Genomic DNA, 56638 nt, shown 5'->3' with positions numbered 1-56638 from the left:
CTCATCCTGGTCCTGGTGTGGTCGCTGCTCGGCATGACGGTCGCCCAGACGCCGTGGCTCGCCAATTCGGGGCTGTTGCAGGCGATCTTCTACGTGGTCGCGGGGCTCGGCTGGGTGTTGCCGGCGATGCCGATAGTGGCCTGGATGTCGCGGCCCGACCGTGCCCCGAACTGATCGCAGCGATCTTCCTTGCCCGGCAGGGTTCGGCAGCAACACCGCGAACGAGGTCCCGTCCCCGCCCTGCGGTTCCCACACGCCGCCAGAGCATTGTTATTACTCTTTGTTGACATTTCCCTGCGAAGGTCGGCGCCGCCGAGAACTGTAAAAAATACCCTCAGAAGAAGCGGATTCCGAGATGACCATGGCGGCGGCAATCGAGGGCCGGACGGCGGATGCGCGGACGTGGTCGAACGCAAGCCGGATCGCCGGCGTCGACATTTTCCATGACCTCGCTGCTGCCGAAGCGATCTGGCGCGGTTTCGAGACATCGCTGCAATCCTTCACCCCCTATCAGCGCTTCGACTTCCTTGCCGCCTGGCAGCGGCAGGTCGGCGAGCGCGAGGGTCTGCGTCCTTTCATCGTCGTCGCCCATGACGCTGAACGCCGGCCGCTGATGCTGCTGCCGCTTGCGATCGAATCCAGATGGGGTGCGCGCTGCGCGAGCTTCATGGGGGGTAAGCACTCGACTTTCAACATGGCGCTGTGCGACCGAGATTTCGCCGCCATCGCCACCGAAGCGGACCTTGCCACCCTGATCGCCTCGATTGCGGATCGGTCCCGCGTCGATGCGCTGGCGCTGCACCAGCAACCGCTGCGCTGGCGGGACCTGCCGAACCCGCTGGCCCTGTTGCCGCACCAATCCTCGGCCAACGGCTGCCCGCTGCTCGTGATCGAGCCGGGTGCAGCGCCCGCAGACCTGATTTCCAATTCGTTCCGCCGCCGGCTCAAGGGCAAGGAACGCAAGCTGCAGCCGCTGCCCGGTTTCCGTTATTACATGGCCACCGAGAGCGCCGACATCAGCCGCTTGCTCGACTGGTTCTTCCGCCTCAAGCCGCAGCGCATGGCCGAACAAAAGCTGCCGAACGTGTTCGCCGAACCCGGAGTCGAGCAGTTCATCCGCACCGCCTGCCTGACGCCGCTCGCGGACGGCACGCGCCACATCATCGACATCCATGCGCTGGAATGCGACGAGGAGATCATCGCGATCTTTGCCGGGGTCGCCGACGGCCATCGCTTCTCGATGATGTTCAACACCTACACGATGTCGGGCAACGCCAAGTACAGCCCCGGCCTGATCCTGATGCGCGACATCATCGATCGCCACGCCGCGGAGAATTACCGCGCCTTCGATCTCGGCATCGGGTCGGACGAGTACAAGCGGCTGTTCTGCAAGGACGATGAAGCGATCTTCGACAGCTTCATTCCGCTCAGCCTGCGCGGACGGCTGGCGGCCGGTGCGTTGTCGGGCCTCAATCGCGCCAAGCGTACGGTGAAGCACAACGCGGCCCTGTTCGAGATCGCGCAAAACCTGCGCAGCATGTTCCGCTGAACGCGTGCCTTTCAGCTCCTCTCGGAGCGCTATCGCCACCGGCGAGCCGTCTTCAGCGACGTCAGGCCGCCACCACCCGCGGGCCGGGCCGGACAACGTCCGTCGGCTGGCACGGCTTGCTCAACATGGTCACGCGGGCGAACCCGACGGCCGTGAGCTGATCGACCATCAGCTTGCGCGCGTCCTGCGCCATTCCGGCGTCAGGCACGACGACAGCCTGCGCTCGCGCGGTCAGCAGCTCGGCCGGCAGATCGACGGCCGATCCGGCATCGAGCAGCACGTGGTCGTAGACCCTGAGCAAGGCGTCGATCGCGAGCGACAGCCGCGGCGATTGCAGTTGCGTGCGGTCGAACCCAGGACGACCGGCGCTGACGAGTTGCACGCGCGACTGCCGATCCCTGGTGATGATCTGCGCAAACGTCGCCTCGCCCTGCATCAGTTCGGCGAGGCCAGGGGCGTTCGGATCCACTGATGCCGCCGCCAGCGTCGGCGAGGACGCGACCAGGTCGACCACCACCACCTTGGCCTGGCGAGCCATCAGGCGGGCCAGCGTCAACGCAGTCAGTGTGACGCTCTCGCTGCTGGCCGTGCCGAGGACCGTGACCTTGTGGGCGCCGACGCCGTCTGCGACCAGACGCGCGGCAAGTTCGTCGATCTCGCTGACCGGTTGAGCACGTGCGAGCGTCGGCTCGCTGACCGCGCTGTCCGGCGCGGTTACGGACTCCCGTGACGGTTCAGGCTCCGGCAATAGTTCGGGCTGCCGCGGCAATTCGGGCTCCGGCGCTAGCCGCTGCTCCGGCGGCCGTTGAAACTCCCCGCGCGCCAGTTCCGGCTCAACCCGCTCCTCGACCACGGGCTCCATGACCGGCTCGCGACGCCTGACCGATGCCACGACGGGCGCGAACGCACGGCTCACCGTGGCCGGCCCGGAGATGCGCAGGAGTTCGCCGGTGATGATGATGCCGGACGACAGCAGCAAGGTCGCCAGCGTCGCGATCAGGACGATCGGCAGCTTCTTCGGGTAGGCCGGCGTGTTGGAAACCGAGGCACGCGAGATGATGCGGCCATCGATCGGCGCACTGTCGATATTCTCGCGGGCGGTCGCCTCGCGGTATTTGGCAAGGTAGGTTTCAAGCAGGTCGCGCTGCGCCTTGGCCTCGCGCTCCAGCGCGCGGAGCTGCACGTCCTGGGTATTGCTCGACGACGCCTGCTTCTTCATCTGGTCCAGGCTCGCCTGCAACTCGTCAACGCGACCGCGGGCGAGACGGGCGTCATTCTCCAGCGAACGCGACACCTTGGCCGCCTCGTCACGCAACTGCCGATCATAGTCGGCGAGCTGCGCCTTCAACTCCTTGATGCGCGGATGATTGTCGAGCAGCGTTGACGACTGCTCGGCGAGCTGCGCGCGGATAGCAGCGCGCTGTTCGGTCAACCGGCGGATCGTCTCGGAATTGAGCACTTCCGATGCCTCGATCGGCTTGCCGCTCTGGAGCATCTCGCGGATCAGCCGCGCCTTGGTCTCGGCGTCGGCCTTCAGCGCGCGGGCATTGTTGAGCTGGGTGGTCAGCTCGCCCATCTGCTGGTTGGACAGCGAGGTGTTGTTGGTGCCGACGAACAGGCCCGACTTCGAACGAAAATCCTCGACACGCGCGTCGGCGTCGGCAACCTTCTTGCGCAGATTGTCGATCTCGCCCGAGAGCCAGATGCTCGCGGACTTGGCCTGGTCCTGCCGCGCCGCCTGCTGCAGCACGAGATAGCCATCGGCAATCGAGTTGGCGACGCGCGCGGCGAGCTCCGGATCCTGCGACTGGAATTCGATCACCATGACGCGCGACTTGTCGACCGCATAGGCCTGGAAGCGCTCGTAATAGGCATCGAGCACCCGCTCTTCCGGGGTCAGGGAGAACGGGTCGCGGCCGATGCCGAACAGCGCCAGCAGCGACCTCAGCGGCGAGAAGCCGCGCAGCACCGGATCGAACTCGGGACGCTCCGCGAGCTTGTTCTTCTTGATGATGTCGCGAGCGAGATCGCGCGACAGCAACAGCTGCACCTGGCTGGTCACCGCTTCCGCGTCGAGCGCGGTACGCTCCTGCTCGCGCTCGCCGTTCGGCCGCATGAAGACGTTCTCGCGGCCGTCGATCAGGATGCGCGCTTCCGACTTGTAGCGTGGGGTGACGATGTTGACGGCGGCCAGCGACAGCGCGAACACCAGCACTGTCGGCACGATGATCCAGCCACGCCTACGCGCCAGCGCCTCGCCAAGCGCATGCAGATCGAGATCGCTGGCCTCCGATGCGCCGGCAGATTTGATTGGCGCAGAACTGCCGGAAGCAGGCCTCGCAGCCACAGCCTCGCCGGCAACGGGCGCAGACTTCGGCAGCGCCCGTTGCACGACGGTCTTCTCCTTGCCTCTACGCCAGAACGCAAACTGCATCGCACCACTCCCGCGGACGCCGCGACTCCATCTCAACCGAGGCGATTACACTCCATTAAGGTTGCCGCTGGGTTAATCGGGCCAAACCGAACCGTTCGACCGGCCTTAAGGCCGTCATCCTTTGTTAACCATGAGCGCGGTTAATCGTGGCTCTTGTTTTCTGGGATTCCTCCGATGCGCGGTCCGCGCGCCCCCATTGTTCGTCTGATTGCTGCGCCCGTCTTGTCAGGCTGCAAGGGCCGGGCTGCGCCGGGCGCCGTGCCGCGGGGCGCGCCGATCGGTCACGGCGACGCCGTGCACGTCAACGAGCGCGGGTTCTGATCCATGGCGGAAGATCGGACAGAACAACAGCCGCTCCGAATCCTGCACGTCGTCCGCGCGCCGGTCGGCGGCATCTTCCGTCACATCCTCGACGTGGCGAACGGTCAGATCGAGCGCGGCCATCAGGTCGGCATCGTCACCGACAGCCTCACCGGCGGCACCCGCGCCGAGGCGGCGCTGGCCGAGATCGCCCCTCGCCTCAAGCTCGGCGTCCGACGCGTGGCGATCCGCCGCGAGCCGCACTTTGGCGATATCGCGGTCTGGGCGCGCATCGCGGGCCTGATCCGGAAGCTGAAGCCCGATGTGGTGCATGGCCACGGCGCCAAGGCCGGCGCCTATGTCCGGTCGCGCCGGCGTTCGAACAAGATCATTCGGGTCTACACGCCGCATGGCGGCTCGCTGCACTACCCGCTCGACACCTGGAAGGGCAAATTCTACAGCCAGCTCGAGCGTGCGTTGATGAACAGCACCGACCTGTTCCTGTTCGAGAGCGCGTTTGCCCGCAACACCTATCAGCGTACCGTTGGCGTGCCGGCCGGCCTCGTCCACTGCGTATTCAACGGCGTTACCGCGGAAGAATTCGAGCCCGTTCCAAGGGCCGACGACGCCACCGATCTCGTCTATGTCGGCGAGTTCAGGCACATCAAGGGGGCCGACCTGCTGATCGACGCGGTGGCCAAGCTGCGCGCCGAAGGCAAGCCGGTAACGCTCACGCTGGGCGGTGACGGCGAGGAGTTCGAAGTGCTCAAGGCGCAGGTCAAGCGGCTGTCGCTCGGCGACGCCGTCCGCTTCATCGGACACGTCAAGGCGCGTTACGGCTTTTCCAAGGGCCGCCTGCTGGTCGTCCCGTCGCGCGGTGATTCCATGCCTTACGTGGTGATCGAAGCCGCGGCGGCCGGCATTCCGATGATCGCCGCCAATGTCGGCGGCATCCCGGAGATCTTCGATGCCCACACCGATGCCCTGTTCACTCCGAGCAATGCCGCCGCGATGGCCGACGCCATCAAGGCCGCGCTCGACAATCCCGCAAGCACAGCGGCGCGAGCGCAGAAGCTGCGCGAACGGATCTCCAATCACTTCTCGCAAGGCGCCATGGTCGAGGGCGTGCTGGCCGGCTACCGCGATGCATTTGCCAAGCATTAACCATTGCATGCACCCGTAACCGTTTCTTCCGATTTGTCCCGTTAAGTCCCGCCCGGGGGAATTTCGCCCTGCGCCCGCATACCTATCTGCACGCGCAGGAATGGAAGTGGACACGTGGAACCGATCAACGCACGCTCGATGCTGGACGCCGCTACGTCGGCAACGACGGGTCACTCACAGGTCGAACGACGACGGCGGCTGTCGCCGGCCGCGCTTGCCGTCACCAACCAGAAGGTTCGCGGCGCCTATTCGCCGGTCGTGATCGCCGGCGCGGTGCGCCTCGCCGATTTCGTGCTGCTCAGCCTTGTCGGCATCGGCTTGTATCTTGCCTATGTGAAGCCGCTCTCCGGCTTCCATTGGGAGTATATCGCAGCGATCCTGGGCATGACGGTGACTGCCGTGATCTGCTTCCAGGCCGCCGACATCTACCAGGTCCAGATCTTCCGCGGCCAGCTCCGGCAGATGACACGGATGATCTCGTCGTGGACATTCGTCTTCCTGCTGTTCATCGGCGTGTCCTTCCTGGCCAAGCTCGGCGGCGAGGTGTCGCGCGTCTGGCTGTCGTCGTTCTTCTTCGTCGGCCTCGCGGTCCTGATCGTCGAGCGCCTGCTGCTCCGCTCGATCGTGCGCGCCTGGGCGCGTGACGGCCGGCTCGACCGCCGCACCGTCATCGTCGGCGCCGACAAGAACGGCGAGCAGCTCGTCGAGGCGCTGAAGGCCGAGGAGGACTCGGACATTCACGTGCTCGGCGTGTTCGACGATCGCAACGACGATCGCGCCATGGATACCTGCGCCGGCTCTCCGAAGCTCGGCAAGGTCGACGACATCGTCGAATTCGCCCGCCGCACCCGCGTCGACCTCGTGCTGTTCGCGCTGCCGATCTCGGCGGAGACGCGCATCCTGGAGATGCTGAAGAAGCTGTGGGTGCTGCCGGTCGACATCCGCCTGTCGGCGCACACCAACAAGCTGCGCTTCCGCCCCCGCTCCTACTCCTATCTCGGCAAGGTGCCGACGCTTGATGTGTTCGAGGCGCCGATCACCGACTGGGATCTGGTGATGAAATGGCTGTTCGACCACATCGTCGGCGGCCTCATCCTGCTCGCCGCTCTCCCGGTGATGGGACTGGTGGCGCTCGCGGTGAAGCTCGACAGTCCGGGCCCGGTGCTGTTCCGTCAGAAGCGCTTCGGCTTCAACAACGAGCGGATCGACGTGTTCAAGTTCCGCTCGCTCTATCATCACCAGGCCGATCCGACCGCCTCCAAGGTCGTGACCAAGAACGACCCGCGCGTCACCCGCGTCGGCCGCTTCATCCGCAAGTCCTCGCTCGACGAACTTCCGCAACTGTTCAACGTCGTCCTCAAGGGCAACCTCTCGCTGGTCGGTCCGCGCCCGCACGCCGTGCAGGGCAAGCTGCAGAACCGCCTGTTCGACGAGGCGGTCGACGGCTACTTCGCGCGGCACCGCGTCAAGCCCGGCATTACCGGCTGGGCACAGGTCAACGGCTGGCGCGGCGAGGTCGACACCGATGAGAAGATCCAGAAGCGTGTCGAGTTCGACCTCTACTACATCGAAAACTGGTCGGTGCTGTTCGACCTCTACATTCTCTTCAAGACGCCGTTCTCGCTGCTGACCAAGAACGAGAACGCGTATTGAGAATCAAGACTGACTACCGTCATTGCGAGCGAAGCGTCCATGCCATAGCTCGAGGATAAGTGGATTGCTTCCGCCTTCGCCAGGGCTTTGGCGGACAAGTCGTCGCTCCGCTCCTCGCAATGACGAAGTAGCGTGGGTGTTCTTGTATCGAGTTGCGTGAGTGCGTTATGGCCTATGCGGCAACAGCCGGGACGTCCCATCTGCCGGTCACGGCACCGCCAGGCGTGCTGGCGTTGCAGCGCGCGCTGGTTTGGCTCGCCGGTGCGTCGATCGCCATCGTGTTCGTCGAGCCGAGCCCGTACGAATTCGTCACGCTGATCGCCTCCGTCCTGTTCTTCGCAACGGGCTTGCGGATGCGGCTCGTCTTCATGCCACTGCTGTTCGCGCTGATCGCGCTCAATGTCGGCTATAGCATCGGCGCGATTCCGTTCCTCGACAAGCCCGAGGTGATGAACTGGATCCTCACATCCTGGTACATGGCGATCACCGTCATGTTGTTCGCGACGGCGATTTCGGAGGACACCGAAGCCCGCCTCGACATGTTGCGTCGCGGCCTGATCGTCGGGGCGATGATCGCTTCGATCTCGGGCATTGCAGGCTACTTCCACCTCGTGCCGGGCGGTTACGATCTTTTGACGCTGTATGACCGTGCCCGCGGCACCTTCAAGGATCCCAACGTGCTCGGCGCGTTCCTGATCCTGCCGGCGCTGTTCACGCTGCAAAGCGTCGTCTCCGATCGCTTCGGCAAGGCGTTCCGCAATGCGATCGCCTTCGGCATCATCTCGCTCGCGATCCTGCTGTCATTCTCCCGCGCGGCCTGGGGCGGCCTGATCATCACCGCGGCGTTCATGCTGGCGCTGATGGTCTTCACCAGCCGCTCGCGGGCGCAACGCTCGCGCATCATCATCATGGCGCTGATCGCCGTGGTCCTCGCCGTCGCGCTGGTAGCGGTGCTGCTCTCGCTCAGCTCGGTCGCCGACATGTTCAAGCAGCGCGCGAGCTTCGACCAGAGCTATGACGAAGGCAGGTTCGGCCGGTTCGGCCGTCACATCCTCGGCGCCCAGATGGCGCTGCAGGTGCCCTTCGGCATCGGGCCGCTGCAATTCCACACATATTTCCCCGAAGACACCCACAATTCCTTCCTCAACGCCTTCATGTCGGGCGGCTGGATCTCCGGCGTCTGCTATCCGGCACTGGTGTTCGTCACCGTGATCACCGGCTTCCGCTACATCTTCGTGCGCGTGCCCTGGCAGCGGGCCTACCTGGCGATCTTCTCGGCGTTTCTCGGCATTGTCGGCGAAAGCTTCATCATCGATACCGACCACTGGCGGCACTTCTGGATGATGCTTGGCGCAATGTGGGGCATGTATGTGGCGGCCGAGAGCTACCGCGCAACATCAGCGCCATCGGTCAGCGCCGGGACTTCGGCGGGGTCTTGAGGCTGGCGCGCTTCTCGGACGGCGTATCGATCACCTTCTTCAGTGCCTCGGTTGCTTCCAGCCCCCTTGTAGTACGCCTACGACCCGCGCGGCGTGGTCCGTCACTGTCATGCCCCGCGAAGGCGGGGCATCCAGTACGCCGAAGCTTATCGGCTTTTCGCGACGCCTCTGCCGGGCGATGATGTCAGACACACGGCGCGTACCTACTTCTCCACCTCGAACGTCAGCCCGGCGTGATCGACGAGACGCTTGATCAGCTTGGTCTGCATCGCGGCCCCCGGCGTCCAGAAGCCCGCCGGCACCTCGGGCGCGTCGCGCAAGAGGCAGATCGCGCATTCGGAGATCATCTTCGAGGTCGAGCCATAGCCGGGATCGCGGTCGCCCTTGATCGCGGCACGGACCTTGCGGCCGTCGGGCGCGATGGCGACATAGAGCAGATCATAGAGCCCGCTCTCGCGCTCTTCCTTTGACGGCCCCTCGCCCGGCTTCGGCGCATTCGGACCGGTCTTCTCGGCATTGGCCGCCATCACGCGCCTGGCGTTGGCCTCACCTTTTTCGCCCTGTCCGGTCAGGACCATCTCGTCGTAGACGAACTCTTTTCCGTACGGATAGCCCATCAGCATGTTGGAGCGATGGACGTTGCGGGTGTTGATCAGCGCCATCATGAACGGCGCCGCCCAGGACTGCAGGTCATCCTCATACATCGGCCTGTTGCCGCGCGGCTGCTTGGCGCCCTCGAATCCCGGGGTCAGCGCGAACGGGTTGTTCAGGATGGCGACCAGGCTGAGATCCTTGGAGATCGCATCGAAGGTTGCCTTGGCGCTCGCCGCGGTGCCTCCCGACAGCGTACCGCGCATGTCGCGGACGCGGCCCTTGACGCGCGAGACCGGCGCACCGAACACGCGCCTCGCTTCCTCCTGAGCAAAGAAGGTGCCGAGCTCGAACGGCACCGAGTCGAAACCGCAGGAGAAAAGGATGCGCGCGCCGCTGGCCTTGGCGGCCGCTTCGTGCTTGTCGATCATTTGCCGCATCCAGATCGGCTCGCCGCAGAGGTCGAGATAGTCGACGCCGGCTTCGACGCAGGCCGCGAGCAGCTCGTTGCCGTAGAGCTGGTACGGACCGACGGTGGAGATCACCGATTTGGTCTGCGCCACCATCGCCTTCAGCGAGGCGACGTCGCTGGCATCGGCCACGATCAGCGGCGTATCGGCGGCCGCGCCGATCGCGTCGCGGACCGATGCGAGCTTGTCCTTGCTGCGTCCGGCCATCGCCCATTTCAGCTCGGCGTCACCCTTGTAATGGGTGGCGAGATATTCGGCGACGAGCTGGCCGGTGAAGCCGGTGGCGCCGTAGACGACGATGTCGAATTTCGACGAGGACATGGATCAGGTTCCCTGGGGAGCGAATTGGCGCCCTTTTGTCACTGCCGGCGCAGCGAAGCAATCCCGTCTATTTCTTGCCGTAGGACACGCCCATGCCGGCGCGCACGTCGGCCTGGATGCCGTACGGCGCGATCGGATAGCGCAGGCCGTTCTTGGCGAGCTGCTTCATGCCCGCGATGGCCTTCACGAGATAGGCCGGCGGCAGCGCCATCAGCATTTCCTCGTCGGGCACGCCGCCATAGCGGCGTTCGGCGAAGCACGGCAGCGACAGGCTCGGCTCGCCGGTCTTCAGCGCCCGCCCCCACGAATCCGCGCACGCGGTTTCGCCGACTACCCCCCACTCGAACTTCTTGTAGCCGGTATATTGCAGACCATTGATCAGGATGATCATCTGCCCCGGCGTGGCATAGACGAGGCAGATGTCAGGCGGATTGAGCCGGCCGCTGGACAGCGGGCTCACCGCCATCGCCTGGTACTGGCCGTAAGGAACGACGTCGAGCGCCTCCTGCCGCTTGCGCGCATCTTCCGAGGTGCCGTGCCACACGCCGACATAGTTTTCGCCGGCGAGCCATGTCTCGTCCTGCGGGCCGAGCCCGATCACCGCGCGGCACTGCGCGCCGACCAGATCGTCGCCGGTGATGCCGACCGTCCAGCCGAGCCGCGACGCCATGCTGACGATCTGATCGGTGGTGTGGATCGCTGACGGACGGCGGATCTTCGGGATCGCCTCCATGTCCTCGACACGCGCGAACATCTTGACGCCGATGACAGTGGTCTTCAGCCGCAACAGGCTGTTCAGATCGGCGACGATTGCGGCGAGGTCGAACTGTTCCGGCGGTGTCTGCAGTTGCATGCCTTGAGCTCCCGTCATCGGCGGCTTCACGCCGCCTGTTGGTTTGATGTTAGCCGGATTGACCGACGGAGGCGACAGGTCCTCGCGCCTTAGCGCGCGACCGGGCCCGGCAGCAAATCGTCGATCCTGCCCGTCAAACGATAGGCCACGAGCCCGATCCACTCCCGCATGCCGAGATCGGTCCGCGACATGCCTTCGACCGCGAGTGTGGCGAAGCTGAACACATTGCCGACGCGCCAGTCGACCGGATAGGCCTCGACGTTGAATCCCGCCCTGCGGAACAGCCCGACCGAGCGCGGCATGTGATAGGCCGACGTGACGAGCAGCCATCGCTCGCTTGGCTTCGGATCGAGCAACGCCTTGGAGAATTCGGCATTCTCCACGGTGTTGCGCGAGCGACGCTCGATGATCAATCGCGATTTGGGAATGCCCAGGCTTTCGAAGATCTCGCCGGCATAATCGGCCTCGCGCGCGTCGTTCGAAATCAGGTTCGCGCTGCCGCCGGTGAACACGAGGCGTGCATTCGGATATTTGAGCGCGAGCGCTGCCGCGGCGATGATGCGGTCGGGAGCGCTGCGCACGACAGGCGTGCCATGTGCGACCGACAGATCAGGCTCGATCGAGCCGCCGAGGACGATGATGCCGTCGGGCGCGCCGCGCGAGGCATCCCATGGCGGAAATCGCTGCTCCAGCCCGTACAGCAGGATGTTGCCGAGCGGCGAGAAGGCGCAGATCGTAAGCAGCACCAGCGATGCCGCCATCAGCCTGCGGCCGAGCGCAGCAAACCGCGTCGGCAACAGGATGACGCCGATCAGGCCAATGCCGAGCAGGAGATTGATCGGCAGCAGCATGATGCCGAGTGTCTTGGAGAGAACAAAAAACAAGGGAAGCCTCTGCGAAGTTCTGCTACAGCGTCATACGCTGCCAACGCTGCAATCGAAAGACGTCACATGACCCACCATCATCTGAAGTCCAGTCCGGAAACCTGCCATTGGGGCTTTTTTGAAGCCAAGCTGAAGCCGGTCCTGACGATTGCGAGCGGCGACGAGGTCACGATCGAGACCGTCAGCGGCGGTCCCGACGTGGTGCCCGACCGCAGCAAGTTTCACGTTCCGCCGGAACTGGCCGACATCCACGCGCGAAGCGAGCGGATGGTGCCGGGGCACATCCTCACCGGCCCGATTGCGGTCGCCGGCGCCGAGCCGGGCGACGTGCTGGAGGTCGATATCCTCGATGTGCAGCTGCGCCAGGACTGGGGCTACAATCTGATCAAGCCGCTGACCGGCACCCTGCCCGACGATTTCCACGAGCCGCGCATCCTCAACATCCCGCTCGATCGCGAGCGCATGGTCGGCCGCATGCCCTGGGGGCTCGATTTGCCGCTGAAGCCGTTCTTCGGCGTGATGGGTGTGTCGCCGCCGCCGGCGTGGGGCCGCATCTCCTCGCTGATTCCGCGCGCGATGGGCGGCAATCTCGACAACAAGGAGCTGGGCGCCGGCGCGAAACTCTATTTGCCGGTGTTCGTGCCGGGTGCGCTGTTTTCCTGCGGCGATGGCCATGGTGTGCAGGGCGACGGCGAGGTTTGCGTCACCGCGATCGAGACCGCGCTCACCGGCCGCTTCCGCCTGACCTTGCGCAAGGATATCAAGCTCGCCTATCCGCGCGCGGAGACGGCGGACCATTACATGACCATGGCGATGGATCCCGACCTCGACCAGTGCGTGGTGCGGGCCTTGCGCGACATGATCGCCCTGCTCGGCGAGAAGCGGAATCTCTCGCGCGAGGACGCCTACACGCTGTGCAGCCTGGCCGCTGACCTGCGCGTGACGCAGACGGTCAACGGCTCCAAGGGGATTCACTGCATGATCGCCAAGTCCGTCGTGCACGGCTGACGATCGGTCGATAAGCCGCACTTGTGCTTCGCAGGTGCGGCTCGATACAATCCCCGCCAACGAACAAAAGCGACGGGGACGGACATGCTGAAGGACAGGCTTTCGCCGGCCGATGAGGCTGCGCGCGACAAGGAGATGCAGGAGGCGCTTAACGCCTGCCCGCGCATCCTCGATCTGATTGCCCGCGGCCCGCAGGGTGCGCCCGACGCCGAAGCCGCCATCTATCTGCGCTCGCCGCTCGATCCGAACCCGGTGGTGATCTCCAACGACCACCTGATGGGCTGCGTCAAGGCAGCGGAAAATTACTTCCGCGCCCAAGGCGTCGGCAAGGACGACGCGGTTGCGATCCTGCTGCCGGCCTGCCCCGCGACCGTGGTTGCGATCTTCGGCGCGGCCGCCTGCGGCATTGCCGAACCGCTCAACCTGCTGTTCACGCGCGAAGCGATCATTGCCCAGCTCAACGCGATCGAGGCGAAGCTGTTGCTGGCGCCACCGCCGGGCATGCCGGGCGGCCTCTATGAGAAGATCGAAGGCCTGCAGCGCGAGGTGCCGACGCTGAAGCGCATCGTGATCGTGCCGCTCGACGGCAGCAGCGCGTTCGACGGCGAGCTCTTGCGGCCCGATCCTGCCTGGCGCGACGACTACGGCAAGTCGAAGGATATGAGCGAGGCCGACCGCGTGGCCGTGATGCTGCCGACCGGCGGCACCACCGGCCATCCCAAGGTGGCGCGGCTCACCAACCGCGCGATGGTCGCCTCGACGATCTCCTCCAAAATGGCGCTCGACTTTCGCCGCGGCGAGCGCGGCATGATCACGCTGCCGCTGTTCCATGTCGGCGGCCTGTTCTGCACCGTCGCCAACTGCCTGGCGTCAGGTGTCACCATGCTCGTTCCCGGCCCTGCCGGCGCGCGCGATCCGGCGCTGATCACCAATTTCTGGAAGATCGTCGAGCAATATCGCATCAACATCGCCGGCAATGTGCCGACCGTGCTCGGTGCGATCGCTGACGTCCCGGTCGCCGACAGCGACATTTCAAGCCTGCGCGTCACCGCCACCGGCGCCTCGATCTGCCCGCTCGAAATCGAACGCCGCTATCTTGCGACCTGGGGCGGCCCCTGCATCCAGCAGCTCTACGGCATGACCGAGCTCGCCGGCGCCATCACGCACGACGTGCACGGCGTGCAGCCGCGCGCGGAAAGCGTCGGCACACGCAATCCGCTGGTCGAGCTTGCGATCCTGGAAGGCGGCAAGCTGCACACAGGACCATGGCCCTCGCCAGTCGGCGAGCTCCTGACCAGGGGGCCGCAGGTGTTCGCCGGCTATGTCGACAAGAAGCAGACCGCGGATGCCTTCCACGACGGCTGGCTGCGCACCGGCGACATCTGCCGGATCGACGCCGACGGCTTCGTCTACATCATGGGCCGCGCCAAGGACCTTATCATCCGTGGCGGCCACAACATCGACCCGCGCGCGATCGAGGACGCGGCGCTACAGTTTCCGGGCGTGGCGCTTGCCGCCGCGGTCGGGCGTCCCGACGCCTATGCCGGCGAGGTGCCGATGCTGTTCGTTTCGGCGCAGCCCGGCGCCCACATCGATGCTCAAGCGCTGGCCGCCTTCGTGCAGGACAACGTTCCCGAGCCGCCGGCGCGGCCGCGCGCTGTGTCGGTCATTGCCGAGATGCCGGTCACGCCGGTCGGCAAGATCTTCAAGCCGAAGCTCCGCGAGATCGCGGCCGGCGAGGCTGCCCGTGAGTTGCTCGCGCTGGAGGGGCTGTCCAAGGAGGTCAGCGTCGACGCGATCACCGACCCGTCCCGCGGGCTGGTCCTGAGCGTCACGGCGACACCGGACAAGGCCGAAACCGCTGAGCGGCTGCTCAAGAAGTTCCCGATCAAGGTCGAATTGCGAAGCTAAGCCCTTCGTTTCACTGAACAATCTGAAGAGCGCGGCGCGCCGGAACTGGCTCCCGGCGCGCCGCCGCTTGCGCGCAGCCGAGCCTTGACGAACTGCCGCATTACTAAATAGACTCTAAATAGCTACTTTTCAGTACACGCGTTCAGAGTTAAGCGTTCCTCATGGCTACGGAAAAGGCCGAAACCGACCGCGTACCCGTCACGTTGGCGCTCTCGACCATCGGATATCTTGAGAAGCTGGTGAGACAGGGCACCCACGGCACGAGCGTCCCGGGCGTCGCACGGACACTGATCGAGGAAGGCATTCGGCTCGCGATCAAGGACGGGCTGCTTGCGATCCGCGACAACGGCCGCACGCCCTAAACCCGCGCCGGCGCGGCGGTTCAACAGAGCGTGGAACCGTCAGATGATCGCCATCGAACCGACCTGGACGCCCGAGCGCGTCGAACAACTCAAAAGCTATTTTGCAGCCGGCCTCTCCTGCCGCGACATCGCCGTCAATATCGGCGTCAGCCGCAACGCGGTGATCGGCAAGCTTTCCAGGCTGAACCTGACGCGCACGACGCCCGAGGAGCGCCGCGCGCGCCGGAAGAAATCCGCCAGAGCCGCGTCCAGAGCGACCGCAAAGCGACAGCTCCAGATGTTGCAGTCGGTCTACCAACAGCCGGCCGACGATGCTCCCGTGGTCAGCACCAACAGCTGCTCGCTGTTCGAGCTGAGCGAGCAGCGCTGCCGCTGGCCGATCAGCACGCCGGGGGCTGACGACTTCTGCTTCTGCGGCAACACGCCGCTCGGCGGCATGCCCTATTGCGCAGGGCATTACCGCCTCGCCTACCAATTGGGGCCGCGCCAGCGCGCGGTACGCGGCTAGTCAGCCGATCCGCCAGCCGGCCTCCTGCACGAAGCTCTTGTAGAACTCTTCCGTGTAGGCCTGCTCCGGCGCCTGTCTGACACGGGCGTCGAGCTTGTGGGCGTCGTCGCCGACCAGGATGCGCCAGTGGTCGGCTTTGACGCCGTCGAGGATGATTTTGGCGGCGGCAGCCGCCGTGGTCGGCGCGTCCTCGAGGAATGTGCGCGCGCGGTCGAGCGCGAGATTCTGGATGTCCTGATCCGAGAGCGCCGTGACGTCGACACCCTGCCCCGTCAGGCGCTGGCGGGCCTGCTTGAGCTCGTCTGCAGTGAGCTGGTCGGAACCGTTCTGCACCTTGCGCGAGTTGGAGACGATCGAGGTGCCGATATGGCCGGGCATCACGACCGAGCATTTGACGTGCGGCGCGTTGAGACGGAGATCGTTGATCAGCGCTTCGGTGAAGCCCTTCACCGCGAACTTCGCCGCGCTGTAGGCCGTGTGCGACACGCCCAAGCCGACCGAAGCCCAGAAGCCGTTGACGCTCGAGGTGTTGACGATGTGGGCCTCGTCGGCCTTCACGAGTAGCGGGAGGAAGGTGCGGACGCCGAGATAGACGCCGCCCCAGCAGATGTTGAAGGTGCGCTCCCACTGCTCGCGCGTGTTGGTGAACAGGCTGCCACCGCCGCCGATGCCGGCGTTGTTGAACAGCAGATGGATCTTGTCGGTTGCCTGCTGCTCGATCAGCTCGTCACGAAAACGCTTGTAGTGATCCTCGATCGAGACGTCGGCGACGTGGGTGGTGATACGCAGGCCCTGTGGCAGCTTCTCGACCTCGCAGAGCCGCTTGGTCTCGGCCATCGCCTCGGCCGACACGTCGCACATCGCGACATTGCAGCCTTCAGCGACCAGCTGGCGCGCGAGCTCCCGCCCCATACCCGTGCCACCCCCGGTGATCACGGCAATCTTTCCGGCAAAATCCTTCATGAGAGTTTCCTGATATTTTTAGTGTTCTTGCGCGAGCGGGAGATCGGAACACGCTCCGGTCCCATGGCAACGAGCCCGCGAAAACCTACGATCGATCGGCACGCAGTTCAACGCGACGCTGTTGCGGCGCCAAACCGCGCCGCGGAATTTCGTGTCCCCCTTGAACCTCTTTGCATCGGTTGCGACGTACCGATGAGAAGAGCTCACTCCAGGAGATTGCCATGACCCACTGGCGTGACACGATGGTCGATCGACCTGACGACCGCGACCCGGCCTACGCGGCCGGTTGGGTGATCAGCGCTCTCGTGGTGCTCGCGGCCGTCGTCGGCGTCTGGCTGCTCGGGATCTGATCCGCAAAGCCGTCTACTCGGCCGCCTCGACGCGCTTGCCGGGTAGCGCCGCACCAAGCCCCTCCAATGCCTTCGCAATCGCCGCCTGCTGCGCCGGCGAAGCCTCCGGCATCGGCGCCCGCGGATAGGTTTGCGGCAGGCCCTGCAGCGTCTGGGCATAGCGCGTGCAGGCCGGCAGATTGTCGGCAATGAGCGCGTTCCACATGGTCAGAAGCTTCTTGTGCAGGTCAAGCGCCTTGCCGTGATCGCCTGCCCTCACCGCATCCCACAGGGCCACCGACGCGTGCGGCACGGCGGTCAGGATCGCGGCGATCGAGCCGTGGGCGCCGAGCGTGTAGGACGGATACATCAACGCGTCGACCGCGCTGTAGATCAGCTTGTCCGGCGCCATCATCATGAGGTCGGCGAACAGCTTCAGGTCGCCCGCGCTCTGCTTGACGCCGACCACCAGCGGCACCTCAGTCATGATCCGCGTCAGCAGCGCCGGCGACAGATAGGACCAGGGCACCACGTTGTAGATGATGATCGGCATGCCGGTCTCATCGGCGATGCGGCGGAAATGACCGACCATAGCCTCGTCATCGGGCTTGAACAGGTAATGCACCGGGGTCACCTGTAGCGCCGCGACGTCCATGTCGCGGACCAGCTTGCCGCGGCGGATGGCGTCACGGGTGGAGTCGACGATAATGCCGGCGATGACCGGTGCCCGGCCCCCGGCGGCCTCCACCGTTGCCGCGATCAGGTCGCGATATTCCTCATGATCGAGCGCGTGACCCTCTCCGGTCGAGCCGCCGGCCGCCATGCCATGGGCGCCGGCGCCGAGCAGCCAGTCGACCTGTGGCGCGACCAGCTTGAGATCGATCTCGCCGTCCTTCCGGAACGGCGTGGTCATCGGCGGTATCACGCCGATCGGACGTGTCTTCATGGCTAGCCCTCGTCGTTTCCATCCCGCATGTCCGATCCCGCTCTTGCGGCGGTGTTCTCGATCGGCGGACCAAGCCTACCGATTGTCGTTGCGCCGTCCAGTTGCCGCGGCGGCGGGACTGGCCCCTGATAAGGACATGCCCGGCGGCCGAGCCGTCGCGGGATCTCCGTGCCTACGGAAAGAACAGCCTGAGCAGGCCGCGCCACGAGAAATCAAGGATCACCTCGTGGTGCCGCAGTCCCTTGCCGCCCTTCACGAGCCCGAGATCCCGTATCAAGCAATAGTGGCCGCTGCTCATGCGAGCTAGGCGGCTGTTCTTGAAGCGCCCCATGACCGGCGAGAATGCATCGCGGATCGATTCCGTCAAATCTTGACGACGCCGAATCGGCGGTTGGGCACGGAGCCTGTGCTGCCCTCCCGCGCAGGGCCCCGTGCAACCACTGGCTGCTTACCGCTACACGCGCTACGCCGACGCCAACTCGCTGCCGTCGGCGCTCGCGAATCTGAAGATCGACTCAGTTTTCCGCCGCCAGCAGAAAATGAATCGAGCGCCACTTTCGCGAGCCGCAGCCGCGCGAATGATGCGAACGTGCGCGGCAATCAGGAGCGAGACCGTGGAATCAAAAACCTCCGGCAGGGCATTGCCGGAGGTTTGGGAGGCTTAGCTTCAAGCTAAGAGCCATCATTCATATGTTGGCCGTCGCCCTATATAGTTTAGTAGATCAGGTAAGTAAATAAATCTGCGGCAAATGAATCGCATGGCTCATCTTCGTCCTTCGCGTGGACCGAGATGCCGTAGCTCGCTGTCTTCTTGCTCGTCGCTGTCAAAGAAAAAACCCCGGCGGTTTCCCGCCGGGGTTCTGTTGCAGCGTGATCAGATCAACCGGTGTTACCAGTTGCGCTGAGCGCGAAGGAGCAGCATCACAGTGTCCTGATCCTTTAGCTCGTAGGTGGCGGCCGGCTTGCCAATCGCGGCGCTACCCGGGAAGGCGATCGTGCCAGCGTACTTCTGATCGAGGTGGGAGTAGGTCACGTCTGCCGAGAAGGTCAGGTTCTTGACCGGGGTCCACCGGGTGATCACGCCGATCTGTGCAAGGTTGTAGTCGGGGTTGCAGGTGGTCACGCCAGTGCCGAACGCGGTACGGAACGTGCCGCCCACGCCACCAACGCCGCAGATGTAGGACTTAGCCGTATCGTTGTACATGACAGCGGCGTAAGCACCGTAGATGGCAGTGTTCCAGTACGGATTCCAGTTGTGGGTGTACGCACCGCGCATACCCCAGGTCTTGATGGTCTGCTGCTGACCGCCAGCGATGAACACCGTGTCGGGTGCCGTGCCGAAGCCAACGCTGCCATAGACGCCGGGCAGGTTCGAACCACCGAACATCGCAATCGCGCCCGCCTGGCTGGCGAGGTCCTGGATGTTGTAACGGGTCGCACCATCCGTATACACGCCCTGGACGTTGATCACGTCGCCGGGTCCGGTCGGGATGTTCTTGATCGACAAGGCCAGCGCACCAGCCCAGCCCCACTTGTCGTCCGGATGACCGGTCAACTCGGTGCCGCCGTAGTAGGCCGCATGGCTGTCATGCGCCGCGAACGACGCCTGGAACAGACCCCAGGCCTGATCGACCTTGAGCGACGCGATCAAGTCCGGCGCAATCGTGCCTGCATAGTCGCTCGCACCGTAAGCACCGCCAGCGCTGAGGTTGTTCACGCCAGCCTGCGAGTACAGCGTCTGATCCTGGGCCGACAGAGACAGCGACACGCCGTTGCCGAACTGCGCGGTGTAGGTGAACTGGTTCACGCCAGTGGTCGTGTTGACGCCGCCGACGAGACCGTCGAAGTTGTTGCCCGGATAGCCAGTCCAGGGAGCAGCGAACTGCGAGACCGCCTTACCGATCGTGAAGCCGGCGAACTGGATGAAGGCGTAGTAGACGCCGAGCGAACCGCCGGCGACAGCGTCACCCGAGTAAGTCGTCGACCCATTACCGACGCCGGCGTAGGTGCCCGAGGTCCAGGTGAACACCGCGTCGAAGTAGGTGCGGACCACGCCGTACTCGGTCGCGGTGCGCGTATCGATGTTCAGGTCTTCACGCGAACGCCAGGTGTAGCCGTTCGTGAAGCGGTTGTTGGCACCGTTGGCGCCGTTGTAGTTGGGACCGGCGACGGTGTTCGTGTTCGCCAGAACGTCCGCGCGCAGGTAGCCGCCCAGCTTGATGCAGGTGTCGGTGCCCGGGATATAGTAGAAGCCGGGACCGTACAGGGAGCAGACCTTCACGTACTCGACCGCTTTGGCCTTGACGGGAAGATCAGCGGCCTGAGCGCCGCCGACTGCGACGAGGGCAGCCGCCGAGCCCAGGATAAGGCTCTTCACCAATTTCATATTAACCTCCAAGTTGCTCATATGCGGAGAGTCCGGGCCGCGAGCGCCCCGAGATCCCCCGCCTGTCGCAAAACCATTCAGCGCGTTCACGCCTCCCGATGAATTCCCCAGGAGAGGGTGAACATGAGTGATTCAAACGCATCGGGACGATCGAGATTCCCCTACCGCCGGGGCCAATATGCCTGCGCCGAATTCCTAATCAAAATAGTTTATAAAGTCAGCTATACGAATGAAGCCACACTGTGGCTCGGCAGCAACGCCACCCACACCCCATTGCCTTTCCATGATAATTTGTCACACGGAGAGAATCTTGCTTGTCACGCAAGCGTCATAATTAATTTAAGGTCACTTGCGCCGGGCCCGCCTTGCGTGAACAATCGCGATTGCCCACAACGATCACAAGAATCAAAGCGGCGAAAAAGCTGTGCCGGGCAGGAGGAAGGGGAATCTGTGTCAGTGACAAGGAAGGATGCGACGCGTCAGCGCGCCATCGAAAATCTCGACATCATCAAACGCTTCACCTTGGAGATCTCCTCCATCAACTCTCATCTTGAGGAGGTCCGCCAGTTCTGGGGCAAGTCGCTCGGCGTCAGCGCTCCGCAATGGATGATCCTGATCGCGATCTCGGATCTCGACAAGGACGACGGCGTGCAGATCAACATGGTGTCGAAGCTGCTCCACGTCGATCCGTCGTTCGTGACAACCCAGTCCAAGCTTCTTGAGCAGAAGGGGTTGCTGCATCGCTCGCCCTCGCCGGCCGATGCGCGGGTGGTCCGGCTGTCGCTGACCGACAAGACCAAGAAGCACCTGGCAAGCCTCGCCGAGCAATACAACGCGTTCAGGAAAATTGTCTTCGAGGAATTCAGCGAAAAGGAATTGGCCGAGTTCACGACCAAGCTCGCCACCCTCAACGGCCGTCTTGAAAAGGCCTGCGTGAAAGTCGCGCTGGACTACAGTGCCTAGGGCCGCCCCCGCCATGTGATCTGCTGGTCGCAGGACATGTGCCACAAGATCATCGTGGCCCATGCGGTGTCCGGCGAGATGGGGGGACTTTGAAAACACATCTATGATCCGACCAAGCAGTGCGGGGCGACAGCAAGGAGGAGTTGTCAAATGCGCACGCTTACTGCCTACGGCATCGGCGTCGTCATCGTTCTCGCTTTACTCAACGGCATAGCATGGCAGGCGGGAATACCCCGGCTGCACAGTCTAAATGTGTTCTCCGCCGGATTCGTCCTTGGAGTGCTCGGGACGTACATTTCGGCTTGGGTAAACGGATATCGCCGAGTCGCCTGACTTCAATCCGCGGTCCGACCGCCCCCCGTCAGAACTGACATGGGCAAAAGCGCAGCCCGCGAAGTGAGCAGCCTTGGTTCGAAATCCAAATCGATCGCAATCATTGCCCTTCCTGAGAGAGGGGTGACAGTTCATTCCGGAGACATGGGTTACACAATCGGGCCTTTTGCGGGGAGCGCAAGATGCCCTGGAAGGTGTGTAAACCCATGGACGAACGACTGAAGTTCATTGCCAGACTTTTGGATGGCGAGCAGATGGCGGGGCTTTGCCGCGAGTTCGGCATCTCCCGCAAGACCGGCTACAAGATCCTCACGCGCTACAACAAGACCGGGCTCGACGGCCTCACCGATCGCTCACGCCGGCCATACCGCCACGCCAATCAGCTTCCGGACCAGATCGAAACGCTGATCGTACGCCTGAAGCAGGACAAGCCGAGCTGGGGCGCCCCAAAGATCAGGGAGCGACTGGCCCGGCTCTATCCGGATGTCCACACGCCCGCGATCAGCACGGTGCATGCGGTGCTCGATCGCCATGGCCTGGTCAAGCGCCGAACCCGACGACGCAACAGGGCTGAGGGCACAGCACTCTCTTGGCCGGCCCAGCCGAACGAGCTGTGGTGCGCCGATTACAAAGGCGAGTTCATGCTTGCCGACCGGCGATACTGCTATCCCTTGACCATCACCGACTTCGCCAGCCGCTATCTCATTGCCTGCGAAGCCCTCTCTACCACCAAGGAAGTCTATGCTTTCCCGGTGGTCGAGAGCGTCTTCAAGGAGTTCGGCCTGCCGCGAGCCATCCGCACCGACAACGGCGTTCCGTTTGCCAGTCCCAATGCTTTGTTCGGTTTAAGCAGGCTGTCGGTCTGGTGGCTCAGGCTCGGTATCGAAATCAAGCGGATCAAGCCCGGCAACCCGCAGCAGAACGGCCGCCATGAGCGCATGCATCTGACCTTGAAGCTGGAGGCCACCAAGCCGGCCGCGCAAAACTTCCTGCAGCAGCAGGCCAGGTTCGATGACTTCATCGACGGCTACAACAACGAGCGGCCACACCAGGCACTCAACATGCAGTGTCCAGCCGAGCGCTATCAGCCCTCGTCCCGGCCATATCGCGGCTTGCCCGACCTCGACTATCCGCTTCACGATAAGGCCGCCACCGTCACCACTTGCGGCCGCATCTGCTTCAATAACCAGAAGATCAATCTCAGTCAGGTCTTCGCCGGCCAGACCGTCGGCATCAAGCAAACCGACGACCGCATTTGGCTCGTCAGCTTCATGGAATATGATCTCGGCTACTTCGACGACGAGACTTGCAGGCTCGAACCCCTTGCAAATCCCTTCGGACCAAAACTGTTACCTATGTCCTCGGAATGAAACGTAACCCATGTGTCCGGAACGGACCTTGAGGAAAATGGTCGGAGCGAGAGGATTTGAACCTCCGACCCCTAGTCTCCCAGACTAGTGCGCTAACCGGGCTGCGCCACGCTCCGATGCCGTTCCATTAGCTGCGATCCCGCGTCCGCGCAAGGCGGGAAGCGGGCCTTGGCACCGTCAATCAGGCGCCGGTTCCACCCCTGTCGTCGCCGTCCTTCATCGCCGAATCGATCACCTGCCGGCAGACGACCAGTTCCTGCAGCGCGCGCTCGAGTCGCTCGCGATCGGCGGCCGCAATCCCGGCCCGCACCGGAGGCGCGGCGGGCTGTGCCTTCGCCGGCTGGGCCCGCGCCTTGTAGGTCGACAGGATGGCATCCTGGTCGGGATCGACGAATCGGTAGTCGATGCCCTTCTCGTCGCCGTCGCCCTCCTCCCCGTCGAGATCGAAGCCGTCGCTAATCCCGGCGTCGTCGGGCTCCGCCATGCTGTGGCCGACCGCCTCCTCGACCGCGCCGAACGAAACGGCCGCGGTCTGGTCGGCGATGCCCTGCACCGACTTGATGCCGTGCTCTTTCAGGATCCGCTGCACGCCGCGGATCGTGTAACCCTCGCCGTAAAGCAGCCGGCGGATGCCCTTGAGCAGATCGACGTCGTCCGGACGGTAATAGCGCCGTCCGCCGCTCCGCTTCATCGGCTTGATCTGCGCGAAGCGCGTTTCCCAGAATCTCAGGACATGCTGGGGGATGTCGAGTTCGTCAGCGACTTCGCTGATGGTACGGAACGCATCCGGCGCCTTGTCCAAATGCCCGCTCCTCTCTCACCTCGGTTCAATGGTCACTCGGCCTTGCTGCCGTCGCCATTGGTGGCCATGTGGCCGTTGATCCGCTGCTTCAGGATTGCCGACGGCTTGAACACCATCACGCGGCGCGGCGAGATCGGCACCTCGGTGCCGGTCTTCGGATTGCGTCCGATGCGCTGTCCTTTCTTGCGCACCATGAAGGAGCCGAACGACGACAGTTTCACCGTCTCGCCCTTCTCCAGGCAATCGGTGATCTCCTTCAGCACAAGCTCAACGAATGCCGACGATTCCGTCCGCGACAGGCCTACCTTCTGATAGACCGCTTCGCACAGATCAACGCGTGTAACAGTTTTTCCGGTTCCCGTGGTCATCTCGCCTGCCCCGCAATCTCGGCGAACAATTTTGTTGACTGAAATTAAAAGCTTAGCGCGCAATGGTCAACAGCGAGCAGCACTCGGACGCGGCAAAGGAACCGGCAAAGTATTTGCACTTTTTAGCGATGCGCTCACCAGCGCACGAGCGCCGAACCCCAGGTGAAGCCGCCGCCCATTGCCTCGAACAGCACCAGGTCGCCTTTCTTCACGCGCCCGTCCTTCACGGCAACCGACAGCGCGAGCGGGATCGAAGCGGCCGAGGTGTTGCCGTGCTTGTCGACCGTCAGCACCACCTTCTGCGGCGCAATATGAAGCTTGTGCGCCGATGCATCGATGATTCGCTTGTTGGCCTGGTGCGGGATGAACCAGTCGATGTCCTCGGCGGTGATGCCGGTGGCGTTGAACGCATCGACGATCACGTCGGTGATCATGCCGACGGCGTGCTTGAACACCTCCCGGCCCTCCATCCTGAGATGCCCGACCGTCCTGGTCGAACCGGGACCGCCGTCGACGAACAGCTTGGCCTTGTGGCGCCCGTCGGAGCGCAGATGCGTGGTCAGCACGCCGGGATCGCTGGTCTTGCCGGCATGTTGCTGCGCCTCAAGCACGATCGCGCCGGCGCCGTCGCCGAACAGCACGCAGGTGCCGCGGTCATTCCAGTCCAGGATCCGCGAGAAGGTCTCCGCGCCGATCACCAGCGCGCGCTTGTAGGTGCCGGTGCGCAGGAAATTGTCGGCGGTGGCGAGCGCAAAGACGAAGCCCGAGCACACCGCCTGCAGGTCGAACGCCGCGCCGTGGTTGATGCCGAGCCCGTGCTGGACCGCGACCGCGGTGGCGGGAAAGGTGTTGTCTGGGGTCGAGGTCGCGAGCACGATCAGGTCGATCGCCTGCGCGTCGAGCCCTGCATGGGCCAGCGCGGCGCGCGCCGCATTGATCGCCAGATGCGAGGTGAACTCGTCGTCGGCCGCGATGTGGCGCTCGCGGATGCCCGTGCGCTGCACGATCCAGTCGTCCGATGTGTCAATTCGGGTCGCAAGTTCGGCATTCGTCAAAACCCGCTCCGGCAAGTAAGAGCCGCAGCCGAGCACAACCGAACGTATCGCAGTCACGAGACAGCCTCCTGCGCGGTCTGCGCCTGCACCAGCGCGCTGCCGTCGCGATTTAGCATCTGATTGATCTTGGTGAGGAGATCGTAGTGGGCCATCTCATAGCCAACATCGACCGCATAGGCAAAGCCTTCCGCGTTGGTGCCGCCATGGCTCTTGACCACCACGCCCTGCAGGCCGAGCAGCACGCTGCCATTCAACTTGTTGGGATCGAGCTTGTCGCGCAGCTTCTGGAACGCGCTACGGGCAAACAGGTAGCCGATCCGCGCCAGCCAGTTCGAGCCCATGGCTTCGCGCAGGAGGGCGAACATCTGGCGCGCAGTTCCCTCGGCGGCCTTGAGCGCGATGTTACCGCAGAAACCTTCCGATACGATCACGTCGGCAAGACCCTTGCCGATCCCGTCGCCCTCGACGAAGCCGATATAGTTGAATTGGGCCGAGTTCATCGCCCGAAGCATTCCGGCCGCCTCGCGGATCTCCTCATGGCCTTTGATCTCCTCGGACCCGATATTGAGCAGGCCGACGGTCGGCCGTTCGAGGTTGAACAGCACGCTCGCCATGGCGCTGCCCATCACCGCCAGCGCCACCAGATGCTGAGCGTCGCCGCCGATCGTGGCGCCGAGGTCGAGCACGACGGAGTCGCCGCGCAGCGTCGGCCACACCGCTGCAAGCGCCGGGCGGTCGACGCCGGGCAGCGTCCGCAGATTGAGCCGCCCCATCGCCATCAGCGCGCCGGTGTTGCCGGCGGAGACCGCGACGTCGGCCTGGCCATGTTTCACCGCGTCGATCGCGAGCCACATCGAGGACGCTCTCCTGGTCCGCCGCAGCGCCTGGCTCGGCTTGTCGTCCATCGCAACGGCGACGTCGGTGTGGATGACCTTCGAGACTGCCTTGAGCGCGGGATGCTTGGCCAGTTCCGGCTCGATCTTCGCCTGGTCTCCGAATAGCAGGAATTCACTGTCGGGATGACGGCTCAACGAGATCGCGGCGCCGGGAATGACGACCGATGCGCCGACATCGCCCCCCATGGCGTCAAGCGCGATTCGAACCTTGTGAGGCATGAACGTCCCGGAAACCTGCTCTCCCACAGCCTCTTGTGACAAAGACCGCGAGCTTGAAGTCACCGCTGTCAACGGCGCGCGGCGAAACGCCAACTCACGTCCCGGCCGGGCCGCGACAATAGCGTGTCCGCGGTCCGACACAACCTCTTGACGGCGTTGGGCGGTGTGGCCAAACCGTCACACAATACGTCGCATCAGAACAAAAATACACGATCTTTCAATATATTGTGACGATTATCTGAACTAGCAAGGGATGTCCCTCGTACAGTTCCGCACGCAGGTCACCCCCTTACAAAGTCGTCCTAACCGCCCTTCGGCTTCTTGCCGTCGGCCTTTTCCTTCAAGGCCTTCAGCGCGGCAAAGGGATGAGCTTCCGGATCAGGTGCTTCAACCGCCTGTTCAAACACCGCATCCGGCTTGCGCGGATACGGGTCGATGCCGAGAAACAACGCGTCGGTGGCGAGCCGGCCGATGTCGATGCAGCCGTTGACGATAGGCTCCGGCGGATCCGGCGTCTCCTCGTCGCTCTCCTCGGCGTCATCGACCAGATCCGCCATCTGCGGAATCTGCTCGGGCGGCGCGAACACGACGTCGATCGGTTCGTCGATGTCGTTCTCGATCGGATCGAGCGTCACCACGCAGGTCTGCCCGATCCGCGCCTGCACGCTGCCCGTGACGTGGTAGCTGCCGTCGCGTTTCGGGATGATGTCGAACGCCGCACGTGCGGAGACCACCTCGCGCAGCCCGGCGATCTCGGCGATCGCCCTGCGGGCCGCCTCGTCGGCCTCGATCGCGCGATGCAGCCCGGCCTCCGGGACTTGCGCCGCATTGACGAGGACGCGCCAAGGATCGCGCACCGGGTCGGGCCGTCTTGCCGTGCCGCCCGTGCCGCCGCTCATGCCGACGCCCCTACAGCCTGTGGGACCGGAAAACGCCATGCGCCCCGAGCCAGCGCGGCGAGATCGGCGCGCGCCAGCTCCGCCATCGCGCACTTGGCATAGGTCGCGAGCTCCCGTGCCTTGTCGATGTCCCTGCCGTTGAGGATATTCTTGCAGAACGACTGGGCCAGCGCCTCGTCGCTGTCGGTCAGTGCCAGATCATAGGCCGCGGTCCGGCCGTAGAATGCTTCGCCGAACGCCTGCATGCGCTTGGGCACCGTCAGGTCGCCGACGCCCATCTCGCGCAGATTGTCGTCCATATCGATGCAGAAATGGTCGAACAGGGCCTGTGACAGATCCGCGCTCGCGCCAGCGGATTTGAGCTGCCGCAACACCAGCCAGAGGTGCATCAAAAGCAGGTCAAAACGGCCGTTAACCGTGTCCGGGACGCCCAAGTCACGGTAAAATAACGGTTCTCGCGCCTGCGTCACGATCATGCCATAGATGGTCTCAATGGTGCTGCGCGGCGGCACCGGGGGTTTCCTGAAGTGATTAAACGGCCAAAGCATGATGGGTTCCGGCTGCGGGTCCCAAAGGTCGCCTGTTGAGGGCTCGCCCGTTGGAGGCTCGGCTATATTGCAATCCATTGAGCTGCCCGGTACGTCAACGCCTCGCCCGATGCAAGGGGACGGATCAGTTCCGCCGATGAACCACATTATGCCAAGACAGTCCCGCGGTGCGCGCGGCCTATTCTCGCGCATCCGCGCGATCGCCGCCGTTGGTCTCGTCTGTGCCGCCCTCGGAGCATGCACCGGCGAGCAGTTCCAGAAGGGCTACATCCTGCCCGACGGCGCGCTCGAGCAGATTCCGATCGGCGCGAGCCAGGACCAGGTGTTGATCGTGCTTGGCACGCCATCCACGGTCGCCACGCTCGACGGCGAAGTGTTCTACTACATCTCGCAGCGGACCTCCCGCCCGGTCGCCTTCATGAACCAGCACGTGATCGACCAGCGCGTGATCGCGGTCTATTTCGACAAGAACCGGCAGGTGCGACGGCTCGCCAATTACGGTCTGAAGGACGGCAAGATCTTCGACTTCGTCAGCCGCACCACGCCGACCTCGGGTCAGGAGATGTCCTACCTGACGCCGCTGTTCAAGCTGCTGAGCTTCAACTAGCCGCATCTTCCTAGCGAAGCGGGGCCGGTTCGCGTGAAGCAACTGCGCCCAGCAAGCACGGGAGATTCCGTTCTGATCCAGGGAGCCCACCGCCCATTTGGCGCGGCGGGTTTTCTCTTGCTTTGCCGGTCCACGGCCCTACGGTGCGCCGGCCACGACGGAGACGATGTCGACCATGGACGCTTCAATGAGCTGCCCGAAATGCAATTCCGAGCATGCCTATCGGGATGGTGCTCTCTGGGTTTGCCCGGAATGCGCCCATGAATGGAGCGCCGAGGCGGCCGCGGCTGCGGAGACCTCGCAGGAGACCGGCGTGCGCGATGCGCACGGCAACCTGCTGGCGGACGGCGACAGCGTCATCGTGATCAAGGACCTCAAGGTCAAGGGCTCGTCATCGGTCGTCAAGGGCGGCACCAAGGTCAGGAACATCCGTCTCACCGAGGGCAGCGACGGACACAACATCGCCTGCAAGATCGACGGCATCGGTGCGATGAACCTGAAGTCGGAGTTCGTGAAGAGGGCTTAGTGCGCTCGCCCCGTGGCGCCTGAGCTCGGCCGATCCAAGCCGATCGGAGCGTGCTGCGCGAATTGCGCAATGTCGATCAAGAGTTGGAACACCTGCGCCAAGTTGCCGCTTGCCCGAGAGACAGGCGGTCCCCTAGGGTCGCGCGCAAACAACGTGTGACCAAGGGGGCAAGCACATGATCCGCAAGAGATTTTCCCGTCGTACGGTTTTGTCGGGCGCTGCCGCGCTGTCGGCCGCGACGATTCTGCCGCGCGCAAGCCTGGGGGCCGGTGAGTGGCGACCGACCGAGACCGTCCGGATCATCGTGCCGGCGGCCGCGGGTGGCTCGACTGACGTGATGGGACGGCTCCTCGCCGCGCACCTGCAGCCGATCTGGGGCCAGTCGGTCGTCGTCGAAAACCGATCCGGTGCGGGAGGCACCATTGGCACCGCGGAGGTCGCCCGCAACAAAGGCGACGGCCACACCATCCTGATCGGCAATCCCGGGCCGAACGCGATCGCCTACAGCATCTTCAGGAACCTGACCTACAAGGCCGACCAGCTGCAGCCGGTCTCCAACATGATCCGGATCCCGAACATCGTCACGGCGCATCCCACGACCGGTATCAAATCCATTCCGGAGCTGATCGCTCATCTGAAGGCCAATCCCGACAAGCTGACCTATGGCTCATCCGGCACCGGACAAAGCCCTCATCTCACCGGCGCCTGGTTCCTGCAGCTCACCGGCCTGCAGATGACGCATGTGCCGTTCCGCGGCGCCGGCCCTGCCCTGCAGGCCGCGCTCGCCGGCGACATCCAGATCCTGTTCGACAACCTCTACCCGTCGCTGCCGCAGGTGCTCGACGGCAAGCTCAACGGACTCTGCGTCACCACGCCCGAACGCAGCGACTCCGCGCCGAAGCTGCCGCCGATGCGCGAGACTGCGCCCGAGCTTGCCAGGTTCGACGTCTCGTCCTGGTTCGGCGTCTTCCTGCCCAAGGCGGCGCCAGCTCCCGTCGTCGATGAGCTGAACGGGCAGATCAAGGCGATGCTGGAGCGTGACGACGTCAAGAAGAACATCGCCGGCATGGGCGCCCGCGCCGACTACGGCACGCCGCAGCAATTCTCGGATTTCGTCGGAGCGGAGACCACGAAGTTCGCCGCCATCATCGAGAAGGAAGGCCTGCAGATGGAGGTGAAGTAATTACCGCTATTGCCGCCGTCATTGCGAGGAGCGACAGTGACGACTTGTCCGCCGAAGCCTTGGCGAAGGCGGAAGCAATCCATGTCGCCACAAGCGGCGAGATGGATTGCTTCGTGGAGCCTGTCATCGGGCGCGCATTCGCGCGACCCGTTGGCTCGCAATGACGCGGTGACATTTTCGCGTCCCCCGAAACCAAAAACCCCGCGGCTCGCACCGCGGGGTTTTCGTTTCAGTCGGAGGCTGCCGTTCAGTGCGCGAGGATCGCGAGCAGCAGCAGCGCCACGATGTTGGTGATCTTGATCATCGGGTTCACCGCCGGGCCCGCCGTGTCCTTGTAGGGATCGCCGACGGTGTCGCCGGTCACCGCTGACTTGTGGGCGTCGGAGCCCTTGCCGCCATAGTGACCGTCCTCGATGTACTTCTTGGCGTTGTCCCAGGCGCCGCCGCCCGAGGTCATCGAGATCGCGACGAACAGGCCGGTAACGATCACGCCGAGCAGCATGGCACCGACCGCGGAGAATGCCGCCGACTTGCCGGCCGCACCGCCGCCCGCGATCGCATACATCGCGAAGTAGACCACGATCGGCGACAGCACCGGCAACAGCGACGGCACGATCATCTCCTTGATCGCCGCCCTGGTCAGCAGGTCGACCGCCTTGCCGTAGTCGGGCTTGTCGCTGCCCTGCATGATGCCGGGCTTCTCGCGGAACTGGCGACGCACCTCCTCAACGATCGCGCCCGCCGCACGGCCCACCGCCGTCATGCCCAGCGCGCCGAACAGGTACGGCAACAGGCCGCCGAACAGCAGACCCACAACCACATAGGGATTGTTGAGCGAGAAGTCGGGATTGACGCCCTTGAAGTAGGCATGGGCGTTGACGTCGCTGATGAAGAATTTGAGGTCCTGGTTATAGGCCGCAAACAGCACCAGCGCGCCGAGACCGGCGGAGCCGATCGCGTAGCCCTTGGTCACCGCCTTGGTGGTGTTGCCGACCGCGTCCAGCGCGTCGGTCGACTTGCGCACCTCCTTCGGCAGCCCCGCCATCTCGGCGATGCCGCCGGCATTGTCGGTGACCGGGCCGAAGGCGTCGAGCGCGACGATCATGCCGGCCAGCGCCAGCATGGTGGCAGTTGCGATCGCGATGCCGAACAGGCCGGCAAGGCCGTAGGTGACGAGGATGCCGGCGATGATGACGATCGCGGGCAGCGCGGTCGCTTCCATCGAGACCGCCAGGCCCTGGATCACGTTGGTGCCGTGACCGGTGACCGAGGCGGAAGCGATCGACTTCACCGGGCGATAGTCGGTGCCAGTGTAGTACTCGGTGATCCAGATGATCAGGCCGGTGACGACCAGGCCGACCACGCCGCACCAGAACAGCGACAGGCCGGTATATTCGACGCCGTCGAGCTTGCCGAAGCCGATCAGCCAGTTGATGACCGCCGCAACGCCGATCAGCGACAGGACGCCGGTGGCGATCAATCCCTTGTACAGCGCGCCCATGATCGACTGGCTCGCGCCCAGCTTGACGAAGAAGGTGCCGATGATCGAGGTGATGATGCAGATGCCGCCGATCGCCAGCGGCAGCGTCATCATGTTCACCAGGATCGGCGTCTTGGCAAAGAAGATCGCGGCGAGCACCATGGTGGCGACCGCGGTCACCGCGTAGGTCTCGAACAGGTCGGCCGCCATGCCGGCGCAGTCGCCGACATTGTCGCCGACATTGTCGGCGATGGTGGCCGGGTTGCGCGGATCATCCTCCGGGATACCGGCCTCGACCTTGCCGACGAGGTCGCCGCCGACGTCAGCACCCTTGGTGAAGATGCCGCCGCCGAGACGGGCGAAGATCGAGATCAGCGAGGCGCCGAAGCCGAGCGCCACCATGGCGTCGACCACGGTCCGGCTGCTCGCCTCCAGGCCGAGGAAGTGGACCAGCACCATGAAGTAGATGGTGACGCCGAGCAGCGCGAGACCCGCGACCAGAAGGCCGGTGATCGCGCCCGCCTTGAAGGCGAGTTCGAGGCCGCCGGCGAGCGAGGTGGTCGCCGCCTGCGCGGTGCGGACGTTGGCGCGCACCGAGACGTTCATGCCGATGAAGCCGGCCGCGCCCGACAGGATGGCGCCGATCGCAAATCCGATCGCGACCAGCACCCCGAGGAAGTAGGCCAGCAGCAAGAAGATCACGATACCGACCATGCCGATGGTCGTGTACTGGCGCCGCAGATAGGCCTGCGCGCCCTCACGTACGGCGGCAGCGATCTCCTGCATGCGCGGATTGCCTGCATCCGCGTTCAGGACCGACGAGGTGGCCCAGATCGCGTAGACGATGGAAAGCGCCCCGCAGAGCACAATCACCCATAATGCTGTCATTGAATGTTGCCTCAGATCCTTGATGTAACCCCCGCGCCTTTTTGCCGGCGCTTATTTTGCGAGGATCATCCCTCCCCAAGAAAGGGATGGCCTCAAATCGGGCGCGACCTTGCCAAAATCGTTAACCCCGCGCAACGGCACCGACGGCCGAAAACGCCGATATTGGCAGCTATTTAGAAGGAAAGTCGCGCCTTGCGGCCCGGGCTTCTAGACCGGGCTTCTAGAAATGGCTGTAGGACAGCCGCTCCAGCGCCAGTTCCCTGCCCTGCCCATCGAGAAAGCTCGGCGGCGAATGTCCGGCGATGACCCCGCCGATCGCCGTGACTGCGACCCCGGCCTGCCGCGCCTCCCGAGTGAAGGCCTCGATGCGATGGCCCGGGATCGCACACAGAATCTCGTAGTCGTCGCCGCCGGCGACCAGCGTCTCGATGCCGATCGCCTTGCGCGCCAGCAACCCGGCCGCCACCGGCGACAGCGGGATGCTCTGCACGTCGATCACGGCCGAGACGCGCGAGGCCGCGCAGAGTTTTGTCAGATCGCCGGCGAGACCGTCGGACACATCCATCGCCGCGCTGGCGTGGCTGCGGATTGCCTTGGCGAGCGCATTGCGTGGCTGCGGCACCCGGTAGCGGGCGGCCAGCATCTCTCTTGCCGCGGCGTCGCCGGCGAGCGCTTCGGCCACCCGCCCGCCCTTCAGCACGTCGAGCCCGAGCACGGCATCGCCGATGCTGCCGGTGACCACCACGCGATCGCCCGGATGCGCACCGCTGCGATGCACCATCCGCCCGGCCGGCACCCGCGCGAACGCGGTGATCGAGATCATCAGCGGACCCGGCGTCGACACCGTATCGCCACCGAGCAGCGGGCAGCCATAATGCGCGGCGTCCTCGCCGAGCGCGGCAGCGAACGGCTTCAGCCAAGCCTCCTCCACGCCGCGCAGTGCCAGCGTCAGCACGAAGCCCGCGGGCGCCGCGCCCTTCGCCGCAATGTCGGACAGGTTCACCCGCAGCGCCTTGCGCGCCAGCGTGTCGGGCGGATCGCCGGGAAGAAAGTGGACGCCCTCGACGATCGCGTCGGTGGTGATCACGACGTCCTCGCCGGCCGCTTTCAGCGCGGCGGCGTCGTCGTCGAGATTGAACGCGCCCGGGTCGGTCGCGAGCGGCTTGAAATACCGCGCGATGAGGGAGTCTTCGCCGGATGGACCATTATGACGATCTGCCATGACGCGCGCCTCACCGTCGTCTGTCATCGCCCGGCTTGACCGGGCGATCCAGTACGCCGCGGCATCGGTTGTCGTTGACGACTGCCGCGGCGTACTGGATCACCCGCATGCGCAGGTGATGACAGCTGAGCGCGTGACTCACCCCCGCACAAACTCATCCGCGCGGAACTGGCGCGCGATCTGGTCGAGCACGGCGTTCACCATGCCGGTCTCGTCCTTCTCGACGAAGGCATGCGCGACGTCGACATATTCGGAGACGACGACGCGGCCGGGCACGTCCTTGCGATGCTCGAGCTCGTAGGAGCCGGCCCGCAGCACGGCGCGCAGGATCGCATCGATCCGCTTCAACGGCCAGCCCTTCGACAGCGCGTCGTCGATCAAGGGATCGAGCTTGGCTTGGTCGCGCACTACGCCGGAGACGACGTCGCGGAAGAATGCAGCCTCGGCCGGCAAATATTTTTCGCCTTCGACCTCGTTGCCGAGCCAGTGGCTCTCGAACTCCGCGAAAATGTCGTTAAGGCCGGCGCCGGCGATATCCATCTGGTACAGCGCCTGCACGGCCGCGAGCCGCGCCGCACCGCGCCGGTTGGCTTTCCTGTCGGGACCCTTCGCCGGCTTCTTGCTCTCTGCCATGATCAGGCCTTTGCCAGACGGCGTTTGATGCGCAGCATCGCGAGCGCCGCGCGCGCCGCGTCGCCGCCCTTGTTCAATTCGCTGGCACGCGCCCGCGCCCACGCCTGGGCCTCGGTGTTGACGGTCAGGATGCCGTTGCCGAGCGGGAATTTCCGGCTGACTGCCAGATCCATCAGTCCGCGCGAGGACTCGTTGGAAACGATCTCGAAATGGATGGTGTCGCCCCGCACCACGCAGCCCAGCGCAATAGCCGCTTCATAGGGCTTGCCGCCCGCTTCCGCCGCATCGATTGCGATGGCGATCGCAGCCGGAATCTCCAGCGCGCCCGGCACCGTGATCACGTCATGGGTCACGCCAGCCGCCTGCAGCTCGGTCACCGCGCCCTCCAGCAGCGCATCCTGGATGTCGTCATAGAACCGCGCCTCGACGATCAGCACGCGTGCGCCGGAGATGTCAGTCTTGTCCTTCAGGGGTGCGCGCCGCGCGTCAGCCATTGTCTACCTTCGTCATTGCCGGGCTTGCCCCGGCGATCTGTCGCGCCGGAAGGCCATCTAGTTAAGAGGATGGATACGCGGGTCAAGCCCGCGTATGACACATTTGCGATCGCTATTTCATCTCCGACAGCCGCGCCGCGTAGCGGGCCATCAGATCGACCTCGATATTGACCTCGCTGCCGGTTTTCCAGCCGCTCAAGGTCGTGACCTCCAGCGTATGCGGGATGATCAGCACGGAAAAGGTCACGTCATCGACCGTATTCACGGTCAGCGACACGCCGTCCAGTGTCACCGAGCCCTTGGCCGCGATGAAACGCGCGAGCTCGCGGGTGGTTTTCAGCTCGAAGCGCGCCATGTCGGGCAGGTCGTCGCGCTTGAAGATGGTCGCGATCCCGTCGGCGTGCCCGGCCACGATATGGCCGCCGAGCTCGTCGCCGATCTTGAGCGCGCGCTCGAGGTTGAGGCGGGTTCCCTCGACCCAGCGCTTCGCCGTGGTCATGCCGAGCGTCTCGGCCGCGGCGTCGACGTCGAACCAGGTCTTGCCGCCGGCCGTGCCGGAGGCGACCACCGTGAGGCAGACGCCGTTGCAGGCGATCGAGGCGCCGTCGGCGATCGTGGTCTGGTCGTACTCGCAGGCAATCCGCATCCGATGCAGCTGCCCCTGCGCCACCTGCTTCAGGCTGGTGATTTCACCGACATCGGTGACAATTCCGGTAAACACGACAAACCTCACATTGTTCGTCATGCGCGGGCTTGACCCGGGCATCCACGTCTTGGCCGCAGCGGCAAAGCAAGTCGTGGATGGCCGGGACAAGCCCGGCCATGACGCTCTACGAACGGTCGTAGATGGTCAAAGCATCTTTTTCGAGCGTCTCGCTAGCACGAAGCCCGAAGGTCGGCGACTGCGTGATTGCGGCGAGCGGCATTGCGCCCAGCGCGGGAACGCCGTCGGCGCCGACGGTATCAGGACCGCGCAACAGCCAGATTTCGTCGACGAGGCCGGCGGCGACGAAGGACGACGCGACCCGCGCCCCGCCCTCGACCATCAGCCGCGAGATCCCCTTCTCCGCCAGCGCATGCAACACGGCCGGCAGATCGAGCCCGGGCTGGGTCGCGGTCGCGGCGACGCGGATCACCTGCGCGCCGGCGGCGCCGAGCTTCACCGCGGCGGGCGCTTCCGCCATGTCTGATGTCATCACCCAGAGCGGAGTTTCGCGCGCGGAATGCACCAGGCGGCTGTTGCCCGGCGTCCGCAAAGCGCGGTCCAGCACGACGCGGACCGGCGAGCGCGCCGCCATGCCCGGCAGGCGGCAGGTGAGCAACGGATCATCCGCCAGCACCGTGCCGATCCCGACCAGGATCGCATCGCTCTGCGCGCGCAGCAGATGCACGCGGGTCCGTGCGGTATCGCCGGTGATCGCGACCGGCCGGTTGCCAGCGGCGGCAATCTTGCCGTCGGCGGACACTGCGAGCTTGAGGATCACATGCGGGCGCCCGTCACGGACACGGCGGAAATGCCCGGCATGGTCGCGCGCGGCCTCCGCCGCGCACAGCCCGACATCCACGGCGATGCCCGCGGCGCGCAGCTTGCCGTGCCCCTGCCCCGCGACGTCCGGATTGGGATCCTCGATCGCCGACACCACGCGGGCGAGACCGGCCGCGACGACGGCCTCGGCGCAGGGCGGCGAGCGGCCGAAATGCGAACAGGGTTCGAGCGTCACATAAAGGGTTGCGCCGCGGGCGGCAGGACCGGCACGCCGGAGCGCCTCCACCTCGGCATGCGGACGTCCGCCTGCTTGCGTCCAGCCCCGGCCGATGATCACGCCGTCCTTGACGATCACGGCGCCGACCGCCGGATTGGGCCAGGTCCGCCCCAGCCCGCGGCGGCCGAGCGCGAGCGCGAGCTGCATGAAACGCAGATCGGCCGCCTTCGCGTCCCTGGATTTGTGCGCGAGCTGATCTTCCAGAATGCGGAAGATCATTTTCGCAACGTCGCGATCTGCGGGTCGTCCTCGCCGTGCAGCTCGCCGAGCACGGCCTCGAAATCCTTGGCCTCGCGGAAATTGCGATAGACCGAGGCAAAGCGCACATAGGCGACATCGTCGAGCTGGCGCAGATGCTCCATCACGATCTCGCCGATCGCCTCCGAGGACACCTCCGCCTCGCCGCCACTCTCGAGCTCGCGCACGATCGCGGACACCATCTTCTCCAGCCGCTCGGAATCCACCGGACGCTTGCGCAAGGAGATCTGCAGCGAGCGCACCAGCTTGTCGCGGTCGAACGGCACCCGGCGGCCGTTGCGCTTGATGACCGTGAGCTCGCGGAGCTGCACCCGCTCGAACGTCGTGAAGCGGAAGTTGCAGGCCATGCAGACGCGCCGCCTGCGGATCACAGCGGAATCCTCGGTTGGACGCGAGTCCTTCACCTGCGTATCAAGACTGTTGCAGCTCGGACAGCGCATCCGACGGAGCCCCTAACCGAGCATGATCCGGAAAAGTGTGTAGCGGTTTTCCGGGAGATCATGCTCACATAGCGAGATGAACCTTACTGATAGATCGGGAAACGATCGGTCAGCGCCTTGACGCGCTCCTTGATCGCAGCCTCGACCAGCGGCGCCTTGCCGTCCGGCGACTGCGCGAGCGCGTTCAGGACCTCGGCGATCATGCCGCCGACCTGCTTGAACTCCGCGACGCCGAAGCCGCGGGTGGTCGCCGCGGGCGTGCCAAACCGCAGGCCCGAGGTGACGAACGGCTTCTCGGGATCGAACGGGATGCCGTTCTTGTTGCAGGTGATGCCGGCGCGGACCAGCGCCTTCTCGGAGATGTTGCCCTTCAACCCCTTCGGACGCAGGTCGACCAGCATCAGATGGTTGTCGGTGCCGCCGGAAACGATGTCGAGGCCATGGCCGCGCAGCGTCTCGGCCAGCGCCTTGGCGTTCTCGACCACGTTCCTGGCGTAGACCTTGAACTCGGGCTGCAGCGCCTCCCCGAAGGCGACGGCCTTCGCTGCGATCACATGCATCAGCGGGCCGCCCTGCAGGCCCGGGAAGATCGCCGAGTTCAGCTTCTTGGTCAGGTTCTCATCGTTCCACAGCATCAGGCCGCCGCGCGGACCGCGCAGCGACTTGTGCGTCGTCGTGGTGGTGACGTGGGCGTAGGGTACCGGCGAAGCATGCACGCCACCGGCGACGAGGCCGGCGAAATGCGCCATGTCGACCATGAGATAGGCGCCGACAGAGTCGGCGATCTCGCGGAAGCGCTTGAAGTCCCAGGCGCGCGAATAGGCCGAGCCGCCGGCGATGATCAGCTTCGGCTTCACCTGCTCGGCCTGCTTGGCCACCGCATCCATGTCGATGATCTGGTCCTCGCGCCGCACCGTGTAATGCGCGGCCTTGAACCACTTGCCGGACATGTTGACCGGCGAGCCGTGCGTGAGATGGCCCCCGGCCGCGAGATCGAGACCCATGAAGGTGTCGCCGGGCTGCAACAGCGCCAGGAACACCGCCTGGTTCATCTGGCTGCCGGAATTCGGCTGGACGTTGGCAAAGCCAGCGCCGAACAGCTTCTTGGCGCGATCGATCGCCAGGTTCTCGGCAACGTCGACCCACTCGCAACCGCCATAGTACCGCGCGCCCGGATAGCCCTCGGCGTATTTGTTGGTCATCACCGAGCCCTGCGCTTCCAGGACCGCCCGGCTGACGATGTTTTCGGAGGCGATCAGCTCGATCTCATGGCGCTGGCGGCCGAGCTCGCCCTTGATCGCGGCCGCGATCTCGGGATCGGCCTCGGCAAGCGTGGCCGTGAAGAAGGAATCGGGCGCGGAAGCAGTGGTTGCAGCGTTCTTGGGCGAAGAGGTCATCGGCGAAATATCTCCACCGCCGCAAGCCTTTACACGGGATGCGGACGGTCACGAGTGGCGGTCGAAGCTGGTCGCAGAGCGTTACCACATCGGCCCAAAATGGCCAAGCGGTTGCGGTCCCCCGCCGCCAATTATGCCAGATATGGTGGGAATGGCAGGGATTCGCCAGATCGACCGGGACCGGGCTCCCGCCCCCGGGGCCCCCCGCGCCCCGGCCGGAGCGGCGGCGAAACCTGCGGGACCGGAGCCGGCCGCGGGACGCCTGGGAAGCCGCCGCCAGCGTTACATGACCGGCAACGCCGTGTGATAGATGGTCCGATCGGAATTCGCGAATGGATCCTTTACGGGGTCCATCACGTCATTATTGATTGGTTGTGCAGTGTGAAACGCGGCCGCGTCGGCGACGCGCCGCAGCATGCGACGGCAGGATATGCGGCGAGGAGCGCGACTTTGGTCGCGATCTGGATGATGAGCAAGACGACCAAAGAACTCAAGAAGCAGGCCCGCAAGGCCGAAGTCGCGGCAAAGGCGACCGCCGATGAGATCGTGACCAAGGAGCTGAAGGCGCTCGCGTCGGCGTTTCGCGCCCAGGCCAAGGTCATCAAGCAGAACAAGAAAAAGAAGACTTCGCCTGCGTGACCGCCGGCTCGCGCATTTGTGCGCGGCTTGCACACGACGATACCGCCGACGACGCGCGCCAATGATTGCTGGGCGCGCGTCTTTTTGTATATCACACAGCTCTCGACTCCTTCCTCTCCGCAACGCTGTCAGCGCGCTGGCGCTGACGACGAATTGCACACCGCCATATCGTGGCGTGTCGCAGCGCTAATCCTCGTTCGCCTTGAACCGTCCCAGCCCCTTCAGCACGAACGGCGCCAGCAGGGCGATCAGCGCGATCGCGAGCAGCGTCGCCGACATCGGGCTTTGCAGCAGCACCAGGGGATCGCCAAGGCTGATCGCCAGCGCACGGCGCAACTGGCTCTCGGCAATCGGCCCGAGGATGAGCCCGATGACGACAGGCGCGATCGGAAAATCGAACCGGCGCATCACAAAGCCCATCACGCCAAAGCCCGCCAGCATCGACAGTTCGACGACCGACGGTTTTGCCGCGATGGTGCCCATGGTCGCGAACACCAGGATGCCGGCATAGAGCCAGGGCTGCGGGATCGCGAGCAGCCGCACCCACAGGCCAACCAGCGGCAAATTGAGCACCAGCAGCATGCCGTTGGCGATGAACAGGCTCGCGATCAGCCCCCACACCAGGTCGGGCCGCTCGGCAAACAAAAGCGGCCCGGGGTTCAGGCCGTATTGCTGGAAGCCTGCCAGCATCATCGCCGCGGTCGCCGATGTCGGCAACCCGAGCGTCAACAGCGGCACCAGCGTGCCGGCGGCGGAGGCGTTGTTGGCGGCTTCCGGCCCGGCGACGCCTTCGATGGCCCCCTTGCCGAATTCGTCCGGATGCTTGGTCAGTCGCCGCTCGGTGGAATAGGACAGGAAGGTCGGGATCTCCGCGCCGCCGGCGGGCAGCGCGCCGATCGGGAAGCCGAACAGCGTGCCGCGCAGCCATGGCTTCCATGACCGCCGCCAGTCCTCGCGCGTCATCCACAGCGAGCCGCGCACCGGCTCCAGCTTCTCTTCCGTATGATGACGGCGCGAAGCGACGTAGAGCGCCTCCCCCACCGCGAACAGGCCGACCGCCAACGTCGTCACCTCGACGCCGTCGAGCAGTTCGGGGATGCCGAAGGCGAGCCGCGCCTGACCGGTCAGCTTGTCGATGCCGACAAGCCCGAGCGTCAGCCCGATGAACAGGCTGGTCAGCCCGCGGACCGGAGAGTCGCCGAAGGTTGCCGAGACCGTGACGAAGGCGACGCACATCAGGGCGAAGTAATCCTCGGGCCCGAAGCGCACCGCGAAATCGACCAGCCAGGGCGCAAGGAAGGCGAGACCGATGGTGGCGATGGTGCCGGCCACGAACGAGCCGATCGCCGAGGTCGCGAGCGCCGGACCGCCGCGGCCGGCCTTCGCCATCTTGTTGCCCTCGAGCGCGGTCGCCATCGACGCGCTCTCGCCCGGCGTGTTGATCAGGATCGCGGTGGTCGATCCGCCGTACATGCCGCCATAGTAGATGCCGGCGAACATGATCAGCGAGCCGCCGGGATCGAGCTTGTAGGTCACCGGCAGCAGCAGGGCGACTGTCAGCGCCGGACCGATGCCCGGCAGCACACCGACCGCGGTGCCGAGGAAGACGCCGATCAGCGCATAGAGCAGGTTCATCGGCTGGACGGCAACCGCCATGCCATGCGCCAGCGCGGCGAAGGTATCCATCACAGCAGTCGCTCCAGCGGGCCGGTGGGAAGGCTCAGCGTCAACAGCTTGTCGAACGCGAGATAGATCAACGTGGTCATGACAAGCGCAATGGCGGTGTCGGCCAGGATGGCGCGCCGGCCGAATGCGGCCGAGGTGGTGACGAACAGCGCCGAGGTGGCGAGGATGAAGCCGCCGCCGAAGCCGATGATGGCGATCAGGAGCGCAAGCCCGCCGATGATCAGCCACACCGGCCTGGAATCGGCGCTCTCGCGCGGCGGCAGCTTGCCGCGCAGCGCATCGATCAGGTTGCCGATGGCAAGCATGACGAGGCCGACGGCGATGACGACCGGCATCGCCTCCGGCCCCATTCCGTACATCGTGGTGGATGGCAGCTTGCTCGCGTCCCAGACCAGCACCGCAGCGAGCGCGGCAAGCGCCGCCGCGATGACAAGGCCCGCGCGATCGACGCGCCGCGCTGGTTGGTGCGCCTCGGCGGAAGTGCCGTCCGGCGTCATGACTTCACGAGGCCGACGGACTTCAGCACGTCGGTCACGCGCACGGTCTCCTTCTTCAGGAAATCCGCGAACGCGTCGCCGCCGAGATAGGCGTCATCCCAGCCCTTCTGCTTCAGGATCTCCTTCCAGGCGTCGGACTTGACCATCTTCTCCACGGCGTCGCTCAGCGTCTTGCGCTGCTCCGGCGTGATGCCGGGCGGCGCGACCACCGAGCGCCAATTGGCCAGCACCAGATCGATGCCCTGCTCCTTGAAGGTCGGAATGTCGACGCCGGCCAGACGCTTCGCCGAGGTCACGCCGAGCGCGCGCAGCTTGCCGGCCTTGATCTGACCCTCGTATTCGCTCAATCCCGAGATGCCTGCCGTGACCTTGCCGCCGAGAATGGCGGCCAGCGATTCTCCGCCGCCGGAAAACGGAATGTAGTTGATCTTCCTGGCGTCGGCGCCGACCGCGCCCGCGAACAGCGCGGCCATCACGTGGTCGACGCCACCGGCCGAGCCGCCGGCAAAGGTCACCTTGGCGATATCGGCCTTGACGGCGGCTGCGAGATCCTGCGCGGTCTTGATCGGCGAGTTCGCGGGCACCACAATGACCTGAATCTCCTCGGTGAGACGCGCGATCGGCGTCACCTGATCGAGCGTCACCGGCGACTTGTTCATGGCGAGCGCCCCGACCATCACGAAGCCGTTCACCATCATCTGGTTGCCGTCGCCCTTGGCGCCGTTGACGAATTGCGCGATGCCGACGCTGCCGCCGGCGCCCGGGACGTTCGTCACCTGGACGCTGCGCGCGACGCCGGAGGCGACGAGCGCCTGCTGCATCGATCGCGCGGTCTGATCCCATCCGCCGCCAGGCGCCGCCGGCGCCATCAGCTTGAGCTCGAGCTGCTGCGCGGTCGCCGTATGGCTCGCTCCCAGCATCAGCGCGACGATCGCGCCGAGCAGGCGCATGCGGGACGGGATCATTGGGGCTCCTCCTGATTATCGGAGCGGCCGATCGATCATCGCCGCATCCTGTCACGTAGTCGCATCGTCAGTCGGCGCGGCGTTGTTTGAAGGAATCGCTTGCCGATGTCGGATGCCCCTAGCGACCATTCGACACAGGCTTCGGCAAGCCGACCGATGCGACAACCCGGTGCTGCAAATCGTCGCACTGCCGAGCGTGCGATTCGATGATATGCGGCGGTCCGAATCAGGCGGTCGCAGCCGCGCGGTTGGCGGTCCGCTCCGCTGCTCTGACCTGATTGCACGGCGAACCGCCCTTCCCGGGCAACAACGATCTCGGGCGGCGTCGGCGCCTCAGCCTGCCGGGCTTTCGCCCTTGATCTCGTCGAACCGACCCAGCCGATACACCAGCACCGAGATCAACCACGCGGCGATGAACACGCCCACGATGAGATATCCGAGCAGGCTGAAATCATCACTGATCTTGCCGACGAGATCCCAGAAGGGTCCTTGAAGGTCGAGCTTGCTCGCAATGAGACCGAGCGCCTCGATGCCGCCGATCAGGAGCGCCACGACGATCGAGATCAGGGTCATAGTCAGGTTGTAGTAGAGCTTGCGCACCGGCTGCCGGAACGCCCAGCCATAGGCCTGGACCATGATGATGCCGTCGGCGGTGTCGACGAGCGACATGCCGGCGGTGAACAGCGCCGGAAACACCAGGATTGACCATATGGACAAGCCGGCGGAGCCTTGCGCGGCGGAAATTCCGATCAGGCCAATCTCGCTCGCCGTGTCGAACCCCAGTCCGAACAGAAAGCCGAGTGGATACATCTGCCAGCTCTTCGTGATGAGCGCGAACAGCGAGCGCAGCATGCGGGCCAGCAAGCCGCGCTGTTGCAGGAGATCGTGAAGCTCCTGCTCGGTGGCGTGATCGCCGCGGCGGGACGCCTGAAAGGCGCGATAGACCGAGATCAGGATCATCGTGTTGATGAGCGCGATCACCAGCAGGAAGGCCGCGGACACGCCCGTCCCGATCACGCCGCCGAGGGCCTTGAAGCCCTCGAACCGGGCTTCGAGGGCGCCGACCGATAGAGCAACCAGCAGGGAGGCTGCGATCACCACCGTCGAATGGCCCATCGCGAAGAACAGGCCCGCTGCCGCCGGCCGCTTGCCGTCCTGCATGAGCTTGCGCGTGACGTTGTCGATCGCCGCGATATGGTCGGGATCGACGGCATGGCGAAGCCCGAGCGTGTAGGCAAGCGATGCCGTTCCAAGCAGCAGCGGATAATCGCGGAAGCTGAGGTAGGCCCACAGCCAGACCGCGACATTCACCAGGATCAGCAGCGCACCGAGACAATACGCCTTCGCCTTGGCATCCGCCGGCTCGTCATCGAACAGTCTTGAGATCAATGCACGCCCGCCATCGCCGGTCACCAGCGATCCCCGCTGGATCTCTGCAGTTCGATTTGCCCGGCGCCTCGACGCTAGCGGCACCTGTATGACGATACAATACGAATATCATACCGCATCCAAGTCGCCGTCTGCGTGACGTGTGTCACGCGACTTCGTGCACCGCCTGCTCACGTCGATCGCGGAAAAGAGCGACGCAATCTGTCCGCAGCACGATGATGACGCGTGGCAATTCTGCCACGACGTTCGGGATTCGCGCCCGCGCCTCGATCCCGTTCACCGCGCGGTAGCAGGCCCCATTGAGGCCGCCCCTTGGCACTGATTTGCCCGACGGCGCAAGGCCGCGCAGCGAAAATATTTCTGTTTTCCGGAACTGAAACTCAGTGTATGAATGGCCCATCTCACCCGCTTGAGGGGCGCTTCGCGATCGTCACGAGTGTTGGGTGGAGATGCGGTGGACGCCGCTGTCACGGCTGACGAGCGTGGCAGATAGCGGACGGTGAAGTCGTGCAGGCCTGACGCCCTAGTGGCAGGTGTCTCCTTGCAAAGCGCGAAGCGCTTTTGCAAAGACGGTGACAACAAAGCCCAGTCTCGCCGGGGCGAGCACGTATAAGCCGTAAAGCCATCGCGCAGGGAAAGCCGGGATTGCTCCGGTTTCACCTGTGGTCCTACCTCCCGTGCTTTCCATTTGCACGGGACCCATGGGTGCGATCGGCACCCGGCTTTCCCTGCGCCCTCTGATCAAGAAAGGGCGAAACGAGATGCAAAACTCGGACGATTCCCGTCGCGAGAATGCGGACTCACATCTCTCTCAGTCGTCATGCCCGCGCATGCGGGCATCCAGTACGCCGCGGCCGCTCGGTTCAAGCACTGGCGGCTCTGGAATACTGGATCACCCGCATGCGCGGGTGATGACAACGTCACCAGGCTGTTTGACAGTTGAATCGGAATTTGCGTCTCGTCATTACACGAGCGCGCTGACACGTTTCGCAATGACGCGGCGAGAGCCGGCCGTGCGCTACAGCCCCGTATACCCGGCTTTCACATGGTCCGTGCTGCCGTCGAGCTGCCGCAGATAGGTCAGGCCGCAGACGGTTAACCGATGTGGATCGGTCTCGCCCGCCTCGAACAATGTCCGCACGTACTCGGTCACCTTGGCGCGCGCTTCGTCGCTTGCTGCGGCCGTGCGATTGAGCAGCAGATCGTAGGTCAGCATGATGCGATCGATGGCGGCTTCCATTGATGTCTCCGGGTTAACGCTCAAGCGACGACCAGCGTCTCGGCCTCAAATTGCGCGATCGCCTTGTTGGCGAGGCGAATCCTGTTGCGCTCACCGCGCTGGAACAGCTTCACGATGATGCCGAGCAGGCGCTCGTTGGTGACGAACGTGTCGGGAATGGCGCCGGACTTCCGCAGATAGTTGGATGCGATGGCGTAGGCGTCGCCGACGACCTCGGCATTCAAGACGACCTGCATTCCGTGCTCGACCACCATGTCTCCCGTCTCCGTTGGGCTGACGGATAAGCCGTAACGAACGGCTTGGTTCCCCGCCGGAGTGCTTTTTTTCGCAGATGCAGCATGACAAAACGCACCGGCCGGGCATGGCCGATGCGTGTCTGGAGGATGGCTGCCGGTCTTCTGGATCGGCCGGCTTGGCCGTCAGGCGGGAAAGCTGGGTCTTAGAGGCGATAGAGGATCTGGTCGGTCCAGAAACGCTCGAGGCGGTGCAGCGACTTGTTGAGGCTCGCGAACTCCTCGTTCGAGATGCCGCCGACCTGCTCGACCGTCTTGACGTGCTTCTGGTAGAGCGCGTCGACGATGCGGCGGACTTCCTGGCCCTGCGCGGTCAGACGAATGCGCACCGAGCGGCGATCGACGCGTGAGCGCTGATGATCGAGGAAGCCGAGCTCGACGAGCTTCTTCAGATTGTAGGAGACGTTGGAGCCGAGATAGTAGCCGCGGGTGCGCAGCTCGCCGGCGGTCAGCTCCTTGTCACCGATGTTGTACAGGAGCAGCGCCTGCACCGAGTTGATGTCGGCGCGGCCGCGGCGATCAAACTCGTCCTTGATGACGTCGAGGAGCCGGCGATGCAGCCGCTCCACCAAAGTCAGTGCTTCGAGATAGAGCGGCTGCACCGGCGATTGACCGGCAGCGCGATCAGCGGTTTCCACCGCCGTTGTCGCAACGGCTTTGATCATGACACTTCCCCTGTTGTCGTTTTATCGACTTATTCGACGAAACTTGTGTCCCGCCTGATAGGTGCAACGTAAGGGGGTGGTTTGAAGATCAGCTTAAATAAGACAATAAAGAGATCATGAATTTAAGACAGTGAATCGCGGATTAAGCCCGTAGATCAAGGGCTTTTCGCAACTTTTCATTGACGGTGGCGGGCCCTTTGTTCACGCTTCGTCTGCCTCCCCTGTCACATTCGGAAACAGCTTCGTTTGAATTCGAAACGGTGACGTAACAGGTGTGAGGGAACCCTTTACGGTCACCGAACGGTTACCGGAAAAATCTTTGAAAACTTTATGGGATCGCGTGGTGCATTCTCTGCACGCGATGCGCGTAGGGCCGGATTCATCAGGCTTTCGCCGCGAGGCCACAGCGATGCCCGCAAGCGGTGGCGCGCGAGGCGCTACGGCGGCCGTTCGCGCGCCGCCATCCAGGCGAGCGCGAGATAGGCGGCGAGCATCACCGCTTCGAACCCGACCACCATCAGGCTGCCGCCGTAGATCGTCGGGAACATCAGCTCGATGACCGCCATCGACACCACGGTGGTCAGCCACACCACGGCTCCCCAGGGCGTCGCAAGCCACAATCCGACCGCGGCGACCAGTTCGATCACGGCGAAATAGACCGTCGCGGTCTGCCAGGCCCATGACTGGTTCTCGAAAGCCTCCTCCTCGCCGCCGACAAAGCCGGTCACCTGGGCCCAGTGATAAAGGCCCTTGGCGATCGACACGACCGCCATGATGCGCAGGAAGATGACGAGCCGCCGCGTCCACGCATTCTCATCCGGCTCGATGCGGTCGGAGGAGATCCCGCCGACCGTCATGGCATTGTCCCGCGCCTGATCGCGCGCAGAAGTGTCAGACATGCGAATCGCCGCGCAAGGGCTGCAAGTTGGGGTTCATGGCGGCAGTCTTGGCCCGCCGTAGCCGCAAAATCAATTGCCGTTGCGGCAAATCGAGGGCGCCAACGGCGCAATGACGGCGCCCCCTGAAAGATGCTAGAAATGGAATTATATCAGATCCGGCCCAGTCGGCCGTTGGGGAGACCAAAGACATGGCGATCAAATTCGGGCGCCCGATCGAACCGCGCGATGCACCGCGGCGCCAGGCCGATACCCTCGCCTCGTCGTCGCTCGACCTCACGATCCGCCTGCGTCGCAACCGCAAATCGGAATGGGCGCGCCGGCTGGTGCGCGAGAACGTGCTGACGACCGACGATCTGATCTGGCCGATGTTCGTGGTCGACGGCCGCAACAGCCGCACGCCGGTTGCCTCGATGCCCGGCGTCGAACGGCTCACGGTCGACCAGATCGTCCGCGACGCCGAGCGCGCGGCCAAGCTCAACATCCCCTGCATCGCGCTGTTTCCCTTCACCGAGCCGTCCTTGCGCGACGAGCAGGGCTCCGAGGCGCTCAATCCCGACAACCTCGTCTGCCAGTCGGTGCGCGCGATCAAGAAGGAGTTTCCCGATATCGGCGTGCTCTGCGACGTCGCGCTCGATCCGTTTACCAGCCACGGCCATGACGGGCTGATCGCCGACGGCAAGATCCTCAACGATGAGACGGTTGCGGTGCTGGTGAAGCAGGCACTGACGCAGGCCGAGGCCGGCTGCGACGTGATCGCGCCCTCCGACATGATGGACGGCCGCGTCGGCGCGATCCGCGAGGCGCTCGACGACAACGGCTTCGGCGACGTCCAGATCATGTCCTACGCGGCGAAATACGCCTCCGCCTTCTACGGACCGTTCCGCGACGCCATCGGCTCGGCCAAGACGCTGACCGGCGACAAACGCACCTATCAAATGGACAGCGCCAATTCCAACGAGGCGCTGCGCGAGGTCGAGCTCGACATCGCCGAGGGCGCCGACATGGTGATGGTGAAGCCGGGCATGCCCTATCTCGACATCGTGCGCCGCGTAAAGGACACCTTCGCGATGCCGACCTTCGTGTACCAGGTGTCGGGCGAGTACGCGATGATCGCCGGCGCTGCCGCGAATGGCTGGATCGACGGCGAGCGCGCGATGATGGAGAGCTTGGTCGGCTTCAAGCGCGCCGGCGCCGACGGCATCCTGACCTATTTCGCACCGAAGGCGGCGGAGAAGATCAAGGCGGCGAGTTGAGGGGCAGCGGATGGGGAAGCGCGTTCCCTATTCGCCATTCGCCATTGGCTCCCTCCCCCCTTGGCAGGCCAGACGCAGCTTCCCATCTCCTGCTCGGGACTCTCATCGGAGGTTGGTCATGTCCTACGGCAATGACGGCGGCACCTGGCGCAACGACGGCGGCGTTCCACCGCACGCGTTCGATCCATGGACGCAGCCGGAACTGTTCCGCGGCGTGCTAACGCGACGCGTGTTCGCTTTCTTGATCGACCTCGTGGTGCTTTCGGTGCCGGTGATCCTCGCGGTGCTGTTCATCGCGATTTTCGGCATCGTCACGCTCGGCCTCGGCTGGGCACTGTTCTGGCTGGTGTCGCCGGCCTCGATCGTCTGGGCGATCGTGTATTACGGCGCCTCGATCGGCGGCCCTCACTCAGCCACCATCGGCATGCGGATGATGGATCTGGAACTGCGCACCTGGTACGGCGCCCCTGGCTACTTCGCACTCGGCGCCGTCCATGCCGTGCTGTTCTGGGTGACGGTCTCGTTCCTGTCGCCGCTGGTCCTGCTGGTCGGCCTGTTCAACGGCCGCCGCCGGCTGCTGCACGACATCATCCTCGGAACCGTCATTATCAACAGCTCGGTCCGGGCCCCAGTGGCGCCGGCCGCGCGCGCCTATTAGGCCCGCCTAAACCAATTGACCGTTAGTCTTTGTGGGGCGATGCTTATTCGGCTGCCTGTTTTGTGTGGAGCCTGACGACCTGACGTGACCCAGCACTCGCGTGATACTCCGCAGTTCTATCTGACCGCGCCCTCGCCCTGCCCTTATCTGCCGGGCCGTCATGAGCGCAAGGTGTTCACGCATCTGGTGGGCGATAAGGCGGGCGATCTCAACGACTTGCTGACCCATGGCGGCTTCCGCCGCAGCCAGTCGATCGCCTACCGCCCGGCCTGTGACCAGTGCCGCGCCTGCGTCTCGGTCCGGGTGATCGCCAACGAATTCCGCCCATCCCGCAATTTCCGCAAGGTCCTGGCCCGGAACGCCGACATCGTCGGCGAACAACGCAGCGCGGTACCGACCTCCGAGCAATATTCGGTCTTCCGCGCCTATCTCGACCGCCGCCACCGCAACGGCGGCATGGCCGACATGACGGTGCTCGACTACGCGATGATGGTCGAGGACAGCCATGTCGAGACGCGGATCATCGAATACCGCAAGCGCAGCGCCGACAGCGCCATCACCGGCCGTGGCGACGAGCTGGTGGCGGTAGCGCTCACGGATGTGCTCAGCGACGGGCTGTCGATGGTCTATTCGTTCTTCGAGCCGTCGCAGGAAAGCCGCTCGCTCGGCACATTCATGATCCTCGACCATATCGCCCGCGCCCGCCGGCAAGGCCTGCCCTACGTCTATCTCGGCTACTGGATCGAGGGGTCCACGAAGATGGACTACAAGAGCCGTTTCCTGCCGCAGGAGCGGCTCGCGCCAAGCGGCTGGCTGCGCGTCGACGCCGCCGGCGAGGTGCTGGCGGAGCCGCAGGACTGATCCTCGTTACCCGAAGAACGTATCGATCAAGAGGTTCAGGTTCAGGATCACGATCAGGCCGGCCACGATCCATGCCGCGGCCGCAACCGGCGCGGAGATCGCGAACGCGCCCATCTTGCGCTTGTCGGACACGAAGCGCACCAGCGGGATCACCGCGAATGGCAGCTGCATCGACAGCACGACTTGGCTCAGCACCAGAAGCTGTGCCGTGCCGCTCTCGCCATAGAGCGCGGCAACGGCGATGACCGGGATGATCGCAATGCCGCGCGTCACCAGCCGCTGCGCCCAGTCCGGCAGCCGCAGGTCGAGAAAGCCCTGCATCACGATCTGGCCGGCCAGCGTCGCCGTCACCGTGGAGTTGAGGCCGGATGCGAGCAGCGCCACCGCAAACAGCGTCGAGGCGATACCGAGGCCGAGCAGCGGCGACAGCAGCTCGAAGGCCTGATCGATCTCGGCGACATCCGAATGGCCGCTCCTGTGGAAGGTCGCGGCCGCCAGCACCAGGATCGCGCCGTTGACGAACAGCGCCAGCATCAGCGCGATGGTCGAATCGAGCGTCGCCCACTTGATCGCGTCGCGCCGGCCTTCCTCGGTGCGCGGATAGGCGCGGGTCTGCACGATCGAGGAATGCAGATAAAGGTTATGCGGCATCACGGTGGCGCCGATGATGCCGATCGCGATGTAGAGCATCTCCGGATCGGTGACGATCTCGCGCGACGGCATGAAGCCACCAAGCACGGCGGCAACCGGCGGCGCGGCGGCGGCGATCTGGACTGCGAAGCAGACCGCGATGACGATCAGGAGCGCCACCACGAAAGCCTCGAGGAAACGGAAGCCGCGGTTCATCAGGAGCAGCAGCAGGAAGGCGTCGAGCGCCGCAAGCAGCGCACCGCCGATCAGGGGAATGCCGAACAACAGCTTGAGCGCGATCGCGGTGCCAATCACCTCGGCGAGGTCGCAGGCGATGATGGCGGCCTCGCAGGCGAGCCACAGCAGGAAATTTACCGGCCGCGAATAGGTCGCTCGGCAGGCCTGCGCCAGATCACGGTCGGTGGCGATGCCGAGCCGCGCCGCAAGCGCCTGCAACAGGATCGCCATCAGGTTCGAGAGCAGGATGACCGACAGCAGCGTGTAGCCGAACTTGGAACCGCCGGCGAGGTCGGTGGCCCAGTTGCCGGGGTCCATATAGCCGACCGACACCAGGTAGCCCGGCCCGGCGAACGCCAACAGCCGCCGCCACCACAACCCGCCCTTCGGCACCGCGACCGTCGCATTCACCTCCGGCAGGCTCCGGGCATGGCCGGCATCGCCGCGCCAGCCGGAAGTACCCGGCAGGGCGTCGAGGCGAGAAACAGCGGTTACTTCAGGCGATCGAGCATCCATACCACCAAAGATGGCTGAACAGTCCCCTAAATGCAACTCATTTGCAACTGCATCTAGGCTCACGAAGACGCTATCGCTCAGCAACTCGCGGAACCGCCGCGCCCCCAAACCACATTCCAACCAAGCCGCTGGTCGGCACCATCACAGGTCAGATCGCCGCGGGTCCCAAACCGCAGTGATGGCCTGAGCCGGCTTGGATCTCCGCATTGAAAGGGCCCGCCTCACGACGGGCCTTTGCTTTGGCGTTGTCGGGAAACGGGTGGGATGGGACGTCTTCAAACCACACTATGGCTAGATCGAATTCTCAGGGAATCTGCCATGTCCGCCGATACGCATCACCTGCCAGCCACGTTCAACCGCCTGGCTTGGTCTAACCTCGCCGCGCAATCGGCCGAGCAGATTGCTCTGGCCGCGGCTCCCATTGTCGCCGTGCTGCTGCTCGGCGTCGGCGAGGGTCAGACCGGCCTGCTGCAGACCGCGCTGACGCTGCCCTTCATCCTGTTCGCAATTCCCGCAGGCCTGCTTGCCGACCGCGTGTCGCGGCGCTGGGTCATGGCGGGCTCCGAGGCGCTGCGCGCGGCCGCGCTCGCGACCATCCTGCTGTCGATCTGGTTCGGCTTCCTGACCCTGCCCTTGCTCGCTTTTCTCGGCTTCGTCGCGGTCTGCGGCACGGTCGCCTACAGCGTCGCTGCGCCCGCGCTGGTGCCGTCGCTCGTGACATCGCAGCAATTGCCGGCGGCAAACGCCCGCATCGAACTGGCACGCACCGTGGCCTTTGCCAGCGGTCCCGCGCTCGGCGGCGTGCTGGTCGGCTGGGTCGGCGCTGCCCCTGCGTTCGGCTTTGCCGCAGCGCTGTCGGCGATCGCGGTCGTGCTGCTGGCCGGCATCTATGAACCTGCGCGCCAGCCGGCGCCGCGGCGCCATCCGCTGCAGGACATCAGGGAAGGCGCCGCCTTCGTGCTGCACCACGCCCTGCTGCGGCCGGTGTTCATCACCCAGTTCATCTTCAACACCGCCTCCTTCCTCCTACTCGCCGTGTTCGTGCCCTATGCCGTACGCCATCTCGGACTCAGTGCGACCGGTGTCGGCACGACGCTCGCAATGTACGGCGTCGGCATGGTGGTCGGCGCGCTGTTTGCGACCCGCGTGATGAAGCGGCTGGCGTTCGGCACCGTGATCGGACTCGGCCCGGTGACCGGCTTCGTCGCAGCGGCCGTGATGGCGCTGACGACCTGGTTTCCGACGCCGCTGCTCGCAGGCCTGAGCTTCTTCCTGCTCGGCGTCGGCCCGATCCTGTGGGTGATCTCGACCACCACCCTGCGGCAGTCGGTGACCCCGCCCTCGCTGCTCGGCCGGGTCTCGGCGATCAACATCATGAGCTACGGCGCCCGCCCGCTCGGCTCCGCGCTCGGCGCCATTGTCGGCGGTCTCTACGGCGCCGAAGCCTGCCTCCACCTCGCGGCCGCAATCTTCGCGGCGCAGGCGCTGGTGATCCTGATGTCGCCCGCGGTGTCGCTGACGCGCCAGCCCGACATGGTCGGCGAGCCGGCGCGGTGCTAAGGTCCGGACTCAATCAGGTCCACCAAATGATAGCGGCAGCAAGATTGACGGCCGAGAGGAAGTTTCTGGCGAGCTTGTCATAGCGGGTTGCAATGCGCCGCCAGTCCTTGAGCCTGCAAAACATGCGCTCGACGAGGTTGCGCCGCTTGTATGCGGCGCGGTCGAACGGATGGAAGCGTTTTCGGGTGGGATTGTTTGGGATGACCGGGGTTGTTCCCCGTTCGATGAGGAATTGCCGCAGTTCGTTCGCGTCATAGGCCGTGTCGGCCGCACAGCAACGCGGTGGTGGCAGAGAGCTGAGCAGGGGCAGCGCCGCGCGGATGTCACCACGCTGACCTGGCGTTACTTCGAGCGCGATGGCGCGTCCGAGACTGTCGCAGACGGCGTGGATCTTGGTGGTCCTGCCACCGCGGGAACGACCGATGGCCTGAGCCTCCGCCCCCCTTTTCCACCGGCCGCCGCACGGTGCGCCTTGGCGGTCGTGGAATCGATGGCCTGGAAGTCGTCATCGGGCGACAGGCCCCGAAGTGCTTCGAACAGATTGCGCCAGACCTCGCGCCGCGACCAGCGGTTCCAGCGATTGTAGACGGTCGTGTAAGGGCCGAACACTGCCGGGCAATCGCGCCAGCGGCAGCCGGACTTCAACACATGGATGATGCCACTGATCACGCGGCGATCATCGACTCGACGAGCGCCGGGCTGATTTTGCGGCAGCAAGGGCTCGATTGCTGCCCACTGCCGATCATTCAACCAAAACTCGCCCGCCATGATCCAAGCCCCGCAAATGCAGAGCTTGAATCATATCTCCACGTAAAATTATACATCTGATTGAGTACAAACCTTAGCGCACCGCACATAACGGGAGACTTCAGCTTGCCAGGTACCGTTCGTACTTGCCGCCGACAACCTCGTCGGCGGCAACGGCCGGATCGAGCGTATAGAGATCCTGCGCGTTGCCGATGCCGCGCAGCACGAAGCGGCCGGTGGAGACCAGATAGTTCCGGCCCGCGGCGTCGAGACCTGTACGGAAGGCCGTCGAAGTCAGCAATTCCCGGTCGACCGAGGCGCACATCGAGGCAATCCTGCTAACCTCGTTGACGGCGGGTCCGACCACCGTGAAATCGAGCCGGTCCTCGCTGCCGATATTGCCGTAGAACACCTCGCCGACATGGAGGCCGACATAGGCGGTCGTGGTCGGCCGGGCCTCGCCGGCGCGGCGGGCATTGAGGGCGTTCATGTTGCGGCGGAAACGATGCTCGGCGCGCAGCGCCGCACGCTTGGCAACCGCCATGTTCTCGTTGGTGAACATCGCCAGCACACCGTCGCCGATGAGCTTCAGCACCTCGCCGCCGGCATCATGGATGGCGTCGATCGAGGCCTGCGCATAATCGTTGAGGAACGGAATTATCTCGTCGGGCTCGACGCTTTCGCTGATTGCGGTCGAACCGCGCAGGTCGGAAAACCACAGCACCGCATTGATGCGCTCGGTGACACCGCGGGCGATCCGGCCACGCAGCACCTGTTCGGCGGCGTCGCGGCCGAGATAGACCCGACCGAGCGTCCTGGCGATGTCGACTTGTGCCGCCGATTTAACCGCGAGCCCGAGCACCGGCACCAGGTCGCGCAACGCCGCAAGCCCCTGCGCACCGAAGCCCTCGTCGCGCCGGGTGGTCCAGTAGGAATAGACGCAGTCCATCTGCCCCATGGTGCCTGCCTCGCCGAACTGGTGCACATAGGCCACCAGGTGCTTGTGACCCTTGTCGGCGAGTTCGCCCATAAACTTGAAGTTGTAAACTGCACGGTTGGCGAAGTCGATCGACAGCTCCTGATGGCCGTGTTCGAGCATGTGATAGAAGATTGAATTCCGCCAGGCGTCCGCAGCTTCGCCCTCATTGGTCGAACCATATTCGAACGCGGCGCTCTCGTTGGTCTCGGCATCGTTCCAGCGAAAGCCGCGGCCCTCGAAAATCGGGTGCAGCGTATCGATGAAGACCATCCCGCGCGACACGTAAAGGCCTTCGGCCCGGCAGCCCTCGCAGAAGCCGCGCAGCAGGTCGTTTTCGGGCAAGCCCTTGAGACCCTGGCTGACCAGCCAGTTCGTCAGGCGCAAACGCGACGTCAGTTCCATGGGGGGATTATGCCGGGCGATTCGTGTGGGAGGAAGGCTCGTGTCCGCGCGCCAGGCCAAGGCCGGGCCGCGGGTCACCAACAAGTGCGAATCCGGATGCCGCAATGCAAGCCTGCAGCATGACGTTTTCCGCGGAATGCCAGCGGTTGAGGTCTGCCGATTTGCGCTTCCCTTTGTGGCGGCTTTCGCGCACAAAACGCCATGGACAACGATACCGGCCCGACCTCTCCGGTCCAACGCTTCGTGCAATGGGCGATCAAGCCGCCGCAATCCTATGCGGTCTATTTGGTGTGCCTGATCCTAGTGTTCACCCTGTCGTTCTATGCCGGCACGCTGAAGCCGAAACAGGCGCCCGCTGCGCCGCCAACGACCACACCATCCGCACCGCTGGGATAGCCGGTTACGCCGCCACGGCCGCCCGCCCCTTACACCATCTCCGCCGGCGCCAGCCGGCAAGTCGCGCTGCTGATCTCGACCTGCAGCGTCGCGTGATGGATGCCGAACCGGTGCGAGAGTTCCGCGCAGGCGTGATGCAGGAAGGCATCATCATGGCCGCCGGGGCGAACCAGATGCGCGGTCAGTGCGGTCTCGCTCGTGCTCATCGCCCAGATGTGCAGATCGTGAACCTCCGTGACACCCTCGAGCGTCAGCAGATGGTCCCTCACCGCCTTGAGATCGATGCCCTTCGGCACCGCGTCGAGCGCCAGGTTGACGCTGTCGCGCGCCAGTTCCCAGCCGCTCACCAACACGACCAGCGCGATGACGAGACTGATCGCCGGGTCGAGCCACTGCCATCCGGTCGCCATGATCAGAAGCGCGGCGACGACGACTCCTAGCGAGACGGCGGCATCCGCCGCCATGTGCAGATAGGCGCCGCGAACATTCAGGTCCGTGTGGCGGCCGCGCATGAACAAGAGCGCGGTGCCGCCATTGATGAGGATGCCGAGCGCCGCGACCCAGACCACGGTCCAGCTCGCCACCTCGACCGGTTCGCGCAAGCGGTTGATCGCCTCGGCCGCGATGCCCCCGACGGCGATCAGCAACAGTCCGGCATTGACAAGCGCTGCCAGTATCGACGCCCTGCGATAGCCATAGGTGTGGGTATCGGTCGGCCGCTTGCCCGCAAGCCATGCCCCGGCCCAGGCCAGCAGCAAGGCGATCACGTCGGAGAAGTTGTGAACGGCGTCCGAGACCAGCGCCAGCGAGTTGGCGCTATAGCCGAAGATCAGTTCCGCGACGACGAATGCCGTGTTCAGCGACGCGCCGATCGCGAACGCTGTCCCGAAACTGTCGGGCGCGTGGCTGTGCCCGGCATGCCCATGAGAGTGCCCGTGGGCATGACCGTCGTGATCATGATCGTGATGATGATGCGCCATTGGCCTGGCAACCGTCACCCTGATGGATGTCCTCGGCGATGGTTATAGGCGCGGCGAAATGTGGATACTATCACACCGCGCTCGGCCAAAACGTAGCCCGGATGGAGCGTAGCGCAATCCGGGGCTGCTGTGCATTTGGAGACGATTCCCGGATTTCGCGGAGCCTGTCATCGGGCGCGCATTCGCGCGCCCCGTTGGCTCCATCCGTGCTACAGGTTTTACTTACTCCACGCCGCGATTGAACTTGTTCGACTTCGGCAGGCCGTGGGCGAGCCGGCCGGCATCGGCGCGATTGCCGCGCCAGTCGGCCAGTTCCTTCATGTTCATGCTGTGGTCGCGGCCGGCGGAATCCTTCCAGGTCAGGCCTGTCTTGGAATCGAACACCGCGACATCGGACAGCGCCGCACTGGTGTATTTCTGCAAGCGTACGCCGCGACCGCGCGCCATCTCCGGCACCTGGTCGAGACCGAATAGCACCATCTTGTGGTTGGTGCCGATCACGGCAACGGTGTCGCCGATCACGGTGGTGATCGCGCGGGCCTCGTTCGGCATCTCCACATTGAGCACCTGCTTGCCTTTGCGGGTGTTGCCGACGCAGTCCTCCTCCTTGACGATGAAGCCCTGCCCCTCGCTGCTCGCGATCAGGAACTTGCGCTCGCCCTTGTTGACGAACAGCGCGACGATTGCCGCGTCCTGCTCGAGGTCGATGAACATGCGGATCGGCTCGCCAT

Annotated in this window: 55 protein-coding genes, 1 tRNA gene and 1 pseudogene (2 of these 57 running past the window's edge); 21 read left to right on the top strand and 36 right to left on the bottom strand. The window is 64.7% G+C overall.

The features are described from left to right. Positions 1 to 174: the 3' portion of a DUF2842 domain-containing protein gene (locus tag MTX23_RS16395; protein WP_280977708.1), read on the top strand. 42 nt of this gene lie to the left of the window's left edge; only the last 174 of its 216 coding nucleotides appear in the window; its start codon lies beyond the left edge, outside the window; the stop codon is at positions 172 to 174. 181 nt (positions 175 to 355) lie between these two features. Then, entirely contained in the window at positions 356 to 1549 is a 1194-nt protein-coding gene (locus MTX23_RS16390; protein ID WP_280977707.1) for a GNAT family N-acetyltransferase, read from the top strand. Between the two features lie 61 nt (positions 1550 to 1610). Here MTX23_RS16390 and MTX23_RS16385 read toward each other — a convergent pair whose 3' ends face one another. After that, complete coding sequence (locus MTX23_RS16385; RefSeq protein ID WP_280977706.1) at positions 1611 to 3983, bottom strand: Wzz/FepE/Etk N-terminal domain-containing protein; 2373 nt, start codon at positions 3981 to 3983, stop codon at positions 1611 to 1613. A 324-nt stretch (positions 3984 to 4307) separates the two neighbouring features. On the opposite strand from MTX23_RS16385, the gene MTX23_RS16380 reads away from it, so the two are divergent. The 3 genes from MTX23_RS16380 (at position 4308) to MTX23_RS16370 (ending at position 8539) form a co-directional block, all read left to right on the top strand. Next, positions 4308 to 5447 carry a glycosyltransferase family 4 protein gene (locus MTX23_RS16380; RefSeq protein WP_280977705.1) on the top strand — a complete coding sequence of 380 codons (1140 nt, stop codon included), beginning with the start codon at positions 4308 to 4310 and terminating at the stop codon, positions 5445 to 5447. Between the two features lie 114 nt (positions 5448 to 5561). Continuing rightward, positions 5562 to 7100 (top strand): undecaprenyl-phosphate glucose phosphotransferase, encoded by a 1539-nt coding sequence (locus MTX23_RS16375; RefSeq protein WP_280977704.1) that lies wholly within the window; start codon positions 5562 to 5564, stop codon positions 7098 to 7100. Positions 7101 to 7267: 167 nt separating this feature from the next. Beyond that, positions 7268 to 8539: an O-antigen ligase family protein gene (locus MTX23_RS16370; protein WP_280977703.1), complete on the top strand. Its 1272-nt coding sequence runs from the start codon at positions 7268 to 7270 to the stop codon at positions 8537 to 8539. Positions 8540 to 8742: 203 nt separating this feature from the next. Here the strand turns inward: MTX23_RS16370 and MTX23_RS16365 are convergent, their stop codons facing one another. From MTX23_RS16365 to MTX23_RS16355, 3 genes are all read right to left on the bottom strand, one after another. Continuing rightward, positions 8743 to 9921 (bottom strand): saccharopine dehydrogenase NADP-binding domain-containing protein, encoded by a 1179-nt coding sequence (locus MTX23_RS16365; RefSeq protein ID WP_280977702.1) that lies wholly within the window; start codon positions 9919 to 9921, stop codon positions 8743 to 8745. A 67-nt stretch (positions 9922 to 9988) separates the two neighbouring features. Continuing rightward, positions 9989 to 10774 carry a DUF169 domain-containing protein gene (locus tag MTX23_RS16360; protein ID WP_280977701.1) on the bottom strand — a complete coding sequence of 262 codons (786 nt, stop codon included), beginning with the start codon at positions 10772 to 10774 and terminating at the stop codon, positions 9989 to 9991. An 89-nt stretch (positions 10775 to 10863) separates the two neighbouring features. Next, a complete protein-coding gene (locus tag MTX23_RS16355; RefSeq protein ID WP_280977700.1) occupies positions 10864 to 11658 on the bottom strand; it encodes a YdcF family protein in 795 nt (264 codons plus the stop codon). A 66-nt stretch (positions 11659 to 11724) separates the two neighbouring features. On the opposite strand from MTX23_RS16355, the gene MTX23_RS16350 reads away from it, so the two are divergent. The 4 genes from MTX23_RS16350 to MTX23_RS16335 all read left to right on the top strand — a co-directional run bounded on the left by MTX23_RS16350 (position 11725) and on the right by MTX23_RS16335 (position 15447). Further along, positions 11725 to 12666 carry an acetamidase/formamidase family protein gene (locus tag MTX23_RS16350; RefSeq protein WP_280977699.1) on the top strand — a complete coding sequence of 314 codons (942 nt, stop codon included), beginning with the start codon at positions 11725 to 11727 and terminating at the stop codon, positions 12664 to 12666. Between the two features lie 84 nt (positions 12667 to 12750). Continuing rightward, a complete protein-coding gene (locus MTX23_RS16345) occupies positions 12751 to 14577 on the top strand; it encodes an AMP-binding protein (protein WP_280977698.1) in 1827 nt (608 codons plus the stop codon). Positions 14578 to 14738: 161 nt separating this feature from the next. Further along, positions 14739 to 14939, top strand: a complete 201-nt coding sequence (locus MTX23_RS16340; protein WP_016844973.1) for a hypothetical protein — start codon at positions 14739 to 14741, stop codon at positions 14937 to 14939. A gap of 43 nt (positions 14940 to 14982) precedes the next feature. Beyond that, a complete protein-coding gene (locus MTX23_RS16335; RefSeq protein WP_280977697.1) occupies positions 14983 to 15447 on the top strand; it encodes a GcrA family cell cycle regulator in 465 nt (154 codons plus the stop codon). On the opposite strand, the gene MTX23_RS16330 is transcribed toward MTX23_RS16335, so the two are convergent. After that, positions 15448 to 16410, bottom strand: a complete 963-nt coding sequence (locus MTX23_RS16330) for an SDR family NAD(P)-dependent oxidoreductase (RefSeq protein ID WP_280977696.1) — start codon at positions 16408 to 16410, stop codon at positions 15448 to 15450. Positions 16411 to 16631: 221 nt separating this feature from the next. Here MTX23_RS16330 and MTX23_RS16325 point away from each other — a divergent pair, with 221 nt between their 5' ends. Beyond that, entirely contained in the window at positions 16632 to 16760 is a 129-nt protein-coding gene (locus MTX23_RS16325) for a hypothetical protein (protein ID WP_280977695.1), read from the top strand. Positions 16761 to 16773: 13 nt separating this feature from the next. On the opposite strand, the gene MTX23_RS16320 is transcribed toward MTX23_RS16325, so the two are convergent. The 3 genes from MTX23_RS16320 to MTX23_RS16310 all read right to left on the bottom strand — a co-directional run bounded on the left by MTX23_RS16320 (position 16774) and on the right by MTX23_RS16310 (position 20071). Further along, the gene (locus MTX23_RS16320) at positions 16774 to 17685 is read right to left on the bottom strand and encodes a dihydrodipicolinate synthase family protein (protein WP_280977694.1); all 912 of its coding nucleotides are present in this window, start codon (positions 17683 to 17685) and stop codon (positions 16774 to 16776) included. A gap of 172 nt (positions 17686 to 17857) precedes the next feature. Beyond that, a complete protein-coding gene (locus MTX23_RS16315) occupies positions 17858 to 18052 on the bottom strand; it encodes a hypothetical protein (protein ID WP_280978373.1) in 195 nt (64 codons plus the stop codon). A gap of 522 nt (positions 18053 to 18574) precedes the next feature. Then, on the bottom strand, positions 18575 to 20071 hold the full coding sequence (locus MTX23_RS16310; RefSeq protein ID WP_280977693.1) for a porin: 1497 nt from the start codon (positions 20069 to 20071) through the stop codon (positions 18575 to 18577). A gap of 450 nt (positions 20072 to 20521) precedes the next feature. On the opposite strand from MTX23_RS16310, the gene MTX23_RS16305 reads away from it, so the two are divergent. Continuing rightward, a complete protein-coding gene (locus tag MTX23_RS16305) occupies positions 20522 to 21034 on the top strand; it encodes a MarR family transcriptional regulator (RefSeq protein WP_280978094.1) in 513 nt (170 codons plus the stop codon). Positions 21035 to 21549: 515 nt separating this feature from the next. Further along, the gene (locus MTX23_RS16300; RefSeq protein ID WP_280971693.1) at positions 21550 to 22737 is read left to right on the top strand and encodes an IS481 family transposase; all 1188 of its coding nucleotides are present in this window, start codon (positions 21550 to 21552) and stop codon (positions 22735 to 22737) included. A gap of 38 nt (positions 22738 to 22775) precedes the next feature. Here the strand turns inward: MTX23_RS16300 and MTX23_RS16295 are convergent. The 7 genes from MTX23_RS16295 to MTX23_RS16265 form a co-directional block, all read right to left on the bottom strand. Continuing rightward, positions 22776 to 22853: transfer RNA gene (locus tag MTX23_RS16295), tRNA-Pro, on the bottom strand. 65 nt (positions 22854 to 22918) lie between these two features. After that, positions 22919 to 23539, bottom strand: coding sequence for a MerR family transcriptional regulator (locus MTX23_RS16290; RefSeq protein ID WP_280977692.1), 621 nt, complete (start codon positions 23537 to 23539; stop codon positions 22919 to 22921). A 32-nt stretch (positions 23540 to 23571) separates the two neighbouring features. Continuing rightward, positions 23572 to 23907: an integration host factor subunit alpha gene (locus MTX23_RS16285; RefSeq protein WP_280977691.1), complete on the bottom strand. Its 336-nt coding sequence runs from the start codon at positions 23905 to 23907 to the stop codon at positions 23572 to 23574. A gap of 134 nt (positions 23908 to 24041) precedes the next feature. After that, positions 24042 to 25019 carry a beta-ketoacyl-ACP synthase III gene (locus tag MTX23_RS16280; protein ID WP_280977690.1) on the bottom strand — a complete coding sequence of 326 codons (978 nt, stop codon included), beginning with the start codon at positions 25017 to 25019 and terminating at the stop codon, positions 24042 to 24044. Then, on the bottom strand, positions 25016 to 26077 hold the full coding sequence (plsX, locus tag MTX23_RS16275) for a phosphate acyltransferase PlsX (RefSeq protein WP_280977689.1): 1062 nt from the start codon (positions 26075 to 26077) through the stop codon (positions 25016 to 25018). Before plsX ends, MTX23_RS16280 begins: the two co-directional genes overlap by 4 nt. 302 nt (positions 26078 to 26379) lie before the next feature. After that, entirely contained in the window at positions 26380 to 26976 is a 597-nt protein-coding gene (locus MTX23_RS16270) for a DUF177 domain-containing protein (protein ID WP_280977688.1), read from the bottom strand. Next, complete coding sequence (locus tag MTX23_RS16265) at positions 26973 to 27524, bottom strand: ubiquinol-cytochrome C chaperone family protein (protein WP_280977687.1); 552 nt, start codon at positions 27522 to 27524, stop codon at positions 26973 to 26975. The genes MTX23_RS16270 and MTX23_RS16265 overlap by 4 nt, the downstream gene beginning before the upstream one ends. A gap of 148 nt (positions 27525 to 27672) precedes the next feature. On the opposite strand from MTX23_RS16265, the gene MTX23_RS16260 reads away from it, so the two are divergent. From MTX23_RS16260 to MTX23_RS16250, 3 genes are all read left to right on the top strand, one after another. Beyond that, complete coding sequence (locus MTX23_RS16260; RefSeq protein ID WP_280977686.1) at positions 27673 to 28131, top strand: outer membrane protein assembly factor BamE; 459 nt, start codon at positions 27673 to 27675, stop codon at positions 28129 to 28131. A gap of 175 nt (positions 28132 to 28306) precedes the next feature. Next, positions 28307 to 28657, top strand: a complete 351-nt coding sequence (locus tag MTX23_RS16255) for a zinc ribbon domain-containing protein YjdM (protein WP_280977685.1) — start codon at positions 28307 to 28309, stop codon at positions 28655 to 28657. A 175-nt stretch (positions 28658 to 28832) separates the two neighbouring features. Next, complete coding sequence (locus MTX23_RS16250) at positions 28833 to 29840, top strand: tripartite tricarboxylate transporter substrate binding protein (RefSeq protein WP_280977684.1); 1008 nt, start codon at positions 28833 to 28835, stop codon at positions 29838 to 29840. Between the two features lie 247 nt (positions 29841 to 30087). On the opposite strand, the gene MTX23_RS16245 is transcribed toward MTX23_RS16250, so the two are convergent. The 8 genes from MTX23_RS16245 to glyA all read right to left on the bottom strand — a co-directional run bounded on the left by MTX23_RS16245 (position 30088) and on the right by glyA (position 38415). Further along, the gene (locus MTX23_RS16245; RefSeq protein ID WP_280977683.1) at positions 30088 to 32208 is read right to left on the bottom strand and encodes a sodium-translocating pyrophosphatase; all 2121 of its coding nucleotides are present in this window, start codon (positions 32206 to 32208) and stop codon (positions 30088 to 30090) included. A gap of 220 nt (positions 32209 to 32428) precedes the next feature. Then, the gene (gene thiL / locus MTX23_RS16240) at positions 32429 to 33430 is read right to left on the bottom strand and encodes a thiamine-phosphate kinase (protein WP_280977682.1); all 1002 of its coding nucleotides are present in this window, start codon (positions 33428 to 33430) and stop codon (positions 32429 to 32431) included. 138 nt (positions 33431 to 33568) lie between these two features. Then, entirely contained in the window at positions 33569 to 34063 is a 495-nt protein-coding gene (nusB, locus tag MTX23_RS16235) for a transcription antitermination factor NusB (RefSeq protein ID WP_280977681.1), read from the bottom strand. 2 nt (positions 34064 to 34065) lie between these two features. Beyond that, positions 34066 to 34557, bottom strand: a complete 492-nt coding sequence (gene ribH / locus MTX23_RS16230) for a 6,7-dimethyl-8-ribityllumazine synthase (RefSeq protein WP_280977680.1) — start codon at positions 34555 to 34557, stop codon at positions 34066 to 34068. Between the two features lie 112 nt (positions 34558 to 34669). Further along, a complete protein-coding gene (locus MTX23_RS16225) occupies positions 34670 to 35278 on the bottom strand; it encodes a riboflavin synthase (RefSeq protein WP_280977679.1) in 609 nt (202 codons plus the stop codon). A 109-nt stretch (positions 35279 to 35387) separates the two neighbouring features. Then, positions 35388 to 36539, bottom strand: a complete 1152-nt coding sequence (ribD, locus tag MTX23_RS16220) for a bifunctional diaminohydroxyphosphoribosylaminopyrimidine deaminase/5-amino-6-(5-phosphoribosylamino)uracil reductase RibD (protein ID WP_280977678.1) — start codon at positions 36537 to 36539, stop codon at positions 35388 to 35390. Beyond that, on the bottom strand, positions 36536 to 37018 hold the full coding sequence (gene nrdR, locus MTX23_RS16215) for a transcriptional regulator NrdR (protein ID WP_280977677.1): 483 nt from the start codon (positions 37016 to 37018) through the stop codon (positions 36536 to 36538). Before nrdR ends, ribD begins: the two co-directional genes overlap by 4 nt. Before the next feature lie 83 nt (positions 37019 to 37101). Then, positions 37102 to 38415: a serine hydroxymethyltransferase gene (gene glyA / locus MTX23_RS16210; RefSeq protein ID WP_280977676.1), complete on the bottom strand. Its 1314-nt coding sequence runs from the start codon at positions 38413 to 38415 to the stop codon at positions 37102 to 37104. 381 nt (positions 38416 to 38796) lie between these two features. On the opposite strand from glyA, the gene MTX23_RS16205 reads away from it, so the two are divergent. Continuing rightward, complete coding sequence (locus MTX23_RS16205) at positions 38797 to 39054, top strand: hypothetical protein (protein ID WP_280977675.1); 258 nt, start codon at positions 38797 to 38799, stop codon at positions 39052 to 39054. A 186-nt stretch (positions 39055 to 39240) separates the two neighbouring features. Here the strand turns inward: MTX23_RS16205 and MTX23_RS16200 are convergent, their stop codons facing one another. The 8 genes from MTX23_RS16200 to MTX23_RS16165 form a co-directional block, all read right to left on the bottom strand. Then, entirely contained in the window at positions 39241 to 40740 is a 1500-nt protein-coding gene (locus MTX23_RS16200) for a tripartite tricarboxylate transporter permease (RefSeq protein ID WP_280977674.1), read from the bottom strand. Beyond that, on the bottom strand, positions 40740 to 41237 hold the full coding sequence (locus MTX23_RS16195) for a tripartite tricarboxylate transporter TctB family protein (protein WP_280977673.1): 498 nt from the start codon (positions 41235 to 41237) through the stop codon (positions 40740 to 40742). The genes MTX23_RS16200 and MTX23_RS16195 overlap by 1 nt, the downstream gene beginning before the upstream one ends. After that, entirely contained in the window at positions 41234 to 42202 is a 969-nt protein-coding gene (locus MTX23_RS16190; RefSeq protein WP_280977672.1) for a tripartite tricarboxylate transporter substrate binding protein, read from the bottom strand. The genes MTX23_RS16195 and MTX23_RS16190 overlap by 4 nt, the downstream gene beginning before the upstream one ends. Positions 42203 to 42535: 333 nt before the next feature. Continuing rightward, complete coding sequence (locus MTX23_RS16185; RefSeq protein WP_280977671.1) at positions 42536 to 43615, bottom strand: HoxN/HupN/NixA family nickel/cobalt transporter; 1080 nt, start codon at positions 43613 to 43615, stop codon at positions 42536 to 42538. Between the two features lie 994 nt (positions 43616 to 44609). Further along, positions 44610 to 44831 carry a hypothetical protein gene (locus MTX23_RS16180; protein ID WP_280977670.1) on the bottom strand — a complete coding sequence of 74 codons (222 nt, stop codon included), beginning with the start codon at positions 44829 to 44831 and terminating at the stop codon, positions 44610 to 44612. Between the two features lie 20 nt (positions 44832 to 44851). After that, positions 44852 to 45085 (bottom strand): hypothetical protein, encoded by a 234-nt coding sequence (locus MTX23_RS16175; RefSeq protein WP_280977669.1) that lies wholly within the window; start codon positions 45083 to 45085, stop codon positions 44852 to 44854. A gap of 185 nt (positions 45086 to 45270) precedes the next feature. Continuing rightward, positions 45271 to 45789, bottom strand: coding sequence for a MarR family winged helix-turn-helix transcriptional regulator (locus MTX23_RS16170; RefSeq protein WP_280977668.1), 519 nt, complete (start codon positions 45787 to 45789; stop codon positions 45271 to 45273). A 437-nt stretch (positions 45790 to 46226) separates the two neighbouring features. Continuing rightward, positions 46227 to 46688, bottom strand: a complete 462-nt coding sequence (locus tag MTX23_RS16165; RefSeq protein WP_280977667.1) for a DUF6163 family protein — start codon at positions 46686 to 46688, stop codon at positions 46227 to 46229. Positions 46689 to 46876: 188 nt separating this feature from the next. On the opposite strand from MTX23_RS16165, the gene hemB reads away from it, so the two are divergent. The 3 genes from hemB (at position 46877) to MTX23_RS16150 (ending at position 49460) form a co-directional block, all read left to right on the top strand. After that, positions 46877 to 47941 carry a porphobilinogen synthase gene (gene hemB / locus MTX23_RS16160; protein WP_280977666.1) on the top strand — a complete coding sequence of 355 codons (1065 nt, stop codon included), beginning with the start codon at positions 46877 to 46879 and terminating at the stop codon, positions 47939 to 47941. 118 nt (positions 47942 to 48059) lie between these two features. Further along, on the top strand, positions 48060 to 48599 hold the full coding sequence (locus MTX23_RS16155; RefSeq protein ID WP_280977665.1) for an RDD family protein: 540 nt from the start codon (positions 48060 to 48062) through the stop codon (positions 48597 to 48599). A gap of 84 nt (positions 48600 to 48683) precedes the next feature. Next, the gene (locus tag MTX23_RS16150) at positions 48684 to 49460 is read left to right on the top strand and encodes an arginyltransferase (RefSeq protein ID WP_280977664.1); all 777 of its coding nucleotides are present in this window, start codon (positions 48684 to 48686) and stop codon (positions 49458 to 49460) included. 6 nt (positions 49461 to 49466) lie between these two features. On the opposite strand, the gene MTX23_RS16145 is transcribed toward MTX23_RS16150, so the two are convergent. Beyond that, entirely contained in the window at positions 49467 to 50843 is a 1377-nt protein-coding gene (locus tag MTX23_RS16145) for an Nramp family divalent metal transporter (protein WP_280977663.1), read from the bottom strand. A 318-nt stretch (positions 50844 to 51161) separates the two neighbouring features. Between MTX23_RS16145 and MTX23_RS16140 the strand changes: the two genes are divergently transcribed. Further along, entirely contained in the window at positions 51162 to 52403 is a 1242-nt protein-coding gene (locus MTX23_RS16140) for an MFS transporter (RefSeq protein ID WP_280977662.1), read from the top strand. Between the two features lie 13 nt (positions 52404 to 52416). Here the strand turns inward: MTX23_RS16140 and MTX23_RS16135 are convergent. Continuing rightward, positions 52417 to 53171, bottom strand: a pseudogene (locus tag MTX23_RS16135) (IS5 family transposase). Positions 53172 to 53271: 100 nt separating this feature from the next. Continuing rightward, positions 53272 to 54531: an adenylate/guanylate cyclase domain-containing protein gene (locus MTX23_RS16130; protein ID WP_280977661.1), complete on the bottom strand. Its 1260-nt coding sequence runs from the start codon at positions 54529 to 54531 to the stop codon at positions 53272 to 53274. A gap of 201 nt (positions 54532 to 54732) precedes the next feature. On the opposite strand from MTX23_RS16130, the gene MTX23_RS16125 reads away from it, so the two are divergent. Next, on the top strand, positions 54733 to 54927 hold the full coding sequence (locus MTX23_RS16125) for a hypothetical protein (protein WP_280977660.1): 195 nt from the start codon (positions 54733 to 54735) through the stop codon (positions 54925 to 54927). A 29-nt stretch (positions 54928 to 54956) separates the two neighbouring features. Here the strand turns inward: MTX23_RS16125 and MTX23_RS16120 are convergent, their stop codons facing one another. Both MTX23_RS16120 and parC read right to left on the bottom strand, forming a co-directional pair. Beyond that, positions 54957 to 55907 (bottom strand): cation diffusion facilitator family transporter, encoded by a 951-nt coding sequence (locus MTX23_RS16120; protein ID WP_280978093.1) that lies wholly within the window; start codon positions 55905 to 55907, stop codon positions 54957 to 54959. A gap of 222 nt (positions 55908 to 56129) precedes the next feature. Next, positions 56130 to 56638, bottom strand: the final stretch of a protein-coding gene (gene parC / locus MTX23_RS16115; RefSeq protein WP_280977659.1) for a DNA topoisomerase IV subunit A. It continues 1747 nt past the right edge of the window; only the last 509 of its 2256 coding nucleotides appear in the window; the start codon falls outside the window, past its right edge — the gene reads right to left on this strand; the stop codon is at positions 56130 to 56132.

The sequence above is a fragment of the Bradyrhizobium sp. ISRA436 genome (assembly GCF_029910015.1).
In the GTDB taxonomy this organism is placed as follows: Bacteria; Pseudomonadota; Alphaproteobacteria; order Rhizobiales; family Xanthobacteraceae; genus Bradyrhizobium.
The sequence above is the reverse complement of the archived record's forward strand: the minus strand, read 5'-3'. Positions and strand labels throughout refer to the sequence as shown.

Bases quoted from the DNA above. Each gene is read 5' to 3' on its own strand.
- MTX23_RS16340 (WP_016844973.1), top strand. From the start codon at position 14,739: ATGGCTACGGAAAAGGCCGAAACCGACCGCGTACCCGTCACGTTGGCG.
- MTX23_RS16390 (WP_280977707.1), top strand. From the start codon at position 356: ATGACCATGGCGGCGGCAATCGAGGGCCGGACGGCGGATGCGCGGACG.
- MTX23_RS16130 (WP_280977661.1), bottom strand. From the start codon at position 54,531: ATGGAACTGACGTCGCGTTTGCGCCTGACGAACTGGCTGGTCAGCCAG.
- MTX23_RS16270 (WP_280977688.1), bottom strand. From the start codon at position 26,976: ATGAGCGGCGGCACGGGCGGCACGGCAAGACGGCCCGACCCGGTGCGC.
- MTX23_RS16165 (WP_280977667.1), bottom strand. From the start codon at position 46,688: ATGTCTGACACTTCTGCGCGCGATCAGGCGCGGGACAATGCCATGACG.
- MTX23_RS16380 (WP_280977705.1), top strand. From the start codon at position 4,308: ATGGCGGAAGATCGGACAGAACAACAGCCGCTCCGAATCCTGCACGTC.
- MTX23_RS16155 (WP_280977665.1), top strand. From the start codon at position 48,060: ATGTCCTACGGCAATGACGGCGGCACCTGGCGCAACGACGGCGGCGTT.
- MTX23_RS16140 (WP_280977662.1), top strand. From the start codon at position 51,162: ATGTCCGCCGATACGCATCACCTGCCAGCCACGTTCAACCGCCTGGCT.
- MTX23_RS16325 (WP_280977695.1), top strand. From the start codon at position 16,632: ATGACCCACTGGCGTGACACGATGGTCGATCGACCTGACGACCGCGAC.
- MTX23_RS16260 (WP_280977686.1), top strand. From the start codon at position 27,673: ATGCCAAGACAGTCCCGCGGTGCGCGCGGCCTATTCTCGCGCATCCGC.
- MTX23_RS16145 (WP_280977663.1), bottom strand. From the start codon at position 50,843: ATGGATGCTCGATCGCCTGAAGTAACCGCTGTTTCTCGCCTCGACGCC.
- MTX23_RS16190 (WP_280977672.1), bottom strand. From the start codon at position 42,202: ATGATCCCGTCCCGCATGCGCCTGCTCGGCGCGATCGTCGCGCTGATG.
- MTX23_RS16370 (WP_280977703.1), top strand. From the start codon at position 7,268: ATGGCCTATGCGGCAACAGCCGGGACGTCCCATCTGCCGGTCACGGCA.
- MTX23_RS16255 (WP_280977685.1), top strand. From the start codon at position 28,307: ATGGACGCTTCAATGAGCTGCCCGAAATGCAATTCCGAGCATGCCTAT.
- MTX23_RS16125 (WP_280977660.1), top strand. From the start codon at position 54,733: ATGGACAACGATACCGGCCCGACCTCTCCGGTCCAACGCTTCGTGCAA.
- MTX23_RS16310 (WP_280977693.1), bottom strand. From the start codon at position 20,071: ATGAAATTGGTGAAGAGCCTTATCCTGGGCTCGGCGGCTGCCCTCGTC.
- MTX23_RS16250 (WP_280977684.1), top strand. From the start codon at position 28,833: ATGATCCGCAAGAGATTTTCCCGTCGTACGGTTTTGTCGGGCGCTGCC.
- ribH (WP_280977680.1), bottom strand. From the start codon at position 34,557: ATGGCTGACGCGCGGCGCGCACCCCTGAAGGACAAGACTGACATCTCC.
- MTX23_RS16195 (WP_280977673.1), bottom strand. From the start codon at position 41,237: ATGACGCCGGACGGCACTTCCGCCGAGGCGCACCAACCAGCGCGGCGC.
- MTX23_RS16175 (WP_280977669.1), bottom strand. From the start codon at position 45,085: ATGGTGGTCGAGCACGGAATGCAGGTCGTCTTGAATGCCGAGGTCGTC.
- MTX23_RS16350 (WP_280977699.1), top strand. From the start codon at position 11,725: ATGACCCACCATCATCTGAAGTCCAGTCCGGAAACCTGCCATTGGGGC.
- nusB (WP_280977681.1), bottom strand. From the start codon at position 34,063: ATGGCAGAGAGCAAGAAGCCGGCGAAGGGTCCCGACAGGAAAGCCAAC.
- hemB (WP_280977666.1), top strand. From the start codon at position 46,877: ATGGCGATCAAATTCGGGCGCCCGATCGAACCGCGCGATGCACCGCGG.
- MTX23_RS16335 (WP_280977697.1), top strand. From the start codon at position 14,983: ATGATCGCCATCGAACCGACCTGGACGCCCGAGCGCGTCGAACAACTC.
- MTX23_RS16265 (WP_280977687.1), bottom strand. From the start codon at position 27,524: ATGCTTTGGCCGTTTAATCACTTCAGGAAACCCCCGGTGCCGCCGCGC.
- MTX23_RS16245 (WP_280977683.1), bottom strand. From the start codon at position 32,208: ATGACAGCATTATGGGTGATTGTGCTCTGCGGGGCGCTTTCCATCGTC.
- nrdR (WP_280977677.1), bottom strand. From the start codon at position 37,018: ATGCGCTGTCCGAGCTGCAACAGTCTTGATACGCAGGTGAAGGACTCG.
- MTX23_RS16200 (WP_280977674.1), bottom strand. From the start codon at position 40,740: ATGGATACCTTCGCCGCGCTGGCGCATGGCATGGCGGTTGCCGTCCAG.
- MTX23_RS16170 (WP_280977668.1), bottom strand. From the start codon at position 45,789: ATGATCAAAGCCGTTGCGACAACGGCGGTGGAAACCGCTGATCGCGCT.
- glyA (WP_280977676.1), bottom strand. From the start codon at position 38,415: ATGACCTCTTCGCCCAAGAACGCTGCAACCACTGCTTCCGCGCCCGAT.
- MTX23_RS16120 (WP_280978093.1), bottom strand. From the start codon at position 55,907: ATGGCGCATCATCATCACGATCATGATCACGACGGTCATGCCCACGGG.
- MTX23_RS16180 (WP_280977670.1), bottom strand. From the start codon at position 44,831: ATGGAAGCCGCCATCGATCGCATCATGCTGACCTACGATCTGCTGCTC.
- MTX23_RS16360 (WP_280977701.1), bottom strand. From the start codon at position 10,774: ATGCAACTGCAGACACCGCCGGAACAGTTCGACCTCGCCGCAATCGTC.
- thiL (WP_280977682.1), bottom strand. From the start codon at position 33,430: ATGGCAGATCGTCATAATGGTCCATCCGGCGAAGACTCCCTCATCGCG.
- MTX23_RS16330 (WP_280977696.1), bottom strand. From the start codon at position 16,410: ATGAAGGATTTTGCCGGAAAGATTGCCGTGATCACCGGGGGTGGCACG.
- plsX (WP_280977689.1), bottom strand. From the start codon at position 26,077: ATGCCTCACAAGGTTCGAATCGCGCTTGACGCCATGGGGGGCGATGTC.
- ribD (WP_280977678.1), bottom strand. From the start codon at position 36,539: ATGATCTTCCGCATTCTGGAAGATCAGCTCGCGCACAAATCCAGGGAC.
- MTX23_RS16285 (WP_280977691.1), bottom strand. From the start codon at position 23,907: ATGACCACGGGAACCGGAAAAACTGTTACACGCGTTGATCTGTGCGAA.
- MTX23_RS16385 (WP_280977706.1), bottom strand. From the start codon at position 3,983: ATGCAGTTTGCGTTCTGGCGTAGAGGCAAGGAGAAGACCGTCGTGCAA.
- MTX23_RS16365 (WP_280977702.1), bottom strand. From the start codon at position 9,921: ATGTCCTCGTCGAAATTCGACATCGTCGTCTACGGCGCCACCGGCTTC.
- MTX23_RS16300 (WP_280971693.1), top strand. From the start codon at position 21,550: ATGCCCTGGAAGGTGTGTAAACCCATGGACGAACGACTGAAGTTCATT.
- MTX23_RS16345 (WP_280977698.1), top strand. From the start codon at position 12,751: ATGCTGAAGGACAGGCTTTCGCCGGCCGATGAGGCTGCGCGCGACAAG.
- MTX23_RS16320 (WP_280977694.1), bottom strand. From the start codon at position 17,685: ATGAAGACACGTCCGATCGGCGTGATACCGCCGATGACCACGCCGTTC.